Annotated in this window: 55 protein-coding genes and 5 tRNA genes (2 of these 60 running past the window's edge); 9 read left to right on the top strand and 51 right to left on the bottom strand. The window is 65.1% G+C overall.

The genetic code is table 11. From position 1 onward, the window contains the following. From rplE to ACSYS9_RS03870, 33 genes are all read right to left on the bottom strand, one after another. Positions 1-295, bottom strand: partial view of a 50S ribosomal protein L5 gene (gene rplE / locus ACSYS9_RS04030; protein WP_004154491.1) — the 5' portion only. 248 nt of this gene lie to the left of the window's left edge; only the first 295 of its 543 coding nucleotides appear in the window; it begins with the start codon at positions 293-295; its stop codon lies beyond the left edge, outside the window. Positions 296-306: 11 nt separating this feature from the next. Beyond that, positions 307-624 (bottom strand): 50S ribosomal protein L24, encoded by a 318-nt coding sequence (gene rplX / locus ACSYS9_RS04025; protein WP_004154490.1) that lies wholly within the window; start codon positions 622-624, stop codon positions 307-309. Between the two features lie 16 nt (positions 625-640). Further along, complete coding sequence (rplN, locus tag ACSYS9_RS04020; protein ID WP_004145357.1) at positions 641-1,009, bottom strand: 50S ribosomal protein L14; 369 nt, start codon at positions 1,007-1,009, stop codon at positions 641-643. An 11-nt stretch (positions 1,010-1,020) separates the two neighbouring features. Continuing rightward, on the bottom strand, positions 1,021-1,290 hold the full coding sequence (gene rpsQ, locus ACSYS9_RS04015) for a 30S ribosomal protein S17 (protein WP_004154489.1): 270 nt from the start codon (positions 1,288-1,290) through the stop codon (positions 1,021-1,023). 11 nt (positions 1,291-1,301) lie between these two features. Beyond that, positions 1,302-1,487, bottom strand: a complete 186-nt coding sequence (gene rpmC, locus ACSYS9_RS04010) for a 50S ribosomal protein L29 (RefSeq protein WP_004154487.1) — start codon at positions 1,485-1,487, stop codon at positions 1,302-1,304. Next, entirely contained in the window at positions 1,487-1,900 is a 414-nt protein-coding gene (gene rplP / locus ACSYS9_RS04005; RefSeq protein WP_004154486.1) for a 50S ribosomal protein L16, read from the bottom strand. The genes rpmC and rplP overlap by 1 nt, the downstream gene beginning before the upstream one ends. A gap of 5 nt (positions 1,901-1,905) precedes the next feature. Continuing rightward, on the bottom strand, positions 1,906-2,640 hold the full coding sequence (gene rpsC / locus ACSYS9_RS04000; RefSeq protein ID WP_004145350.1) for a 30S ribosomal protein S3: 735 nt from the start codon (positions 2,638-2,640) through the stop codon (positions 1,906-1,908). Between the two features lie 18 nt (positions 2,641-2,658). Next, on the bottom strand, positions 2,659-2,994 hold the full coding sequence (gene rplV / locus ACSYS9_RS03995) for a 50S ribosomal protein L22 (protein ID WP_004145348.1): 336 nt from the start codon (positions 2,992-2,994) through the stop codon (positions 2,659-2,661). 12 nt (positions 2,995-3,006) lie between these two features. After that, positions 3,007-3,276 carry a 30S ribosomal protein S19 gene (gene rpsS / locus ACSYS9_RS03990; protein WP_004154485.1) on the bottom strand — a complete coding sequence of 90 codons (270 nt, stop codon included), beginning with the start codon at positions 3,274-3,276 and terminating at the stop codon, positions 3,007-3,009. 6 nt (positions 3,277-3,282) lie between these two features. Further along, the gene (rplB, locus tag ACSYS9_RS03985; protein ID WP_004145339.1) at positions 3,283-4,110 is read right to left on the bottom strand and encodes a 50S ribosomal protein L2; all 828 of its coding nucleotides are present in this window, start codon (positions 4,108-4,110) and stop codon (positions 3,283-3,285) included. A gap of 10 nt (positions 4,111-4,120) precedes the next feature. Next, positions 4,121-4,420 (bottom strand): 50S ribosomal protein L23, encoded by a 300-nt coding sequence (rplW, locus tag ACSYS9_RS03980; protein ID WP_440568803.1) that lies wholly within the window; start codon positions 4,418-4,420, stop codon positions 4,121-4,123. Then, entirely contained in the window at positions 4,417-5,022 is a 606-nt protein-coding gene (gene rplD / locus ACSYS9_RS03975) for a 50S ribosomal protein L4 (protein WP_004145337.1), read from the bottom strand. The genes rplW and rplD overlap by 4 nt, the downstream gene beginning before the upstream one ends. Positions 5,023-5,034: 12 nt before the next feature. Further along, complete coding sequence (gene rplC, locus ACSYS9_RS03970) at positions 5,035-5,685, bottom strand: 50S ribosomal protein L3 (RefSeq protein ID WP_004145336.1); 651 nt, start codon at positions 5,683-5,685, stop codon at positions 5,035-5,037. 11 nt (positions 5,686-5,696) lie between these two features. Then, a complete protein-coding gene (gene rpsJ / locus ACSYS9_RS03965) occupies positions 5,697-6,008 on the bottom strand; it encodes a 30S ribosomal protein S10 (protein ID WP_005408208.1) in 312 nt (103 codons plus the stop codon). 332 nt (positions 6,009-6,340) lie between these two features. Further along, a complete protein-coding gene (gene tuf / locus ACSYS9_RS03960; RefSeq protein WP_049416993.1) occupies positions 6,341-7,531 on the bottom strand; it encodes an elongation factor Tu in 1,191 nt (396 codons plus the stop codon). Positions 7,532-7,583: 52 nt separating this feature from the next. Then, a complete protein-coding gene (fusA, locus tag ACSYS9_RS03955) occupies positions 7,584-9,725 on the bottom strand; it encodes an elongation factor G (RefSeq protein ID WP_049422946.1) in 2,142 nt (713 codons plus the stop codon). Between the two features lie 141 nt (positions 9,726-9,866). Then, positions 9,867-10,340 (bottom strand): 30S ribosomal protein S7, encoded by a 474-nt coding sequence (rpsG, locus tag ACSYS9_RS03950; protein WP_004145321.1) that lies wholly within the window; start codon positions 10,338-10,340, stop codon positions 9,867-9,869. Between the two features lie 12 nt (positions 10,341-10,352). Then, complete coding sequence (gene rpsL, locus ACSYS9_RS03945) at positions 10,353-10,727, bottom strand: 30S ribosomal protein S12 (protein ID WP_004145320.1); 375 nt, start codon at positions 10,725-10,727, stop codon at positions 10,353-10,355. Between the two features lie 283 nt (positions 10,728-11,010). Further along, entirely contained in the window at positions 11,011-15,234 is a 4,224-nt protein-coding gene (rpoC, locus tag ACSYS9_RS03940; protein ID WP_071228991.1) for a DNA-directed RNA polymerase subunit beta', read from the bottom strand. A gap of 89 nt (positions 15,235-15,323) precedes the next feature. Further along, complete coding sequence (gene rpoB, locus ACSYS9_RS03935) at positions 15,324-19,478, bottom strand: DNA-directed RNA polymerase subunit beta (protein ID WP_049462864.1); 4,155 nt, start codon at positions 19,476-19,478, stop codon at positions 15,324-15,326. A 328-nt stretch (positions 19,479-19,806) separates the two neighbouring features. Continuing rightward, on the bottom strand, positions 19,807-20,175 hold the full coding sequence (gene rplL, locus ACSYS9_RS03930; RefSeq protein ID WP_010480374.1) for a 50S ribosomal protein L7/L12: 369 nt from the start codon (positions 20,173-20,175) through the stop codon (positions 19,807-19,809). A gap of 63 nt (positions 20,176-20,238) precedes the next feature. Then, entirely contained in the window at positions 20,239-20,775 is a 537-nt protein-coding gene (rplJ, locus tag ACSYS9_RS03925; RefSeq protein ID WP_010480377.1) for a 50S ribosomal protein L10, read from the bottom strand. Between the two features lie 386 nt (positions 20,776-21,161). Beyond that, positions 21,162-21,860, bottom strand: coding sequence for a 50S ribosomal protein L1 (gene rplA / locus ACSYS9_RS03920; protein WP_004154350.1), 699 nt, complete (start codon positions 21,858-21,860; stop codon positions 21,162-21,164). A 4-nt stretch (positions 21,861-21,864) separates the two neighbouring features. Then, positions 21,865-22,293: a 50S ribosomal protein L11 gene (rplK, locus tag ACSYS9_RS03915; protein ID WP_004145248.1), complete on the bottom strand. Its 429-nt coding sequence runs from the start codon at positions 22,291-22,293 to the stop codon at positions 21,865-21,867. A 286-nt stretch (positions 22,294-22,579) separates the two neighbouring features. Next, entirely contained in the window at positions 22,580-23,140 is a 561-nt protein-coding gene (gene nusG, locus ACSYS9_RS03910; RefSeq protein ID WP_004154362.1) for a transcription termination/antitermination protein NusG, read from the bottom strand. 10 nt (positions 23,141-23,150) lie between these two features. Next, entirely contained in the window at positions 23,151-23,564 is a 414-nt protein-coding gene (gene secE, locus ACSYS9_RS03905) for a preprotein translocase subunit SecE (protein WP_049462865.1), read from the bottom strand. A 49-nt stretch (positions 23,565-23,613) separates the two neighbouring features. Beyond that, positions 23,614-23,689, bottom strand: a tRNA-Trp gene (locus tag ACSYS9_RS03900). Between the two features lie 103 nt (positions 23,690-23,792). Beyond that, complete coding sequence (gene tuf / locus ACSYS9_RS03895) at positions 23,793-24,983, bottom strand: elongation factor Tu (RefSeq protein WP_049416993.1); 1,191 nt, start codon at positions 24,981-24,983, stop codon at positions 23,793-23,795. A gap of 41 nt (positions 24,984-25,024) precedes the next feature. Next, a tRNA-Thr gene (locus ACSYS9_RS03890) sits at positions 25,025-25,100 on the bottom strand. Between the two features lie 49 nt (positions 25,101-25,149). After that, positions 25,150-25,223, bottom strand: a tRNA-Gly gene (locus ACSYS9_RS03885). Positions 25,224-25,247: 24 nt separating this feature from the next. Then, positions 25,248-25,333, bottom strand: a tRNA-Tyr gene (locus ACSYS9_RS03880). Positions 25,334-25,470: 137 nt separating this feature from the next. Next, the gene (locus tag ACSYS9_RS03875) at positions 25,471-26,487 is read right to left on the bottom strand and encodes an isoaspartyl peptidase/L-asparaginase family protein (protein ID WP_071229184.1); all 1,017 of its coding nucleotides are present in this window, start codon (positions 26,485-26,487) and stop codon (positions 25,471-25,473) included. A 105-nt stretch (positions 26,488-26,592) separates the two neighbouring features. Further along, a complete protein-coding gene (locus tag ACSYS9_RS03870) occupies positions 26,593-27,612 on the bottom strand; it encodes a cyanophycinase (RefSeq protein ID WP_071229187.1) in 1,020 nt (339 codons plus the stop codon). A 170-nt stretch (positions 27,613-27,782) separates the two neighbouring features. On the opposite strand from ACSYS9_RS03870, the gene ACSYS9_RS03865 reads away from it, so the two are divergent. After that, the gene (locus ACSYS9_RS03865) at positions 27,783-30,521 is read left to right on the top strand and encodes a TonB-dependent receptor plug domain-containing protein (RefSeq protein ID WP_071229185.1); all 2,739 of its coding nucleotides are present in this window, start codon (positions 27,783-27,785) and stop codon (positions 30,519-30,521) included. Between the two features lie 604 nt (positions 30,522-31,125). Here the strand turns inward: ACSYS9_RS03865 and ychF are convergent. The 8 genes from ychF to ACSYS9_RS03825 all read right to left on the bottom strand — a co-directional run bounded on the left by ychF (position 31,126) and on the right by ACSYS9_RS03825 (position 38,084). Continuing rightward, complete coding sequence (gene ychF, locus ACSYS9_RS03860) at positions 31,126-32,217, bottom strand: redox-regulated ATPase YchF (RefSeq protein WP_071229186.1); 1,092 nt, start codon at positions 32,215-32,217, stop codon at positions 31,126-31,128. 117 nt (positions 32,218-32,334) lie between these two features. Continuing rightward, positions 32,335-32,913, bottom strand: coding sequence for an aminoacyl-tRNA hydrolase (gene pth, locus ACSYS9_RS03855; protein WP_014036086.1), 579 nt, complete (start codon positions 32,911-32,913; stop codon positions 32,335-32,337). Between the two features lie 48 nt (positions 32,914-32,961). Further along, positions 32,962-33,579, bottom strand: a complete 618-nt coding sequence (locus ACSYS9_RS03850; RefSeq protein ID WP_005415401.1) for a 50S ribosomal protein L25/general stress protein Ctc — start codon at positions 33,577-33,579, stop codon at positions 32,962-32,964. A gap of 109 nt (positions 33,580-33,688) precedes the next feature. After that, a complete protein-coding gene (locus ACSYS9_RS03845; protein WP_005415400.1) occupies positions 33,689-34,648 on the bottom strand; it encodes a ribose-phosphate diphosphokinase in 960 nt (319 codons plus the stop codon). Between the two features lie 140 nt (positions 34,649-34,788). Next, positions 34,789-34,865: transfer RNA gene (locus ACSYS9_RS03840), tRNA-Gln, on the bottom strand. Between the two features lie 11 nt (positions 34,866-34,876). After that, a complete protein-coding gene (ispE, locus tag ACSYS9_RS03835; RefSeq protein WP_049462699.1) occupies positions 34,877-35,746 on the bottom strand; it encodes a 4-(cytidine 5'-diphospho)-2-C-methyl-D-erythritol kinase in 870 nt (289 codons plus the stop codon). Then, positions 35,743-36,402: a lipoprotein insertase outer membrane protein LolB gene (gene lolB / locus ACSYS9_RS03830; protein ID WP_049462698.1), complete on the bottom strand. Its 660-nt coding sequence runs from the start codon at positions 36,400-36,402 to the stop codon at positions 35,743-35,745. Before lolB ends, ispE begins: the two co-directional genes overlap by 4 nt. After that, positions 36,399-38,084 (bottom strand): tetratricopeptide repeat protein, encoded by a 1,686-nt coding sequence (locus ACSYS9_RS03825; protein ID WP_177179528.1) that lies wholly within the window; start codon positions 38,082-38,084, stop codon positions 36,399-36,401. The genes lolB and ACSYS9_RS03825 overlap by 4 nt, the downstream gene beginning before the upstream one ends. A gap of 63 nt (positions 38,085-38,147) precedes the next feature. On the opposite strand from ACSYS9_RS03825, the gene hemA reads away from it, so the two are divergent. The 4 genes from hemA to ppk2 are packed head-to-tail and all read left to right on the top strand — an operon-like array spanning position 38,148 to position 43,032. After that, entirely contained in the window at positions 38,148-39,431 is a 1,284-nt protein-coding gene (gene hemA / locus ACSYS9_RS03820; RefSeq protein ID WP_010481752.1) for a glutamyl-tRNA reductase, read from the top strand. Then, on the top strand, positions 39,409-40,491 hold the full coding sequence (prfA, locus tag ACSYS9_RS03815; RefSeq protein ID WP_049462696.1) for a peptide chain release factor 1: 1,083 nt from the start codon (positions 39,409-39,411) through the stop codon (positions 40,489-40,491). The genes hemA and prfA overlap by 23 nt, the downstream gene beginning before the upstream one ends. Before the next feature lie 5 nt (positions 40,492-40,496). Next, the gene (locus tag ACSYS9_RS03810; RefSeq protein ID WP_049462695.1) at positions 40,497-42,203 is read left to right on the top strand and encodes an O-linked N-acetylglucosamine transferase, SPINDLY family protein; all 1,707 of its coding nucleotides are present in this window, start codon (positions 40,497-40,499) and stop codon (positions 42,201-42,203) included. Between the two features lie 46 nt (positions 42,204-42,249). Continuing rightward, positions 42,250-43,032 (top strand): polyphosphate kinase 2, encoded by a 783-nt coding sequence (gene ppk2 / locus ACSYS9_RS03805; protein ID WP_049462703.1) that lies wholly within the window; start codon positions 42,250-42,252, stop codon positions 43,030-43,032. A 575-nt stretch (positions 43,033-43,607) separates the two neighbouring features. Here the strand turns inward: ppk2 and ACSYS9_RS03800 are convergent. After that, the gene (locus tag ACSYS9_RS03800) at positions 43,608-44,180 is read right to left on the bottom strand and encodes a TlpA family protein disulfide reductase (protein ID WP_049463525.1); all 573 of its coding nucleotides are present in this window, start codon (positions 44,178-44,180) and stop codon (positions 43,608-43,610) included. After that, positions 44,177-45,451 (bottom strand): YihY family inner membrane protein, encoded by a 1,275-nt coding sequence (locus ACSYS9_RS03795; RefSeq protein ID WP_032130426.1) that lies wholly within the window; start codon positions 45,449-45,451, stop codon positions 44,177-44,179. Before ACSYS9_RS03795 ends, ACSYS9_RS03800 begins: the two co-directional genes overlap by 4 nt. Positions 45,452-45,528: 77 nt before the next feature. On the opposite strand from ACSYS9_RS03795, the gene wrbA reads away from it, so the two are divergent. The 3 genes from wrbA to ACSYS9_RS03780 all read left to right on the top strand — a co-directional run bounded on the left by wrbA (position 45,529) and on the right by ACSYS9_RS03780 (position 47,019). Beyond that, positions 45,529-46,122, top strand: coding sequence for an NAD(P)H:quinone oxidoreductase (wrbA, locus tag ACSYS9_RS03790; RefSeq protein ID WP_049463524.1), 594 nt, complete (start codon positions 45,529-45,531; stop codon positions 46,120-46,122). Further along, the gene (locus tag ACSYS9_RS03785) at positions 46,119-46,454 is read left to right on the top strand and encodes a DUF2069 domain-containing protein (protein WP_032130425.1); all 336 of its coding nucleotides are present in this window, start codon (positions 46,119-46,121) and stop codon (positions 46,452-46,454) included. The genes wrbA and ACSYS9_RS03785 overlap by 4 nt, the downstream gene beginning before the upstream one ends. Positions 46,455-46,533: 79 nt before the next feature. Continuing rightward, positions 46,534-47,019 (top strand): asparaginase domain-containing protein, encoded by a 486-nt coding sequence (locus ACSYS9_RS03780; RefSeq protein WP_049463528.1) that lies wholly within the window; start codon positions 46,534-46,536, stop codon positions 47,017-47,019. A 120-nt stretch (positions 47,020-47,139) separates the two neighbouring features. Here ACSYS9_RS03780 and ACSYS9_RS03775 read toward each other — a convergent pair whose 3' ends face one another. The 6 genes from ACSYS9_RS03775 to sufT form a co-directional block, all read right to left on the bottom strand. Continuing rightward, positions 47,140-48,879, bottom strand: coding sequence for a S8 family peptidase (locus ACSYS9_RS03775; RefSeq protein WP_004144921.1), 1,740 nt, complete (start codon positions 48,877-48,879; stop codon positions 47,140-47,142). Positions 48,880-49,257: 378 nt separating this feature from the next. After that, complete coding sequence (locus tag ACSYS9_RS03770; protein ID WP_049463523.1) at positions 49,258-50,280, bottom strand: M23 family metallopeptidase; 1,023 nt, start codon at positions 50,278-50,280, stop codon at positions 49,258-49,260. 1 nt (position 50,281) lies between these two features. Next, a complete protein-coding gene (locus ACSYS9_RS03765; RefSeq protein WP_012510131.1) occupies positions 50,282-50,617 on the bottom strand; it encodes a transcriptional regulator in 336 nt (111 codons plus the stop codon). Further along, positions 50,614-51,270 carry a hypothetical protein gene (locus tag ACSYS9_RS03760; protein ID WP_049463522.1) on the bottom strand — a complete coding sequence of 219 codons (657 nt, stop codon included), beginning with the start codon at positions 51,268-51,270 and terminating at the stop codon, positions 50,614-50,616. Before ACSYS9_RS03760 ends, ACSYS9_RS03765 begins: the two co-directional genes overlap by 4 nt. A 174-nt stretch (positions 51,271-51,444) precedes the next feature. Then, entirely contained in the window at positions 51,445-52,539 is a 1,095-nt protein-coding gene (locus tag ACSYS9_RS03755) for a branched-chain amino acid aminotransferase (protein WP_049463521.1), read from the bottom strand. 59 nt (positions 52,540-52,598) lie between these two features. Continuing rightward, on the bottom strand, positions 52,599-53,150 hold the full coding sequence (sufT, locus tag ACSYS9_RS03750; protein WP_005415385.1) for a putative Fe-S cluster assembly protein SufT: 552 nt from the start codon (positions 53,148-53,150) through the stop codon (positions 52,599-52,601). A gap of 122 nt (positions 53,151-53,272) precedes the next feature. On the opposite strand from sufT, the gene ACSYS9_RS03745 reads away from it, so the two are divergent. Further along, a complete protein-coding gene (locus tag ACSYS9_RS03745) occupies positions 53,273-53,692 on the top strand; it encodes a hypothetical protein (RefSeq protein ID WP_049463520.1) in 420 nt (139 codons plus the stop codon). A gap of 318 nt (positions 53,693-54,010) precedes the next feature. Here ACSYS9_RS03745 and ACSYS9_RS03740 read toward each other — a convergent pair whose 3' ends face one another. Both ACSYS9_RS03740 and ACSYS9_RS03735 read right to left on the bottom strand, forming a co-directional pair. Next, positions 54,011-55,471, bottom strand: coding sequence for an NAD(P)(+) transhydrogenase (Re/Si-specific) subunit beta (locus tag ACSYS9_RS03740; protein ID WP_005412324.1), 1,461 nt, complete (start codon positions 55,469-55,471; stop codon positions 54,011-54,013). Next, positions 55,468-55,633, bottom strand: the 3' portion of a protein-coding gene (locus ACSYS9_RS03735; RefSeq protein WP_005408173.1) for an NAD(P) transhydrogenase subunit alpha. 155 nt of this gene lie beyond the right edge of the window; the window shows 166 of its 321 coding nt (coding positions 156-321); the start codon falls outside the window, past its right edge — the gene reads right to left on this strand; the stop codon is at positions 55,468-55,470. The genes ACSYS9_RS03740 and ACSYS9_RS03735 overlap by 4 nt, the downstream gene beginning before the upstream one ends.

The following is a 55,633-nucleotide window of genomic DNA, read 5'->3' as shown; positions in this document are numbered from 1 at the left end:
CGTACATCTTGTGGCGACGCAGCGTGGTCTTGCAGCCGATCGGCCAACCATCGCGGATCTTGAACGACGCAACCGACACACGCGACTTGGTGACAACCGGCTTCTGGCCGGAAATCTTGGTCATGTCGCCGACGGCGTTTTCCAGGATCTTCTTGTTGGTGGCCGCTTCGCCGACACCCATGTTCAGGGTGACCTTGACCAGCTTCGGCACTTCCATCGGATTGGTGTAGCCGAACTGCTTCATCAGCGCCGGCACCACTTCGTCCTTGTAGAACTTTTCGAGACGGGAACTCATCTTCTCATTCCTCAGGCGTCGAGCGCCTCACCGCTGGAGCGGAACACACGCAGTTTGCGTCCATCCTCCAGCACCTTGAAGCCAACGCGTTCGCCCTTGCCCGAAGCCGGGTTCAGAACATTCACGTTGGAGATATGGATCGAAGCTTCGCGCTCGACCACGCCGCCGGCAACACCTGCCTGCGGGTTCGGCTTGGTGTGGCGCTTGACGATGTTCACGTTGGCGACGACCACACGGTCGCCGTCGACGCGGACGACTTCGCCCTGCTTGCCCTTGTCCTTGCCAGCGTTGACGACAACCTGGTCGCCCTTCTTGATACGGTTAGCCATGATTATCTCCTGTCGCTCACAGCACTTCGGGAGCGAGCGAGACGATCTTCATGAACTTCTCCGAACGAAGTTCACGGGTCACCGGCCCGAAGATACGGGTACCGATCGGCTCCTGCTTGCTGTTCAGCAGAACGGCAGCGTTGCCGTCGAAGCGGATCAGCGAGCCGTCGGCGCGACGCACACCCTTGCGGGTACGCACCACGACGGCGTCATACACTTCACCCTTCTTGACCTTGCCGCGCGGAATCGCATCCTTCACGGTGACCTTGATGATGTCGCCGATGCCGGCGTAACGGCGCTTGGAACCACCCAGCACCTTGAAGCACATCACCTGCTTGGCACCCGAATTGTCCGCGACGTCAAGGTAGCTCTGCATCTGGATCATGATTCAGCTCCTTATTCAGCCGCGCGCGTGATGACTTCCACCACGCGCCAGTTCTTGGTCTTGGACATCGGAGCAATCTCGGTCACGCGGACGACATCGCCTTCCTTGCAGGCGTTGTCGGCATCGTGGGCGTGCAGCTTCGTCGAGCGCTTGATGTACTTGCCGTACAGCGCGTGCTTGACCTGACGCTCAACCAGGACGGTAACCGTCTTGTCCATCTTGTTGCTGACGACACGGCCTTCGACCGTGCGCAGCGTCTTCTTTTCAGTATTGTCGCTCATAGCGGCCATCCTTACTTCGTGCTGCCGAGCAGGGTCTTGACGCGAGCAATCTCGCGGCGGACCCGGCGAATGTCGTGGGTCTTCGGCAGCTGGCCGGTGACCTGCTGCATACGGACAGAGAACTGTTCCTTACGCAGGTCGATCAGGTGGGCCTTGAGTTCGTCAGCCGACTTTTCACGGAGAGTTTTGATATCCATCAGCGCACCGTACGGGTCACGAAAGTGGTGGTGACCGAGAGCTTGGCGGCGGCCAGGCGGAACGCCTCGCGAGCCACTTCCTCGGAAACACCCTCGATTTCATAGATCATGCGGCCGGGCTGGATCTGGGCCACCCAGTATTCCACGTTGCCCTTACCAGAACCCATTCGGACTTCGATGGGCTTCTTGGTGATGGGCTTGTCGGGGAACACGCGGATCCACATCTTGCCGCCGCGCTTGACGTAGCGGCTGATCGAGCGGCGGGCCGCTTCGATCTGACGCGCGGTCAGCTGACCGTGTGCGGTTGCCTTCAGGCCGTATTCGCCGAAGCTGACAGCGTTGGCGCTCCAGCTCAGGCCATCGTTACGGCCCTTGTGTACCTTGCGGTACTTGGTTCGCTTGGGTTGCAACATTGTCGTTACCTCGCTTCACGGGCCGGGCGCTGACGGTCACCACGGTCGCCGCGATCGTGACGATCGTTGCGCGACGGGGTGTCGTCCTGCTTTTCCTGGCCAACCTGGGAGAAATCGAAGACCTCGCCCTTGTAGATCCAGACCTTGATGCCGATGATGCCGTAGGTCGTCTTGGCTTCAGCGAAGCCATAGTCGATGTCGGCACGCAGGGTGTGCAGCGGCACGCGGCCTTCGCGGTACCACTCCGAACGGGCGATTTCTGCACCGTTGAGGCGGCCACCGACGTTGACCTTGATGCCCAGGGCACCCAGGCGCATCGCGTTGCCGACCGAGCGCTTCATTGCACGGCGGAACATGATGCGACGCTCCAGCTGCTGGGCGATCGACTCGGCAACGAGCTGCGCGTCCAGTTCCGGCTTGCGCACTTCGGTGACGTTGATGTGCGCCGGGACGCCCATCATCTCGCTCACTTCCTTGCGCAGCTTCTCGATGTCCTCACCGCGCTTGCCGATCACCACGCCCGGACGGGCGGTGTGGATCGTCACGCGAGCGGTCTTGGCCGGACGCTCGATCAGGATCTTGCTGATGCCGGCCTGAGCCAGCTTCTTGCGCAGCATTTCGCGCACTTTCAGGTCGGCTGCCAGGTAACCAGCGAACTCGGCCTTGTTGGCGTACCACTTGGAGTTCCAGTCCTTGGAAATGCCGAGGCGGATACCAATCGGATGAACTTTATGACCCATGGTCTTTTCCTTATCCGCTTACTTGGCGGCGCCCACAACCACAGTGATGTGGCTGGTGCGCTTGAGGATGCGGGTACCGCGGCCTTTCGCCCGCGCCATGAAACGCTTCAGGGTCGGACCTTCATCAACCATGATGGTCTGAACCTTCAGCTCGTCGACGTCGGCGCCCTGGTTGTTCTCGGCGTTGGCAATTGCCGACTCCACCACCTTCTTGATCAGGTGGGCAGCCTTCTTGTCCGAGAACTTCAGCAGGTTGACCGCACGTTCGGCCGGCAGACCGCGCACCTGGTCAGCGACCAGACGAGCCTTCTGCGGGGAGATGCGCGCAGTGCGCAGGATGGCTTTCGCTTCCATTGTCATCTCTCCTTACTTGCCCGACTTCTTGTCACCACCGTGACCCTTGAAGGTCCGGGTGATGGCAAATTCGCCGAGCTTGTGGCCGACCATGTTCTCGTTGACGAGAACCGGGATGTGGTTCTTGCCGTTATGCACGGCAATGGTGACGCCTACCATGTCAGGCAGGATCATCGAACGGCGCGACCAGGTCTTGATCGGCTTCTTGCTGCCCGCAGCGGCCTCCACCTTCTTGACGAGGTGGTGATCGACGAACGGGCCCTTCTTGAGTGAACGTGCCATGGTCGATTAGCCCCTACGATCGCGGACGATGAACTGCTGAGTGCGCTTGTTATGGCGCGTCTTGTAACCCTTGGTCGGGACACCCCACGGGGTGACCGGATGCGGGTTACCCTGGCCGGCCTTCGCCTCACCACCACCGTGCGGGTGGTCAACCGGGTTCATGGCAGCACCACGAACGGTCGGGCGGACGCCGCGCCAACGCTTGGCACCGGCCTTGCCCAGCTTTTCCAGGCTGTGCTCGTCGTTGCCGACTTCGCCGATGGTGGCGCAGCACTCGACCGGAACCTTACGCATTTCACCCGAGCGCAGGCGCAGGGTGGCGTAGATGCCTTCGCGAGCCACCAGCTGCACGGCCGCACCAGCGGCGCGAGCGATCTGAGCGCCCTTGCCCGGCTTCAGTTCGATGCAGTGGATGGTGGTGCCGACCGGGATGTTGCGCAGCGGCAGGGTGTTGCCAGCCTTGATCGGGGCATCCGAACCAGCGATCACCTGATCACCAGCCTTCAGGCCCTTCGGGGCGATGATGTAGCGACGCTCACCGTCGACGTAGCACAGCAGGGCGATGTGCGCGGTGCGGTTCGGATCGTATTCGATGCGTTCCACGCGCGCCGGGATGCCCAGCTTGTTGCGCTTGAAGTCGATGATGCGGTAGTGCTGCTTGGCACCACCACCGACGTGACGCACGGTGATGCGGCCATGGTGGTTACGACCACCCGAGCGGCTCTGCGACTCGACCAGCGCAGCGTGCGGAGCACCCTTGTGCAGGTCGGGAGTGACCACGCGCACGGCCGAACGGCGGCCGGGGGAAGTGGGCTTGAATTTCATCAATGGCATGGGATGTACCTCAGGCCTTGGCCGTTACATCGATCGACTGGCCATCGGCCAGGCGAACGTACGCCTTGCGCCAATCGCCGCGGCGGCCAGCACGGTTACGGAAGGACTTGTTCTTGCCCTTGACGTTGACCACGTTGACGGCTTCGACCTTGACGTCGAACAGCTGCTCAACCGCGGCCTTTACATCGGCCTTGGTGGCTTCGTTCGAAACTTCGAAGACATACTGGTTGGAGAGTTCCTGCAGGCGCGCGGTCTTTTCGGAGACACGCGGGGCACGCAGCACGCTGAAGTTTTTTTCGTTGCTGTTCATGCCAGCCACTCCTCGACCTTCTTGACCGCGTCAGCGGTGATGACGACCGTGTCGGCACCCACCAGCGAGACCGGATCCAGACCCTGGACGTCACGCACCTGCACGTACGGCAGATTGCGGGCGGACAGGTACAGGTGCTCGGACGCTTCTTCGGTGACGATCAGCGGGCGCTTGCCCACTTCCAGGCCGGCCAGCTTGGCGATCAGACCCTTCGTGTTGGTCACTTCGACGTCGAAGGACTCCACGATGGTCAGACGGCCCTGACGGTTCAGCTCGGACAGGATCGCGCACATGGCGGCACGGTACTGCTTGCGATTGACCTTCTGCTCGAAGCTGCGCGGCTTGGCCGCGAAGGTGACACCGCCGCCGACGAAGATCGGAGCCGTCAGTGCGCCATGACGCGCGCCGCCGCCCTTCTGCTTCTTCGACTTCTTGGTGGTACCAGCCACTTCGGAGCGAGTCTTCTGTGCCTTGGTGCCGGCGCGACCGGCGTTGCGGTAGGCAACGACGACCTGGTGGACCAGATCTTCGCTGAAATCGCGACCGAACACGGCGTCGGAGACCGAGACCTTGTTGTTGCTACCCGTGATAACGAGTTCCATCGTCATCTCTCCTTATGCCTTGCTCGCCGGACGGACGATCACGTCGCCACCCGCCGCGCCCGGAACGGCGCCGCGAACGGCGATCAGACCGCGCTCGACGTCGACCTTGACCACTTCCAGGTTCTGGGTGCTCTGCTGCACCGCGCCCATGTGGCCCGACATCTTCTTGCCCGGGAAAACGCGACCCGGGGTCTGGCGCTGACCCAGCGAACCCGGCGCGCGATGCGACAGCGAGTTACCGTGGGTTGCATCGCCCATACGGAAGTTGTGGCGCTTGATGGTGCCCTGGAAGCCCTTACCCTTGGTGACACCCTGGACGTCGACGATCTGGCCGACTTCGAAGATGTCCGCCTTGACTTCGCCGCCAACGGCGAAATCGCCGAGCTGCGCGTCTTCAACGCGGAATTCCCACAGGCCACGACCCGCTTCCACCTTCGCCTTGGCGAAGTGGCCGGCTTCCGGCTTGTTGACCAGGGCAGCGCGACGCGCGCCGACGGTCACCTGCACGGCGCTGTAGCCGTCGGTTTCGACGGTCTTGATCTGCGCGATGCGGTTCGGGGTTGCTTCGATCAGGGTCACCGGGATGGAGCGGCCATCTTCAGTGAACACGCGGCTCATGCCAGCCTTGCGGCCCACGAAGCCCAACGAATACTTCTTCGTCATGGTCGTAGTCCTCAGGTCAGCTTGATCTGAACGTCGACGCCGGCAGCCAGTTCGAGCTTCATCAGCGCGTCCACGGTCTTGTCATTCGGGTCAACGATATCGAGCACGCGCTTGTGCGTGCGGGTCTCGTACTGGTCACGCGCGTCCTTGTCGACGTGCGGGGAAACGAGAACGGTGTAACGCTCGATCTTGGTCGGCAGCGGGATCGGGCCACGCACTTGCGCGCCGGTCCGCTTTGCCGTTTCAACGATCTCGCTGGCCGAACGGTCGATCAGACGATGATCGAACGCTTTCAGCCGGATCCGGATCTTTTGGTCCGCCATGGCGGTAGGTTCCTTCGTTAAAAGAGCGACAGACAAAGCCTCTGGGTTGCTTTGTCCCATGAAATTCCTGAATACGGACGGCCCGCAGTCCTGCAGGCCGCCAAGGTCACTCCATAGACCTCAAAAACGTAGGCAGACCAGTTACCCGGCCTGCCCAGACGTAGAAGCATAATGGCACGCAAGGCAGCTGTCAACAGTCGCCTGTTGACGCCGCCTGAATGGCATTGACCCTTCCTGGTCCGGGGAACACAAGGCACATCCTATGCCTGCTTTCCCATTTGATACGCCCCGATGCCCTACCCAGGCAACATCGGGGCGCTGATACTACCAGATTACTCGATGATCTTCGAGACCACGCCGGCGCCGACGGTACGGCCGCCTTCGCGGATGGCGAAGCGCAGACCTTCGTCCATGGCCACCGGGTTGATCAGGGTGACTTCCATCTTGACGTTGTCACCCGGCATCACCATTTCGACGCCCTCCGGCAGCTTGGCGGCGCCGGTGATGTCGGTGGTGCGGAAGTAGAACTGCGGACGGTAGCCGTTGAAGAACGGGGTGTGGCGGCCGCCCTCGTCCTTCGACAGGACGTACACTTCGCCTTCGAACTTGGTGTGCGGCTTGATCGTGCCCGGCTTGGCCAGCACCTGGCCACGCTCGACGTCGTCACGCTTGGTGCCGCGCAGCAGCAGGCCAGCGTTGTCGCCTGCCTGACCCTGGTCCAGCAGCTTGCGGAACATTTCAACGCCGGTCACGGTGGTCTTCTGCACCGGACGGATGCCGACGATTTCGATTTCGTCGCCAACCTTGATCACGCCGCGCTCGATACGACCGGTCACCACGGTGCCGCGGCCCGAGATCGAGAACACGTCTTCCACCGGCATCAGGAACGGCTTGTCGATCGCACGCTCCGGCTCCGGAATCCAGCTGTCCAGCGCGTCGACCAGCTTCAGGATGGCCGGCACGCCGATGTCGCTCTGGTCGCCTTCCAGCGCCAGACGGGCCGAACCGGCGATGATCGGGGTGTCGTCGCCCGGGAACTCGTACTTGCTCAGCAGCTCGCGCACTTCCATCTCGACCAGCTCGAGCAGCTCGGCGTCGTCCACCATGTCGGCCTTGTTCAGGAACACGACGATGTACGGCACGCCGACCTGGCGCGACAGCAGGATGTGCTCACGGGTCTGCGGCATCGGGCCGTCAGCGGCCGAGCACACCAGGATCGCGCCGTCCATCTGGGCGGCACCGGTGATCATGTTCTTGACGTAGTCAGCGTGGCCCGGGCAGTCAACGTGGGCGTAGTGACGGATCGGGGATTCGTATTCGACGTGCGCGGTCGAGATCGTGATGCCACGCGCCTTTTCTTCCGGCGCGGCGTCGATCGAGGAGTAGTCCTTGAACTCGCCACCGAAGCGCTCGGCACCGATCTTGGTCAGTGCGGCGGTCAGCGTGGTCTTGCCGTGGTCGACGTGACCGATGGTGCCGACGTTGACGTGCGGCTTGGTGCGTTCGAACTTACCCTTTGCCATTGTTCTATACCTTGATTGTTCGTAAGTGGTTTCAAGAGAGGCTGAGCGAGGCTCAGCCCTTCTTCATGACGGCTTCGGCGATGTTGGTCGGAGCCGGCTCGTAGTGATCGAATTCCATGGTGAAGGTGGCGCGGCCCTGGGTCTGCGAACGCAGTGCAGTGGCGTAGCCGAACATTTCACCCAGCGGGATCATCGCGTTGATGATGCTGGCCGAACCGTCACCGGTGGTGTCGGAACCCTGCAGCACGCCGCGACGACGGCTGACGTCGCCCATCACGTCACCCTGGTAATCCTCCGGGGTCACGATCTCGACCTTCATGATCGGCTCCAGCAGCACCGGCTTGGCCTTGGCGAAGCCCTGCTTGAAGGCCATCGACGAAGCCAGCTTGAACGCCATTTCCGAGGAGTCGACGTCGTGGTACGAACCGAACACCAGCTTCACCTTGACGTCCACGACCGGGAAGCCAGCCAGCGGGCCGCTGGTGATGGTTTCGCGCAGGCCCTTCTCGACCGACGGGATGAATTCCTTCGGGATCACGCCGCCGGTGATGTCGTTGATGAACAGGAAGTCGTCCTTGATCATCGGAGCGATCTTCGGATCGGCACGGTCGGCAGCAGTGATCGGCGACAGTTCGATCACGACGTGACCGTACTGACCCTTACCACCGGACTGCTTGGCGTGCTTGTAGTCCGACTTGACGTCAGCCAGGGTGATGGTTTCGCGGTAGGCCACCTGCGGCGCGCCGACGTTGGCTTCAACGTTGAACTCGCGCTTCAGGCGGTCAACGATGATGTCCAGGTGCAGCTCGCCCATGCCCGAGATGATGGTCTGGCCGGATTCTTCGTCGGTCTTGACGCGGAACGACGGATCTTCCTGTGCCAGACGGCCCAGGGCCAGGCCCATCTTTTCCTGGTCCGACTTGGTCTTCGGCTCGACGGCCATCGAGATCACCGGCTCCGGGAACGTCATGCGCTCCAGGATGATCGGGGCGTCCACGGCGCACAGGGTGTCACCGGTGGTGGTGTCCTTCAGGCCCACGGCAGCGGCGATGTCACCGGCCAGAACTTCCTTGATTTCCTCGCGGTTGTTCGAGTGCATCTGCAGGATGCGGCCGATGCGCTCCTTCTTGCCCTTCACCGAGTTCAGCACGGTGTCGCCACCGTTCAGGGTGCCCGAGTAGACACGGAAGAAGGTCAGCGCGCCGACGAACGGGTCGGTGATGATCTTGAAGGCCAGCGACGAGAACGGAGCCTTGTCGTCCGACTTGCGGGTCATTTCGACGGTGTCGTCGTCAACGTCCACGCCCTTCACGTCCGGCACGTCGACCGGCGACGGCAGCAGCTGGATCACGCCATCCAGCATGGCCTGCACGCCCTTGTTCTTGAAGGCCGAGCCGCAGTACATCGGCACGATCTCGGTGGCCAGGGTGCGGGTACGCAGGGCATTGATGATTTCAGCCTCGGCCAGCTCTTCGCCGCCCAGGTACTTTTCCATCAGCTCTTCGCTGGCTTCGGCAGCGGTCTCGACCATGAACTGGCGAGCCTCTTCAGCCGGGCCCTGCAGTTCGGCCGGGATGTCGCCGTATTCGAACTTCATGCCCTGCGAAGCTTCATCCCAGTGGATGGCCTTCATCTTCAGCAGGTCGACGACGCCCTTGAAGTTGTCTTCAGCGCCGATCGGCAGCTGCATCGGCACGGCAACCGCGCCCAGCTTGGCCTTCAGCTGGCCGACGACCTTCTGGAAGTTGGCACCGGTACGGTCCATCTTGTTGACGAACGCGATGCGCGGCACGTGGTACTTGTTGGCCTGGCGCCACACGGTTTCCGACTGCGGCTGCACGCCACCGACGGCGCACAGGACGAAGACGGCACCGTCGAGCACGCGCAGCGAGCGCTCCACTTCGATGGTGAAGTCGACGTGCCCGGGGGTGTCGATGATGTTGAAGCGGTGCTCCGGCAGGGACTTGTCCATGCCCTTCCAGAACGCGGTGGTGGCAGCGGACTGGATCGTGATGCCACGCTCCTGCTCCTGCTCCATCCAGTCCATGGTGGCGGCGCCGTCATGCACTTCACCGATCTTGTGGCTCTTGCCGGTGTAGAACAGGATGCGCTCGGACGTGGTGGTCTTGCCGGCATCGATGTGAGCCATGATGCCGAAGTTACGGTAACGCTCGATGGGAGTGGAACGGGCCACGGGAGCCTCTCAGATTTCTTGGATTTCGGATGGCCGAACGCCGCCTTTCGGCGGCCTTCGGATTGGCGCAGCCCTTCTGGGACCGCGAGGCAGCACGCACCGAAGTGGTGCTGCCCTGCCTGTTTTACAAGGCCGTCAAACTCACCAGCGGTAGTGGGCGAATGCCTTGTTGGCTTCGGCCATGCGGTGGGTTTCTTCGCGCTTCTTGATGGCGCCGCCACGGTTTTCCGAGGCGTCGATCAGTTCAGCAGCCAGCTTCTTCGGCATGGTGTTCTCGCCACGCTTGCGCGCGGAGTCGATCAGCCAGCGCATGGCCAGGGCCATCTTGCGCGACGAACGCACTTCGACCGGCACCTGGTAGGTGGCACCACCGACGCGGCGCGACTTGACTTCGACCGCCGGAGCGACGTTGTCCAGAGCCTTCTGCACCAGTTCAATGGCGTTGGCGCTGCTGTTCTTCTCGGTGATCACGTCCATGGCGCCGTACACGATCTTTTCGGCGACGGACTTCTTGCCGCTCTGCATGACCATGTTGATGAAGCGGGCGATGGTTTCGCTTCCGTGCTTCGGATCGGGCAGGACGGAACGCTGCGGAGTATTACCCTTACGCGACATAGTGCTCTCTCCTTATGCCTTCGGACGCTTGGCGCCGTACTTGGAACGGGCCTGGCGACGCTTGGCAACGCCGGCGGCGTCGAGCGAGCCACGAACGGTGTGGTAACGCACACCCGGCAGGTCCTTGACGCGACCGCCGCGGATCAGGACCACGGAGTGCTCCTGCAGGTTGTGGCCTTCACCACCGATGTAGGAAATCACTTCTTCCTGGTTGGTCAGGCGGACCTTGGCAACCTTGCGCAGAGCCGAGTTCGGCTTCTTCGGAGTGGTGGTGTAGACACGGGTGCAGACGCCACGGCGCTGCGGGCACTTGTCGAGCGCCGGCGAGGCACTCTTGTAGGTGGTCGCTTGCCGCGGCTTGCGGACCAGCTGGTTGATCGTCGCCATCAGTAGGTTCTTCTGATTGGTGGCCGGAAAATCCGACCAGAGATGCGGAAATGTTAAAGCAGGCCGAAATTCTGGCCTGCTGAGACAGACGATTGTAGCAACCTGCCAGGAAAGCAGTCAAACGCCTCCTGTCAAGCCCGTCCCTGATCCCGGGACGTTACTGGGGGGCCTCCATGTACCCCGTTCAGATTGACAGGGTCGATCGCGGACGATCTCCCTGCCCTTTCCCACTCCCATCGATGGACCGACGGGGTGGTCCGGCCTTGCAGCCGGACCGGATACCTCATTCTTCGCCCGACGCCTGTTCAGCTTCGGCTTCAACCACCGGTGCCTCGACCGCGGCCGGGGTGCCGGCAAGGGTCTGCATTTCCGACTCGGTGAGGCCGGAAGCGCCGCGACGGCGGTTGCTGTGGTACGCCAGGCCGGTACCGGCCGGAATCAGGCGACCCACGATGACGTTTTCCTTCAGGCCACGCAGGTTGTCCGAGGTGCCGCGGACGGCCGCTTCGGTCAGCACGCGGGTGGTTTCCTGGAACGAAGCGGCCGAGATGAACGATTCGGTCGCCAGCGACGCCTTGGTGATACCCAGCAGGACCGGATCGAAGTGCGCCGGCAGCTCATTGCGGGCTGCAAGGCGGGCATTCTCCTCGATAACGCGCTGGCGCTCCACCTGTTCGCCGTTCAGGAACTTGCTGCTGCCCTGGTCGGTGATCTCGACCTTGCGCAGCATCTGGCGGGTGATCACCTCGATGTGCTTGTCGTTGATCTTCACGCCCTGCAGGCGATACACGTCCTGGATTTCCTTCACCAGGTAGGCGGCCAGCGGTTCGACACCCAGCAGGCGCAGGATGTCCTGCGGGCTCGGCTCGCCGTCCACGATGGTTTCACCCTTGGTGACATGCTCGCCTTCGAACACGATGACCTGGCGGTACTTCGGGATCAGCTCTTCGTGCTCCGAACCATCGGTGTCCTTGATGATCAGGCGCTGCTTGCCCTTGGTGTCCTTGCCGAAGCTGATGATGCCCGAACGCTCGGCCAGCACCGCCGGATCCTTCGGCTTGCGCGCTTCGAACAGATCGGCCACGCGCGGCAGACCACCGGTGATGTCGCGGGTCTTCGACGCTTCCTGCGGGATCTTGGCGACCACGTCACCCACGCCGACGGCAGCGCCGTCCTGCAGGTTGACGATCGAGCGCGGCGGCAGCAGGTACTGCGCCGGCAGGTCGGTGCCCGGAATCGACAGGTCGTTGCCCTTGGCGTCGACGATGCGCACGATCGGGCGCAGGTCCTTGGCCTGGGTACCACGACGCTTCGGATCGGTGATTTCGCGCGACGCCAGGCCGGTCAGCTCGTCGGTCTTCTCGATGACGGTGATGCCGTCGACGAAGTCGATGAAGCGGATGAAACCGGCCACTTCCGACACGATCGGGTGGTTATGCGGATCCCAGTTGGCCACGGTCTGGCCAGCCTTGATCGCATCACCGTCCTTGGACGTGATGGTCGCACCGTACGGCAGCTTGTAACGTTCACGCTCACGGCCGTGGGCATCGAGCACCGAGATTTCGCCCGAGCGCGACACTGCCACCAGCGAGCCGTTGGCATGCTCGACCGACTTGAGGTTGCTGAACTTGACCGAGCCGGTGGTCTTGACGGTGATGTTGTCGACCGCAGCAGCTCGCGACGCCGCACCACCGATGTGGAACGTACGCATGGTCAGCTGGGTACCCGGCTCACCGATGGACTGGGCGGCGATGACGCCGACCGCTTCACCGATGTTGACCAGGTGGCCACGGGCCAGGTCGCGGCCGTAGCAGCGCGAGCAGACGCCGAAGGCCGATTCGCAGGAGATGGTCGAGCGGACCTTGATGGTCTGCACGCCGGCGTCTTCCAGCTTGGCAACCCAGGCTTCGTCCAGCAGGGTGTTGCGGGTGACGATCGGATCTTCGTCGTTGCCCGGCAGGAACACGTCCTCGGCAACCACGCGACCCAGCACGCGGTCCTTCAGCGGCTCGACCACGTCGCCGCCTTCCACGATCGGGGTCATGATCAGGCCTTCGGTGGTACCGCAATCCACCTCGGTGATCACCACGTCCTGTGCCACGTCGACCAGACGACGGGTCAGGTAACCCGAGTTCGCGGTCTTCAGCGCGGTATCGGCCAGACCCTTACGGGCACCGTGGGTGGAGTTGAAGTACTCCTGCACGTTCAGGCCTTCGCGGAAGTTCGCCTTGATGGGCGTCTCGATGATCGAGCCGTCCGGGCGGGCCATCAGGCCACGCATGCCGGCCAGCTGACGGATCTGCGCCTGCGAACCACGCGCACCGGAGTCGGCCATGATGTACAGCGAGTTCATCGACTTCTGGTCGATGGTCTCACCCTTGGCATTGACCACCTTCTCGGTACCGATGGTGTCCATCATCGCCTTGGCGATGCGCTCGTTGGTGCGCGACCAGATGTCGACCACCTTGTTGTAGCGCTCGCCGGCGGTGACCAGGCCCGACTGGTACTGCTCCTGGATTTCCAGCACTTCGGCTTCGGCCTCGGTGAGGATGCCCTTCTTCTCGTCCGGGATCAGCATGTCGTCGATGCCGATCGAGACGCCGGCGCGGGTCGCGTACGCGAAGCCGGTGTACATCAGCTTGTCGGCGAACACGACCGTGTCCTTCAGGCCCAGCTGGCGGTAGCTGGAGTTGATCAGGCGGCTGATGTTCTTCTTGGTCAGTTCGACATTGGCCAGCGCGAACGGCAGGCCTTCCGGCAGGATTTCAGCCAGCAGGGCGCGACCGATCGTGGTGTCCACGATCGAGGTCTTGTTCTGCTTGTTGCCATCTTCGTCGGTCACCACCTCGGTGATGCGGACCTTGACCTTGGCGTGCAGTTCCACCACGCGGTTGTCGTAGGCGCGCTTGACTTCGGCGATGTTGGCGAAGGCCATGCCCTCGCCCTTCTTGTTCTCCAGCGAGCGGGTCATGTAGTACAGACCCAGCACGACGTCCTGCGACGGCACGATGATCGGCTCGCCGTTGGCCGGCGACAGGATGTTGTTGGTCGACATCATCAGCGCACGCGCTTCCAGCTGGGCTTCCAGCGAGAGCGGCACGTGGACGGCCATCTGGTCACCGTCGAAGTCGGCGTTGAACGCGGTGCAGACCAGCGGGTGCAGCTGGATGGCCTTGCCTTCGATCAGCACCGGCTCGAACGCCTGGATACCCAGACGGTGCAGGGTCGGCGCACGGTTCAGCATCACCGGATGCTCGCGGATGACCTCTTCCAGGATGTCCCAGACTTCGGCTTCTTCGCGCTCGACCAGCTTCTTGGCGGCCTTGATGGTGGTGGCCAGGCCACGACGCTGCAGCTTGGCGAAGACGAACGGCTTGAACAGCTCAAGCGCCATCTTCTTCGGCAGGCCGCACTGGTGCAGGCGCAGGTACGGACCGACCACGATGACCGAGCGGCCGGAGTAGTCGACGCGCTTGCCCAGCAGGTTCTGGCGGAAGCGGCCCTGCTTGCCCTTGATCATGTCGGCCAGCGACTTCAGCGGGCGCTTGTTGGTGCCGGTGATGGCACGGCCACGACGGCCGTTGTCCAGCAGCGCATCGACCGATTCCTGCAGCATGCGCTTTTCATTGCGCACGATGATGTCCGGCGCGCTCAGTTCGAGCAGGCGGCGCAGGCGGTTGTTACGGTTGATGACGCGGCGGTACAGGTCGTTCAGGTCGGAGGTCGCGAAGCGGCCGCCATCCAGCGGGACCAGCGGACGCAGGTCCGGCGGCAGCACCGGCAGCACGGTCATGACCATCCACTCCGGACGGTTGCCCGATTCCAGGAAGGCTTCGATCAGCTTGATGCGCTTGGTGAGGCGCTTGAGCTTGGTTTCCGAACCGGTAGCGGCGATTTCCTCGCGCAGGCGGGTCATTTCCGACTGCAGGTCGATCGTGCGCAGCAGTTCGTACACGGCCTCGGCGCCCATCGCGGCGTCGAAGTCGTCACCGTGCTCCTGGCGGGCCTGCAGGTACTGTTCTTCGGTCAGCAGCTGGCGGCGCTCCAGGGCGGTCAGGCCCGGCTCGGTCACCACGTAGGCTTCGAAGTACAGCACGCGCTCGATGTCGCGCAGGGTCATGTCCAGCATCAGGCCGATGCGCGACGGCAGCGACTTCAGGAACCAGATGTGCGCGACCGGCGAAGCCAGGTCGATGTGGCCCATGCGCTCGCGACGCACCTTGGCCAGGGTCACTTCGGTGCCGCACTTTTCGCAGACCACGCCGCGGTGCTTCATGCGCTTGTACTTGCCGCACAGGCACTCGTAGTCCTTCACCGGGCCGAAGATGGCGGCGCAGAACAGGCCGTCGCGTTCCGGCTTGAAGGTACGGTAGTTGATGGTTTCCGGCTTCTTCACTTCGCCGAAGGACCACGAACGGATCAGGTCCGGCGAAGCCAGCGCGATCTTGATCGCGTCGAAGTCCAGCGTCTGGCGCTGCTGGTTGAAGAGGTTGAGCAGGTCTTTCATGGTGTTCTCCAGAAGGAGGAATGCTGTGTCGATGGGCTTTCAGTTCACTGCCAGCGGCGCGGCGGCATTGACCGCCGCGCCGGCATGGATCAGTTGTCTTCCAGTTCCATGTTGATGGCCAGCGAGCGGATTTCCTTCACGAGCACGTTGAAGGATTCCGGCATGCCCGCGACCATCTCGTGCTCACCGTCGACGATGTTCTTGTACATCTGGTTGCGGCCCTGCACGTCATCGGACTTCACCGTCAGCATTTCCTGCAGGGTGTAGGCCGCGCCGTAGGCTTCCAGCGCCCAGACTTCCATTTCACCGAAGCGCTGGCCGCCGAACTGCGCCTTGCCGCCCAGCGGCTGCTGGGTGACGAGCGAGTACGGGCCGGTCGAACGGGCGTGCATCTTGTCGTCGACCAGGTGGTTCAGCTTCAGGTAGTGCATGTAACCCACGGTGGTGTGGCGATCGAACGCTTCACCGGTGCGGCCGTCGTACAGCTGGGTCTGGCCACTGCTCGGCAGGTCGGCCAGTTCCAGCATGCGCTTGATTTCCGCTTCGGTGGCGCCGTCGAACACCGGGGTGGCCATCGGCACGCCGTCGGTGAGGTTACGGGCCAGACGCAGCAGTTCCTCGTCGCTGAACTGCGACAGGTCGACACGGTTGGCCACGTTGGTGTCGTCGTGGTTGTAGATGTCGTCCAGGAACTTGCGCAGGTCGGCAACCGCCGCCTGGGCTTCCATCATCGCCTGGATCTTGCGGCCCAGGCCCTTGGCCGCCCAGCCCAGGTGCACTTCCAGGATCTGGCCGATGTTCATACGCGACGGCACGCCCAGCGGGTTCAGCACGATGTCCACGGTTTCGCCCGAGGCCATGTACGGCATGTCCTCGACCGGCACCACGTTGGAGACCACACCCTTGTTGCCGTGGCGGCCTGCCATCTTGTCGCCCGGCTGGATGCGGCGCTTCACGGCCAGGAACACCTTGACCATCTTCAGCACGCCCGGGGCGAGGTCGTCACCGGCGGTGATCTTGCCGCGCTTGTCGGCGAAGCGACGCTCGAATTCCTTCTCGTGCGCCTGGATCTGCTTCTGCGCGCGCTCGATGGCTTCCGAAGCGTCCTCGTCCTTCATGCGCAGGGCGAACCAGTCAGCCTTCTTCAGGCCGTCCAGGAAGGCGTCGCTGATCACGTCGCCCTTCTTCAGGCCAGCGCCACCGTTGACCACCTTGCCCACGATCTGCGAACGCAGACGCATGTAGATGGCGGCTTCCAGGATGCGGAACTGGTCGTCGAAGTCCTTCTTGACGCGCTTGATTTCAGACTCTTCGATCTGGCGGGCGCGCTTGTCCTTCTCGATGCCGTCGCGGGTGAAGACCTGCACGTCGATGACGGTACCGTCCATGCCCGGCGGAACGCGCAGCGAGCTGTCCTTCACGTCCGAAGCCTTCTCGCCGAAGATCGCGCGCAGCAGCTTTTCTTCCGGGGTCAGCTGGCTTTCGCCCTTCGGCGTGACCTTGCCGACCAGGATGTCGCCGGCACGGACTTCCGCACCGATGTACACCACGCCGCTCTCGTCCAGGCGGTTCAGCGCCTGCTCGGAGACGTTCGGGATGTCGGCGGAGATTTCCTCCGGCCCCAGCTTGGTGTCACGCGCGACGCAGGTCAGCTCTTCGATGTGGATCGTGGTGTAACGATCCTCTTCCACCACACGCTCGGAGAGCAGGATGGAGTCTTCGAAGTTGTAGCCGTTCCACGGCATGAACGCGATCAGCATGTTCTGGCCCAGGGCCAGTTCGCCGATGTCGGTGGACGGACCGTCGGCCAGCACGTCGCCGCGGGCGATGACGTCACCCACCTGGACCAGCGGACGCTGGTTGATGCAGGTGTTCTGGTTCGAACGGGTGTACTTGACCAGGTTGTAGATGTCCACGCCTGCGTCGGTGGCGCCAACGATCTCTTCCTCGTTGACCTTGACCACGATACGGGCGGCATCGATCTGCACGATCTCGCCACCACGACGGGCATTCACGGTCACACCGGAGTCACGCGCCACGGCGCGCTCGATGCCGGTACCGACCAGCGGCTTCTGCGCACGCAGGGTCGGCACGGCCTGACGCTGCATGTTGGCGCCCATCAGTGCGCGGTTGGCGTCATCGTGCTCCAGGAACGGAACCAGCGCGGCCGCGATCGACACGGTCTGCATCGGCGAGACGTCCATGAAGTGGACTTCCGCCGGCGGCTTCAGCAGCGACTCACCCTGGAAGCGGCACGGAACGAACTGCTCGGTCAGCACGCTGTCGGCATTGGTCAGCGCGTTGGCCTGCGCAATGACGTACTCGTTTTCTTCGATGGCCGACAGGAACTCGACTTCGTCATAGACCTTGCCGTCCACGACCTTGCGGTACGGAGTCTCGAGGAAACCGTACTGGTTGGTGCGGGCGTACACGGCCAGCGAGTTGATCAGGCCGATGTTCGGGCCTTCCGGGGTTTCGATGGTGCAGACGCGGCCGTAATGGGTCGGGTGCACGTCGCGCACTTCGAAGCCGGCGCGCTCACGGGTCAGACCGCCCGGGCCGAGGGCCGAGACGCGACGCTTGTGGGTCACTTCCGACAGCGGGTTGTTCTGGTCCATGAACTGCGACAGCTGCGAGGAGCCGAAGAACTCCTTGATGGCAGCGGCAACCGGCTTGGCGTTGATCAGCTCCTGCGGGGTCAGGCCTTCGGACTCGGCCATCGACAGGCGCTCTTTGACCGCGCGCTCGACGCGGACCAGGCCCACGCGGAACACGTTCTCGGCCATTTCGCCGACCGAACGCACGCGACGGTTGCCCAGGTGATCGATGTCATCGACCACGCCACGACCGTTGCGGATCTCGGTCAGGACCTTGATCACGTCCAGGATGTCGGAGCTGTCGCCATGGGCGGCAACCAGGCGCTTGGACTCTTCGTCGTTGCGCTCACCGTAGTACTTGCGGTCGTACAGCACGGCTTCGCCGGTGGTTTCCTTGCGGCCCACGCGACGGTTGAACTTCATGCGGCCGACCGCGGACAGGTCGTAGCGCTCGAAGGTGAAGAACAGGTTGTGGAACAGGTTCTGCGCGGCGTCCTTGGTCGGCGGCTCGCCCGGACGCATCATGCGGTAGATCTCGACCAGGGCTTCCAGCTGGGTCTTGGTCGGGTCGATGCGCAGGGTGTTGGACAGGTACGGGCCACGATCCAGATCGTTCACCCACAGGGTGCCCACGGCATCCACACCGGCCTTGCGGAAGGCCTGCAGCTGCTCGTCGGTGATCTCGTCATTGGCCTGGGCCAGCAGTTCGCCGGTCGAAGCATCGACCACGTCGTGCGACAGGATGCGGCCGACGATGTAGTCGTCCGGCACGGCCAGAGCGGCGATGCCCGAGGCTTCCAGCTGCTTGATGTGGCGCGCGGTGATGCGCTTGCCGGCTTCCACGATGACCTTGTCGCCGTCGGCGAGGTCGAAGCCCAGGGTTTCGCCGCGCAGGCGCTCCGGCACCAGCTCCAGCTGGACGCCTTCATCCGGGTTGATGTGGAAGGTGTTGATCTCGAAGAACTCGGCCAGCATCTCTTCGTTGCTGTAGCCGAGCGCGCGCAGCAGGATCGACACCGGCAGCTTGCGGCGGCGGTCGATACGGGTGAACAGCGCGTCCTTCGGGTCGAACTCGAAGTCCAGCCAGGAGCCGCGGTAAGGAATGATGCGGGCGCTGTACAGCAGCTTGCCCGAGCTGTGGGTCTTGCCACGGTCGTGGTCGAAGAACACGCCCGGCGAACGGTGCAGCTGCGAGACGATGACGCGCTCGGTGCCGTTGACGATGAAGGTGCCGTTCTCGGTCATCAGCGGGATTTCGCCCAGATAGACCTCCTGCTCCTTCACGTACTTGATGGCCTTGGTCGACGACTCACGGTCGTAGATCACCAGGCGCACGGTCACGCGCAGCGGGGCGCCGTAGCTCATGCCACGCTGGCGGCACTCACGCTCGTCGAAGACCGGTTCGCCCAGCTTGTAGCCGACGTATTCCAGGGCAGCGTTGCCGCTGTAGCTGGCGATCGGGAAGACCGACTTCAGCGCAGCGTGCAGGCCGTGGTCCGTGCGCTTGGCCGGATCGACGTTTTCCTGCAGGAATTCACGATAGGAATCCACCTGGATGGCGAGCAGGAACGGCACTTCGAGAATCGAGCGCTGCTTGCCGAAATCCTTGCGGATACGCTTTTTTTCGGTGAACGAATAGGACGTCATGAGGTCTTCCACCTTGTTGTGCGGATCGTGCGCCCACGATCCGAAGGGAACTTGAAATTGTCAGTTGGAAGTCGCTGGTATTGCCGGCACCAGCACGCCTTCTCCCGCTACTTCCAACTGCCAACTCGTCTGCATCCACTCCCCCGCTGCCGCGCTCTGCGCTGGCCTGCCGGGGTCTGACCGCAGCCCGTGTTGGGCTTTTTCTGCTTTTGAAACAGTCGACCAACAGTCGACCCTACCGGTACTGCAACAACGACCAAAGGCCGGGGGCTTACGCCCCCAGCCTTGGCTGCATCGCCGTGAATCGGTGACGATGCAAGGTAACTGCTTACTTGACTTCGACAGTCGCGCCAGCAGCTTCCAGGTCCTTCTTCATCTTCTCGGCGTCGTCCTTCGAAGCGCCTTCCTTCAGGACGCCACCGGCTTCGGCCAGGTCCTTCGCTTCCTTCAGGCCCAGGCCGGTGATGGCGCGGACGGCCTTGATGACTTCGACCTTCTTGTCGCCGGCCGACTTCAGGGTGACGGTGAACTCGGTCTGCTCTTCAACAGCAGCGGCCGGGCCAGCGGCAGCAGCCACGGCAACCGGAGCAGCGGCGGAGACGCCGAACTTCTCTTCGATGGCCTTGACCAGCTCCATCACTTCCATCAGGGACTTCTCGGCGATGGCGTCGACGATCTGTTCGTTGGTAAGGGACATGATTAATACCTTTGGATGATTTTCTGGGTTGAGGTTCCGTCAGGAACCACGGTAAGTCGAAACTCAGGCGGTCTCGGCGGCCGGCTCGGCAGCGTCGGCGGCGACGTCGCCACCACCCTGCTTCTCGCCAACGGCCTTGATGGCGCGGGCAAACATCGTGACCGGCTCGGTCAGGACGCGGGCCAGCATGGCCAGGGCCTGGTCGCGGGTCGGCAGCGAGGCCAGCACTTCGACGTGGCTTGCCGGGAACACTTCACCACCGATGGCGACGACCTTAGCCTTCAGCTTGTCGTTGCCCTTGGCGGCTTCCTTGATCAGGCGACCGGCAGCGCCGGGCTCCTCGAGCGAGAACGCGTACAGCAGCGGACCAACCATCTGGTCCTGGGCGACTGCGAACTCGGTGCCTTCAACGGCGCGCGAAGCCAGGGTGTTCTTGACAACCTTCAAGAAAACACCGGTTTCACGAGCCTGCTTGCGCATCGCGGTCATCTGGGCGACCGTGGTGCCAGCGTATTCGGCTGCGATCAAGGAGTGGGCCTTGGCGGCGACGTCTGCCAGCTCGGCGACTACTTCTTGCTTCTGGGACAGATTGAGAGCCATTGCACTCCTCCTATTGAACTCCGCTTACGGCTCCTGCCGTGTGCGGTCCTGTGCGGCATCCGTCCTGGACGCCGGGAACATCGGGATGATGTTCCGGGGGTGGGCCGTTCTAGACCTGGAGTGGGCCAACCTGGGAAACCCAGACGTGCGTGAACCAGAAAAACTCCAGAAGGGCACCATCTACGCAGGGTGATTCCGGGGAATCGATTAAGCGCTCATGACTGCTCCGGCGGCGACTCCTTGCCAGATCGAGCTTCCGTGCCCGTCGCCGGTATTGCCAGGACCGCGCCTGCGGTCTTTGACGGCTACCGCGGGCGATGTACGGCCAGCGATGCCTTCAAATGTCACGGTCACGGCACCGAAGGTACCGTGACCGCTTGAAACAATTACTTCAGGGTCAGCGACGACTGGTCGACGGTGACGCCCGGGCCCATCGTCGAGCTGACCGAAACCTTCTGCAGGTAGGTGCCCTTCGAGGTGGCCGGCTTGGCCTTGATCAGGTCCAGCAGCAGCGCGGTCAGGTTCGACTTCAGCGCGTCTTCGGCGAAGTCGGCCTTGCCGATGGTGCAGTGGATGATGCCGGCCTTGTCGGTGCGGTAACGGACCTGACCCGACTTGGCGTTCTTCACGGCTTCACCCGGGTTCGGGGAAACGGTGCCGACCTTCGGGTTCGGCATCAGGCCGCGCGGGCCCAGCACGGTGCCCAGCTTACCGACGACGCGCATGGCGTCCGGGGTCGCGATGACGACGTCGTAGTTCAGATCGCCGGCCTGCATCTTCTCGGCCAGATCATCCATACCGACGGCTTCGGCGCCAGCGGCCAGGGCTTCGTCAGCCTTGGCACCGGCCGGAGCGAACACGGCGACGCGGACCGACTTGCCGGTACCGGCCGGCAGCACGGTGGAGCCACGGACCTGCTGGTCGGACTTCTTCGCATCGACGCCCAGGCGCACAGCGACGTCGATCGACTCGACGAACTTGGCCTTGGTGGCGCTCTTCAGGATGTTGATCGCGTCCTCGAAGGCGTATGCCTTGCCCGGAACGACGGCGGCCTTGATGGCCTTCTCACGCTTGGTCTGTGCCATCTTATTAACCCTCCACCACGAGGCCCATGGAACGGGCAGAGCCAGCGATGGTACGCACGGCGGCGTCCAGGTCGGCGGCAGTCAGATCCGGTTCCTTCGCCTTGGCGATCTCTTCCAGCTGCTTACGGGTGACCTTGCCGACCTTCTCGGTGTTCGGGCGCTTGGAGCCCGACGAGATGCCAGCGGCCTTCTTCAGCAGGGTGGTGGCCGGGGTGCTCTTGGTGATGAAGGTGAACGTACGGTCCGAGTAGGCCGTGATGATCACCGGAACCGGCAGACCCGGCTCGAGCTTCTGCGTGGCAGCGTTGAACGCCTTGCAGAATTCCATGATGTTCAGACCGCGCTGACCCAGCGCAGGACCGACCGGCGGCGAGGGGTTGGCCTGACCGGCCTTCACCTGCAGCTTGATGTAACCGACAACTTTCTTTGCCATGTGAGTACTCTCCGGGTGCTAGCGCCTTTCGACAACAGGCTCCCCATCGGACCGGGAATCACGCGTCCCGGCATCGCGTTTTGAAATCATGCTGAAGGCCACCTTGCGGCGGCCTCGTCCTGCTGGCTTCCCAGCGGGGAGCCGCGCACTATATCAGGTTTTTTCTTCACATGCCTGAAGCGGCACATAAACGGACGAAACCGGGCAAGGCCCGGCTCCTGGTTCCCTAGAGTCAAGCTTGCTCGACTGATCAGCAAAGTCGAGCAAGCTCGACTCTACGGGCAGGTCAGACGGCCTTTTCGACCTGGCCGAACTCGAGTTCGACCGGAGTGGCACGACCGAAGATCAGCACCGAGACGCGCAGACGGCTCTTCTCGTAGTTGACTTCTTCGACGACGCCATTGAAATCGTTGAACGGGCCGTCGGTAACGCGGACCATCTGGCCCGGCTCGAACAGCACCTTCGGACGCGGCTTCTCGACACCTTCCTGAACGCGATTCAGGATGGCCTCAGCCTCGGAATCGGCGATCGGCAGCGGACGGTCGGCGGTGCCGCCGATGAAGCCCATCACGCGCGGGGTTTCCTTGACCAGGTGCCAGCTTTCGTTGTCGATGCGCGGAATACCGGCTTCTTCGTGGGTCTCGATCTGGACCAGCACGTAACCCGGGAAGAACTTGCGCTCGGAGCGGCGCTTCTGGCCAGCGCGCATCTCGACCACTTCTTCGGTCGGGACCAGGACATCGCCGAAGCGCTCTTCCATGCCGTCACGGACGATGCGATCGCGCAGAGCCTGCGCCACCGACTTCTCGAAGCCCGAATAGGCGTGAACGACGTACCAACGCTTCATGCAATTCTCCTTAGCGGCTCAGGAACAACTGAACCAGCCACTGAATGACGTAATCGAACCCACCCAGCAACAGACTGAGAATGGTCACCACCACCATCACGACCCAGGTCATGCGGATGGCTTCCTGGCGCGTCGGCCAGACCACCTTGCGCAGTTCGAAGCGCGACTCGGAGAGGAATTCGCGGGTGTCGCGCCCCTTGCCGGTCAGCATGAACACGCCGATACCGCCAACCAGACCGACCACGACCGCCAACGCACGCAGCTGACCCGCCCACGCACCCAGCTGGGTGGCGCGACCGGAGTCGGCGGAGAACCAGAACCAGACGAACAGACCGGCCAGCACCAGCAGCGATGCGGCGACGTACTTGACGATATCCCCGCCGTTGGCGGAGCTGTCCTTGGAGTGTTCGATCTTGCTATTCATCCGACTGTGTCTGCTTTAGCGGCCCAGGCCGCTGGATAAGGTGGGCAGATGGCACGCCAGGAGGGACTCGAACCCCCAACCTGCGGTTTTGGAGACCGCTGCTCTGCCAATTGAGCTACTGGCGTACGTATTGAAACTTGCCTTCCCTTAGACGGCGAAGGCGGACCGAGGTTCCCGGCCCGCCATTCGCGTAACCGGCGGCGCTATGCAACCACCGGTACTGCAGGCTTACTCGATGATCTTCGAGACCACGCCGGCGCCGACGGTACGGCCGCCTTCGCGGATGGCGAAGCGCAGACCTTCGTCCATGGCCACCGGGTTGATCAGGGTGACTTCCATCTTGACGTTGTCACCCGGCATCACCATTTCGACGCCTTCCGGCAGCTTGGCGGCGCCGGTGATGTCGGTGGTGCGGAAGTAGAACTGCGGACGGTAGCCGTTGAAGAACGGGGTGTGGCGGCCGCCCTCGTCCTTCGACAGGACGTACACTTCGCCTTCGAACTTGGTGTGCGGCTTGATCGTGCCCGGCTTGGCCAGCACCTGGCCACGCTCGACGTCGTCACGCTTGGTGCCGCGCAGCAGCAGGCCAGCGTTGTCGCCTGCCTGACCCTGGTCCAGCAGCTTGCGGAACATTTCAACGCCGGTCACGGTGGTCTTCTGCACCGGACGGATGCCGACGATTTCGATTTCGTCGCCAACCTTGATCACGCCGCGCTCGATACGACCGGTCACCACGGTGCCGCGGCCCGAGATCGAGAACACGTCCTCCACCGGCATCAGGAACGGCTTGTCGATCGCGCGCTCCGGCTCCGGAATCCAGCTGTCCAGCGCGTCGACCAGCTTCAGGATGGCCGGCACGCCGATGTCGCTCTGGTCGCCTTCCAGCGCCAGACGGGCCGAACCGGCGATGATCGGGGTGTCGTCGCCCGGGAACTCGTACTTGCTCAGCAGCTCGCGCACTTCCATCTCGACCAGCTCGAGCAGCTCGGCGTCGTCCACCATGTCGGCCTTGTTCAGGAACACGACGATGTACGGCACGCCGACCTGGCGCGACAGCAGGATGTGCTCACGGGTCTGCGGCATCGGGCCGTCAGCGGCCGAGCACACCAGGATCGCGCCGTCCATCTGGGCGGCACCGGTGATCATGTTCTTGACGTAGTCAGCGTGGCCCGGGCAGTCAACGTGGGCGTAGTGACGGATCGGGGATTCGTATTCGACGTGCGCGGTCGAGATCGTGATGCCACGCGCCTTTTCTTCCGGCGCGGCGTCGATCGAGGAGTAGTCCTTGAACTCGCCACCGAAGCGCTCGGCACCGATCTTGGTCAGTGCGGCGGTCAGCGTGGTCTTGCCGTGGTCGACGTGACCGATGGTGCCGACGTTGACGTGCGGCTTGGTGCGCTCGAACTTACCCTTGGCCATGGCTGCTTATCTCGAATTCGTCTGAGAGGTGATGCTTAAGATGGTGCTCACGAAAGGAATCGAACCTTCGACCTCTTCCTTACCAAGGAAGTGCTCTACCGACTGAGCTACGTGAGCCGAGTTTTGCATTATGACATGAACTCGATAATATTCAAAGTTCATTCAATGGAGCGGGAGACGGGAATCGAACCCGCACCATCAGCTTGGAAGGCTGAGGTTCTACCATTGAACTACTCCCGCGCCGGGAATGTCACAACGTGAAACTGGTGGAGGGAGGTGGATTCGAACCACCGAAGGCGTAAGCCAGCAGATTTACAGTCTGCCCCCGTTGGCCGCTTGGGTATCCCTCCTTACCACCCCATTCCGTTGCCGCCGAAGCGTTGCGGTGTGTGGTGGTGAGCCGCTTATTCTGCTGATGGGACGGGGGGCTGTCAACGCTTTTTTCCATTTTTTTCACACGCTGTCGCAAACCCATTGATACGCAAGGTTATTGCCCGGGAACCGGCAGGGTCTCGTTGGCGAAAATTGCGACATGAGGGACGCCGTCGCCGCCGATCCAGCCCCGATACATGCCCTGGGTGTTGAATGGCGTGGCCATTTTTCCGTCTGCAGCGAGCACGATCGCACCGCCGTCACCCCCCATCTGCGGAATCGTCTCGTTGATCACGCCCTTGCCGGCCTGTTCCGGCGTCTGCCCCTGGTAGCGCATGCGTGCGCAGATCTCGTGCGCGGCCGCGGTGCGGATGTAGTACTCGCCCCAGCCGGTGCCGGACACCGCACAGCGCGCATCGGCCCAGGTGCCTGCACCGATGATCGGCGAGTCACCCACCCGGCCATAGCGCTTGTTGGTCATGCCACCAGTGGAGGTACCGGCGGCCAGGTGCCCCTGCGCATCCAATGCGACCGCACCGACGGTCCCGAAGTGCTTTGCAGTCTCCAGGTCGGCATGCGCCTGGCCACTGGCCTCTTCTTTGAGTGCACGCTGCAGCTGCTGCCAACGCTTCTCCGTACGGAAGTAGGAGGGATCGACCAAAGACATCCCCTGCTCGACCGCGAAGGCTTCGGCGCCCTGCCCCACCATCATCACGTGCCTGGATTTCTGCATCACGGTCTGCGCCAGCAGGATCGGGTTGCGCACCCGCTGCACGCCGGCCACCGCGCCTGCAGCCTGGGTGGCCCCGTCCATCACTGCGGCATCCAGCTCGTTGTGGCCGTCATGGGTGAACACCGCGCCCTTGCCGGCGTTGAAGGTGGGATCGTCCTCCAGGACGGTGATCGCAGCGGTGACTGCAGCCAACGCGGGGCGACCCGCCGCCAGCTCCGCATGCCCCTTCAACAGGGCCGCCCGCAGCGCGTCACGTGCGGCCTTTTCCTCGGCCGGCGACAGGTCCTTGCGCTCGACGCCGGCGCCGCCGTGGATGACCAGCAGCGGTGAAGCCGCCGGTGCGGCCTGGGGAAGCATGGGCAGGGACAACAGTGCGGACAGCGCCAGGCGCAGTTTCATCGGGTACGTCTCCAGCAGAACGAGGGAATGGATTGCGGGGTAGTGCCGGCCGCTGGCCGGCAAGGGGCGCATCAGGGAAGGCGAGTTGCCGGCCAGCGGCCGGCACTACCGAAGCGTGAACTCAATCTCGCCGTCGCTGACGTCGGCCACGGCCTGGTAGTCGGCGTCGGCCTGGAAGTCATCCAGGCGCATGCGGCTGCCGCTGGCGACCACCGTTACCGGTACCGCGTGGAAGCGCAGCGGCTCGCCCTCGACCAGACGGTCGGCATCGCGGCCGGGGCTGACCACCCAGACCTTGCCTTCGCCGTCGGCGCTGTAGACCTGCGCCTGGCCATCGGGCTCCACGCACAGGGCGGTGTCCTCGTCGACGCCGATGCCGACGATGTCGGGGTCGCCACTGTCCTGCGCGGCGCGCGCCACGAACACGATCAGGCGGCCGAGCCGATCGCGCTTGTCGAAGTGGGTGTCGGTGACCACGCGCTGCAGGTAGGGCATCTGCAGGAAGCCACTGTCCATGGTCACCGCACTGCCCATCGGGTCGGCCAGCGCACCGGCGGAGGTGATGCTGCCGCCGTCCATCGCGCCGTAGGCGTAGCCACCGAGGATGGCCAGCCCGGCGCTGGTACCGGCAATCGGCTTGCCGGCGCGCACATGGGCATTGAGCGCGCGGTTGAGCGCGGTGCCCTTCCAGAAGCGGATGTAGCGCGACTGGTCACCACCGGCAATGAAGATGGCATCGGCCGCAGCCACCACGCGCAGCACGGCCGGATCGTCGGCGCCGCGGCGGCTGTCGAAGACCAGCGTCTGCACTGCGGTGGTCCCGCCAATCTCGCGATACAGGCGGTCCTGCAGTTCATCACTGCCAGAAGCGCGCAGGATCAGCACGCGGCCGTTGCCGGCCTGCTTCAGCCACCAGTGAAAGGCCTCCGGCACCCATTCGCCACCGCCCATCAGCATCATGGCCGGCGCGCGCGGGCCGGGCCGGGGTGCGTCGAGATCCCCGGCTTCGTAGTAGGCGAAGCCCGGGCCCTGCAGGTCCTGCGCAAGGGCGGCCAACGGCACGTCCAACACCAGCAGCGCCAGCCAGGCGAAGGGGGCACGCAGGGTGCAATGGAGGCGTCGCATCTTGATCTCCCTGAACAAAATCGACTTGCAAGCGTTTTCACTCTTTGCCAGATAGGGACCCAGTAGTCAAGGGCATGAAAAAGGCGTTAAATGCGCGCGCCCATTCCGGAAATCTGAATGGGGGACAGGGCCCCTCCTCTGCGGGCCGGCTTCATTTCCGAGAATTCCTCATGCGTAGAAAGGCGATGGCGTGGTCGATCCAGCTGGCGTTGATGGGCGTGGCTGCTTCCGCGGCGGCCCAGGCACCGGCCTCCTCTTCGGTTCAACAACTGGATGCGGTGCAGGTCACCGGTTCGCGCATTCCGCGCGCCCAGGTGGAAGGCCCCGCCCCGATCACGGTGATCAGCGCCGAGCAGATCCGCTCCAGCGGCTTCACCAGCGTGCCCGACGTGCTGCGCTCGATGACCCAGAACGGCGGTGAGACGCAGAGCCAGCAGTCGTCCAGCGGCGCCGACTTCTCGCCGGGCGCCCAGCAGGTGGACCTGCGCGGGCTGGGCCCGAACCACACGCTGGTGCTGGTCAATGGCCGCCGCATCGCCGACTTCCCGATGCCGTTCAAGGGCCGCAGCAACTTCACCGACGTCTCCAACATCCCGCTGGGCATGATCGAGCGCATCGAAGTGCTGACCGGCAGTGCCTCGGCCATCTACGGTTCGGACGCGATCGCCGGCGTGGTCAACTTCATCCTGAAGAAGAAGGCCGACGGCACCACCGTCGACATGCGCATGGGCACCACCAGCGAAGGCGGTGGCGAGTCGTTCGACATGAGCCTGGCCAGTGGCTTCAGCCGTGGCAACTTCAACGCCGTGTACAGCGTTGAACTGCAGTCGCAGACCCCGCTGTGGGCGTACGAGCGCGATATCCAGGATTCGACCCAGGACGGCCCCACCGAGGGCTCACGCATCGCACGCCGCGCTTACCTGCGCACGGACTACAACGACGACTACCTGGATCCGGGCGCGGCCACCTGCGAAGCGCTGGCCGGGCAGAACCAGGGCAGCACCTACCGCGCCTACCGCCCGCGCTACGGTTACTACTGCGGCAGCGACAGTTCGATCGGCTACGGCACCATCCTCAGCAAGCGCCGCGGCGCCAATGGCTACGCCTCGCTGAGCTACGACTTCGACAACGGCCAGCAGTGGTTCGCCGATGTGCAGCTGGGCTACCACACGATGTCGCTGATGCGCGACGTCACCAAGTGGGGCCGCATGGACGCCAACGGCGATGAGTCGGGCTATTTCAACAACCAGGCCACCGGCGAGATCGAGTTCTGGCAGCGCCAGTTCTCGCCCGAGGAGATGGGTGGCCTGCGCAATGCAATGGTGCGCAGCACGCAGAAGACCTTCAGCGTGACCACCGGCTTCAAGGGCAACCTGGCCGGCAACTGGGACTACGAAGCGGCCCTGAGCCATTCGCAGTACCAGTCGCGGATCAGCTGGGCACAGATCATCGCCGCCAAAGCCAATGACCTGTTCCTGGGCCCACAGCTGGGCGTGGACGACGACGGCTTCCCGATCTACAACGCCGACCCGTCGCGCCTGTACCGGCCGCTGACCCGCGCCGAGTACGATTCGATCGCGGCGCGCACCACCTACACCCCGAAGTCGCGCACCGAGACGGCTGCGTTCACGCTGACCAATTCCGCGCTGTTCGGCCTGCCGGGCGGTGATGCCGGCTTCGCCGCGACCGTGGAAGTGGGCCAGCAGGCGTACTCGCTCAATCCCGATCCGCTGGCGACCCAGTACTACTACTACAGCTGGAAGGATTCGGACGGCAAGGGCTCGCGCAACCGCTGGGCGACCGCTGCGGAGCTGCGCATGCCGCTGCACGAGACGGTCAACCTGAGCGTGGCCGGCCGCTACGACCAGTACCGCTATTCCGGCCACACCATCGGCAAGGCGACCTGGAGCGGTGGCCTGGAATGGCGCCCGATCGACACCCTGCTGGTGCGTGGTTCGTACGGCACCGCGTTCCGTGCGCCGGACCTCCACTACGTGTTCGCCGGCCCGGGCAACGACGAGACCAGCGCAGTGGACCTGTACAGCTGCCGCGTCGACGATGCCGCCGACTGTTCCGACTACGAGCACAACCTGATCCGCAGCCGCACCGGCAACCGCCAGCTCGACCCGGAAACCAGCACCTCGTGGAGTGCCGGCTTCGTCTGGTCGCCGGCGATCGGCCTGGACCTGTCGGTGGACTGGTTCGACATCGACATGCGCAAGCAGGTGCAGGACATGGACGTGCGCACGATCCTGGCCAGCGAAGCGAACTGCCGCCTCGGCAGTGCCGACATCAACTCGCCGACCTGCGTGGACGCGCTCGACCGCATCACCCGCACCAGTGATGGCCGCCTGTACGGCGTGCGTGTCGCCCCGATCAACGTCGCCCGCGAATCGACCTCCGGCATCGACATTGGCCTGCGCTACCGCCTGCAGACCGGCATCGGCGACTTCATCCTCAACGGCACCCACACCTGGGTGAAGAAGCACGATTTCCAGCGCTACCCCGGTGATCCGATCCAGGACCAGTTCGCGGTCAACAGCAACTTCGACATCCCGCGTACCAAGACCAGCCTGAGCGTGACCTGGGAGAAGGACGCGTGGTCGGCCACGGTCTATGGTTCGCGCCTGGGCAAGCTGCCGACCTCGGACAGCTACGACCAGGTATTCAAGTGGGACAGCGGTGACAGCCCGTACATCAAGGCAACCTACCGCCACAACGCGTCGCTGCAGTACCGCTTCGACGACCACTCGCGCCTGTCGCTGTCGGTGGTCAACGTGTTCAACAAGATGCCGCCGAAGGACGCCACGTACACCGCGTATCCGTACTACGACGTGTCCTGGTTCGACAGCGTCGGCCGCACCATCAACCTGCAGTACACCCACAAGTTCGGTGGCAGCGCGCTGTAAGGCACGCCGCATTGCAGAACGTGGACGACAAGGCCCGCCATTGGCGGGCCTTGTTGTTCATGCACACCGCACCCGGTAGATGCCCACCTTGGTGGGCATTCGTTGCCGCGCACTCGCCCTGGGTTTTCCACACCGCACGTGGAAAGCGGTGGGGGTTTGGTGTGGACAAGTCCCTGCGAGCCACGCATTGCAATGGTTTCGAAGGGTGGCAATTTTTTGTCCAGACAGAATCCGGGTTTTCCACATGCGCCGTGGAAAGCGATGGGAACTAGGTGTGGACAAGTAAGTGGGAGTGTTGCCACGCAAGCGTTTCGAAGCATGGCGAAAATTTATCCACACTGCCCGGGCAATCCCTGTAGAACCGCCCCCATGCTCGGCTCCGGCTGGCATCAGCCGAGCATGGGCTCGGCCCTGCAGCGATACGCAGGGTTTTCCACACCGTGCGTGGAAAGCGGTGGGGGTTTGGTGTGGACAAGTACTTGCGAGCCCTGTGCCGCAGGCGCTTCAGAGCATGATCAATTTTTGTCCACGCATGCAACCGACGCCGGAAACGCGAACGCCCCGCACAAGGCGGGGCGTCCTGGGTCGATCCGATGCCGCTGGATCAGACGTTGAAGCGGAAGTGCAGCACGTCGCCTTCCTGCACGCGGTATTCCTTGCCCTCCAGGCGCAGGCGACCGGCTTCCTTGGCGCCGGCTTCGCCCTTGTACTTGATGAAGTCGTCATACGCGATGGTTTCGGCGCGGATGAAGCCCTTCTCGAAGTCGGTGTGGATGACCGCGGCGGCCTGCGGGGCGGTGGCGCCCTTGCGCACGGTCCACGCGCGGACTTCCTTCACGCCGGCGGTGAAGTAGGTCTGCAGGCCGAGCAGGCTGTAGGCCGCGTTGATCACGCGGTTCAGGCCCGGCTCGCTCAGGCCCAGGTCGGCCAGGAAGGTATCGCGGTCTTCGTCATCGAGCTGGGACAGCTCTTCTTCGATCGCGGCCGACACCGGCACCACCTGCGCGCCTTCGGCGGCGGCATGCGCACGCACGGCTTCCAGGTGCGGGTTGTTGTCGAAACCGTCTTCCAGCACGTTGGCGATGTACATCAACGGCTTCAGGGTCAGCAGGAACAGATCGCGCACCAGCGCCTTCTCTTCCTCGTCCAGGCCCGCCGAGCGACCGGCCTTGCCGTCGGACAGCGCAGCCTGCAGCTTGGCCAGCACCGGCTTGCGCGCCGCTGCGTCCTTGTCGCCGCCCTTGGCCGCACGCTCGGCACGGTTCAGCGCCTTCTCGACACTGTCCAGGTCAGCCAGCGCCAGCTCGGTGTCGATGGTTTCGATGTCCGAGATCGGATCGACCTTGCCGGCCACGTGCACGATGTCGCCGTGCTCGAAGCAGCGCACCACGTGGGTGATCGCGTCGACTTCGCGGATGTGCGCCAGGAACTTGTTGCCCAGGCCTTCACCGCTGGCAGCACCGGCCACCAGGCCGGCGATGTCGACGAACTCGACCGCAGTCGGGATGACCTTCTGCGGGTTGATGATGCCCGCCAGCTCGTTCAGGCGCGGGTCCGGCACCGGCACGATGCCGACGTTCGGTTCGATGGTGCAGAACGGGAAGTTCGCCGCGGCGATACCCGCCTTGGTCAGCGCATTGAACAGGGTCGACTTGCCGACGTTGGGCAGGCCGACGATGCCGCATTTGATACCCATGGGTGACAGCTCTCTGGGGTGAAAGTGATTGGTGAAACAGCGCGCGCGCTGCTTGGCCAATCCATCTCGGTGTCGATCATTGTGTGCCAACCAAGGTTGGCACCTACCGAAAGCGGGCTATTTCGGGGTATGAAGCCGCTTCATCGCTTCGCTGAAGTCGCCCTGCACTGCCAGCGGCAGCACGTCGATGGCATCGTCGATGGCGCGCGAAATCAGTACATCATCATCCTTGGAAGGGCGTCCCAGCACCCAACCCACCACGCGGTCCTTGTGGCCAGGATGGCCGATACCCACGCGCAGGCGATGGAACTTGCCGTGGCCGAGCAGGCGGATGGTGTCGCGCAGGCCGTTCTGGCCACCGTGGCCACCGTCGAACTTCAGCCGCGCCACGCCGGGCGCCAGGTCCAGTTCGTCGTGGGCCAGCAGGGTTTCTTCCGGCTCGATCTTCCAGAACCGCTGTGCGGCGGTGACCGACTTGCCGCTGAGGTTCATGAAGGTGGCGGGCTTGAGCAGCCACACCGTCTGCCCGGCGATCTCGACCTTGGCGGTCTCACCGAACAGCTTGCTGTCCACATTCCATCGTGCACCGGCTTTTTCCGCCAGGGCCTCAACGAAATGAAACCCGGCATTGTGCCGGGTCCGGGCGTGTTCCGATCCGGGGTTGCCCAGACCGACGATCAGTCGCAGTCCTGCCATGGTTCCTTCCAATACGGTGCCTGCCCGGAGGCAGGCACCGTAGCGGTATTACTCGGCGGCAGCCGCTTCTTCGTCAGCCGCGTCGGCCTTGCCGGCCTTGGCGGTGACGATGGCGTCGTCGTGGTCCTTGCCCAGCGCCAGGGCCGGGATTTCCACGCCCTTCGGCAGCTTGATGTCGGACAGGTACACCACGTCACCGGCCTTCAGCTCGCCCAGGTCGACTTCGATCGACTCCGGCAGGTCCTTCGGCAGGCAGGTGATGGTCACTTCCTTCAGTTCGTGGGTGACCACGACGTCGGCAGCCTTGCCGGCCGGCGAGGTGTCTTCGTTGACAAAGTGCAGCGGGACCGAAGCGGTCAGGGCTTCGTTCTCGTTCACGCGCTGGAAGTCCAAGTGCATGATCAGCTGCTTGTACGGGTGGCGCTGCATGTCACGCAGCAGGACCTTCTGCACCTGGCCATCCAGGTTCAGGTCCAGGATCGAGGCATAGAACCACTCGTTCTGCTGGGCCAGCCAGATTTCGTTGTGGTCCAGGCTGATGGCGACCGGCTCGGCGTTGCCGCCGTACACGATGGCCGGGATCACACCGGCGTGACGCAGGCGGCGGCTCGCACCCTTACGCTGCAGTTCACGCTTGGTGACCTTGATTTCATGGGTCTTCGACATTTTCGACTACTCAGGTTGTTGCCGCGCCCTGCGGCGTGGCGGTTGAAGATGCTTCCGCGACCAGAAGCATCCGGGTATGCCCCCGCCGTTGCCGGCAGGGGCGAAGAACTCAGTCGACGTACAGCGAGCTGACCGACTCGCCGAAGGCGATGCGGCGCATCGTTTCGGCCAGCATTTCCGCCACGCTCAGCTGGCGGATCTTGCTGCACACCCGCGCCGCGTCCTTCAGCGGGATGGTGTCGGTCACCACCAGCTCGTCGAGCTGGGAATTGGTGATGTTGTCCACCGCCGGGCCCGACAGCACCGCGTGGGTGCAGTAGGCGGCGACCTTGAGCGCACCGCGCGCCTTCAGGGCAGCAGCAGCGGCGCACAGGGTGCCGGCGGTGTCGACGATGTCATCGACCATCACGCAGGTCTTGCCTTCGACGTCACCGATGATGTTCATCACGGTGGAGACGTTGGCGCGCGGGCGGCGCTTGTCGATGATCGCCAGGTCGGCGTCATCCAGGCGCTTGGCCACCGCACGGGCGCGGACCACGCCGCCCACGTCCGGCGAGACAACAATCAGGTTCTCGGTGCCGTAGGCACGCCAGATGTCGGCCAGCAGCAGCGGGGACGCATACACGTTGTCCACCGGAATATCGAAGAAGCCCTGGATCTGGTCGGCGTGCAGGTCGACGGTCAGCACGCGATCAGCGCCAGCGGTGCTGAACATCTTCGCCGCCAGCTTGGCGGTGATCGGCACGCGCGAGGAACGCATGCGGCGATCCTGCCGCGAGTAACCGAAGTACGGCACCACGGCGGTCACGCTGGCCACCGATGCGCGCTTGAGCGCGTCGATCAGCACCAGCAGTTCCATCAGGTTTTCCGCGCTCGGCGCGCAGGTCGGCTGGATCACGAACACGTCCTGCTTGCGGACGTTCTCTTCGATCTCCACCTGCACTTCACCATCGGAGAAGTGCGAGACCAGCGCCTTGCCCGGGCGAACCCCCAGTTCCTTGCAGATGTTCTGCGCCAGACGTTTGTTGGCGTTGCCGGAAAAGACCAGCAGGTTCGGGGACTCTTGCATCATGATTGTCTCGGGCGGGGACGAGTGGCGGGGATCCGGAGTCGGCAAGGACCCCGATGGACCCTTGCTGCTGACAACACCGCGGTTGTTTCCACGTCCCGCGCGGGCGATGCGCTGGAAGGCGCGGACACAGCCGCTATTGGCAGGGGCGGTAGGATTCGAACCTACGAATGCCAGGATCAAAACCTGGTGCCTTGGGCCTCTTGGCGACGCCCCTGCATTGATAAATCAGTGTTGCTCGAGTGCATCCAGCAGTGGCGAACGCGCAACGCCCGCTGCCACCCTTGCCCGCAACTCCTTCGGCAACTTCGACCGTCCCTGCTCTGCGGCAGACTGCGATGCGAACTCGACGAAACAACCACTTCCCGAACCGGTCAGCCGCGCCGTGCCGATATCGCTCAACGCGGCGAACGCTGCCTCGACGGCAGGCTCACGGCGGCGCAGCACCGGTTCGAACGCGTTCCCGACCAGGGTTCCGGAAGCGAAGTCCTCTATTTTCGCCACTGGGCTGTCGCGCGTCAAATCCGGGTCTGCGAACAGGGCCGGGGTGGGAACATGAACGCCCGGTTCAACCACCACATACCAGGCCGGTTCCAGCGCGATCGGCTGCAGGCGCTCGCCCACCCCTTCGGCCCAGGCATTGCGCCCGCGCACGAACACCGGCACGTCCGCCCCCAGGCGCAGGCCCAGCGCGGCAAGCGCGTCCTCGTCCAGACCGGCCCGCCACAGGCGGTTCAGCACCACCAGCACGGTGGCGGCATCGGACGAACCGCCGCCGAAGCCACCACCGGCAGATACATGCTTTTCAACGACGATGTCAGCACCTTGCGCGACATTTGCCACTTCTTTGAGCAATCGCGCGGCACGCACCGCCAGATCATCGGCCTCGGCCACGCCAGCCAGCCCCTCGCCCTGCCGGCGCACCTGGCCGTCTTCACGCAGGCGCAGGCCGATGCGGTCGCCCCAGTCCAGCAGCCGGAACACGGTCTGCAGCTCGTGATAACCGTCGGCGCGGCGGCCGGTGATGTGCAGGAACAGGTTCAGCTTGGCCGGGGCCGGCCACCAGGACCAGCCCGCGTCGTCGACTGCCCCGCTCATGGCGCGCCCTGCCCCCACTGGTCCACCAGCAGGCGTACCTTGGCGTCGCCATTGCTGGCTTCGATCCGGCGCGGCAACGCCTGGTGCCCGGCCTCGGCCGGGTACCAGTCCAGGTACTGCACCTGCCAGCCCATCTGCTGCATGCGACGCGGCCGGCCTTCACCGTCGCGCTCGACCTTTTCCGGGCCAGCGGCGTCGCCGACCACCAGGCCACGGATCCACTCCGGCAGCTGGTTGACCGGAATGTCCCAGCCGGTCGCCTCCAGCAGCAGCTGCTGGGCGTCCTCGCCATCGCGCGGACCGCCGGCCAGCCCTTCCAGGCGGCCAGCTTCGGAATGGGTATCGCCGGTCAGCTTCCAGCTCTGCCGGGTCACCGGCGCGCTCAGCTCGACCACATAACGGCGCCCTTCCTGCTTCCAGTCGATGCGACCGCTGCCACCGTCCTTGCCCTTGCTGACCGCGACCCGGCCCTGGAAGGCCCAGTCCGGCTGTGCCTGCAGCGCGGCCACGCGTGCGGCCTCGGCCTGCGCCGCTTCGGCCGAAACGATCTCGACCACCGCCGGCGCCGGGATCTTCTGCGTGCCCACGCTGGTGCAGGCGCTGACCGCCAGGGTCGCGGCCGCCAACAGCAGCGGCCGGATCAGGGAAACACTCATGGATTGAATTTCTCGCGGGCGCGCAGCAGCGCGCGGTTTTCAGGGTCGAGCCTGGCCGCTTCCTCGAAGAAATGACGGGCCTCATCGTGCTTGCCCAGCACCCATAGCACTTCGCCAACGTGCGAAGCGATCTCCGGGTCCTTGGCCAGGGTCCAGGCCCGGCGCAGCTGCACCAGTGCCTCTTCCTTGCGGCCCAGGCGATACAGCACCCAGCCGTAGCTGTCGACGATGGCGGCGTTGTCCGGTTCGGCCACGCGGGCGCGGTCGATCAGCTCCAGTGCTTCCTGCAGGCGGCCGGTGCGATCGGCCAGGGTGTAACCCAGCGCGTTCAAAGCCGGCACGTTCTCCGGCTCGGTCACCAGGATCTTGCGCAGATCCGCCTCGGCGCGCGGGATGTCGTCGCGGCGTTCCCAGGTGAGCGCACGGGCGTACAGCAGGCCGTTGTCATCCGGGTAAGCGGCCAGGCCGCGGGCCAGCGCATCCAGTTCACCGGCGCTGTCGTCGGCGCGCTGGCGCAGTTCGGCTTCCAGCAGGTAGGCGTCGCGGCGCACATCGTCGTCGACCACAGCATCGGACTGGATCGCATGCACTTCTTCCAGCGCCAGCGGCAGGCGCCCGGCCAGGGCCTGGGCATTGGCTGCGCGCAGGCGCGCTTCGCTCAGCTCATCGCCACCGGGCACGCTGTGGTACCACTGCACCGCCTCGGGATAACGCTTCAGGTACTCGGCGATCTTGCCCAGCAGCAGGCGCTGCGCCGGGTCCGGCTTGGCCGCCTGCCGCGACAGTTCGTTGTAGAGATTGGAAAGCGCGGCCTTGTCGCCCTGCTTGGCCAGCAGCGAGGCGCGCATGCCCCAGGTCTGCACGTCCTGCGGGCCGAACGCCAGCACGCGCTCGGCGGCGGACGGCTGGCCGAGACTGTCATAGGCAATGGCCACCGCATTGCGCAGCTCCGGGTCCTGGCGGGTCTTCGGCTCCACATCGTGCAGCAGCGACAACGCCTTGCCGGTCTCGCCCGCCTGTTGCAGCTGGCTGGCACGCAGCAGCGCCACACGTGGCTCTTCCGGGAAGCGCTTGACCACTTCATCGATCATGCGCCGGGCCAGCTCGGGCTTTTCCATGCGCAGGGCAAGGCGGCCAAACTCCTGCCAGGCTTCGATCTTCGGCGGAATGGCATTGGCGTCGACCAGCTCACCCAGCACCTGCGCGGGCACCGCCGGATCACGGCCGCCACCGATCAGTGCGGCCAGGGCGAACTTCCAGCCGCGCTCGTCGGGGTCGGCCAGCAGGCCCTGCAGTTCGGTGCGGGCCGCCTTCACATCGCCCTGGCGCATGGCCAGTGCACCGGCCGCACTGCGCATGGTCAACGAACGCGGGGCGCGCTGCTGCCACAGGGCCAGGCCCTTGGCGGCGCTGGCATCATCGTTGGCGAGCATGGAAATGCGGGTCGCGCGCTCGGCCAGGCCGGCGTCGCCGTCGGTCTGCTGGGCCGCCTGCAGGTACCAGCGCGCGGCCTCGGCCAGCTTGCCGGCCTGCAGGGCGAACTCACCGGCCATCACCGGTTCCAGCGCCAGTTCCTCAGTGGCCGCAGCCCGCACGGGGGCCTTGGCCGGCACCGCCGCCAGGGCCTGGCTGCAGGCCAGGGACAGCAGCAGAACACTGGGGATGCGAATCAATGCGGGCATCGTCGGCATCGGGGCCTTAAAATGTCGTCCAATGGCCAGCAGCTTATCGCAAGCAACTGAACAATGACCCTGTGGGTGCTCGGACTGAATCACCAGACCGCACCGGTGGAGCTGCGCGAGCGCGCGGCCTTCGCCGGTGAGGCGTTGCCGCGCGCGCTCGGTTCGCTGCGCGATACTCCGCAGATCGCCGAGGCGGTGCTGCTGTCCACCTGCAACCGCACCGAGCTGTACGCCGTGGCCGATTCGGCACAGGCGCTGGACCAGTGGCTGCACACCCAGGCCGGCGACCTGCAGGGCTACCTGTACCAGCACGCTGACGCCGAGGCCGTGCGCCACCTGTTCCGGGTCGCCACCGGGCTGGACTCGATGGTGCTGGGTGAACCGCAGATCCTCGGCCAGGTGAAGGATGCCTGGTCGACCGCGCGCGACCATGGCCTGCTCGGCCAACGCCTGGACCGCCTGTTCCAGCAGACCTTCTCGGTGGCCAAGCGTGCGCGCACCGATACCCAGGTCGGCGCCAACCCGGTATCGGTGGCGTCGGCTGCGGTGCGCCTGGCGCAGAACGCGTTCGCGCGGCTGGACGATTCCACCGTACTGCTGGTCGGTGCCGGCGAGACCATCGAACTGGCTGCACGGCACCTGAGCGAAGGCAAGGTACGCCGGCTGCTGATCGCCAACCGCACCCTCGCCCACGCGCAGGAACTGGCCAGCCGACATGGTGGCGTGGCGCTGCCGCTGACCGAACTGGACCGCCACCTGGGTGAGGCCGACGTGGTGTTCTCGGCCACCGCTGCGCGCGAACCGGTGATCCATCGCGAAATGGTGGCCAAGGCCCTGCGCGCGCGCCGGCACAAGCCGATGCTGCTGTTCGACCTGGCCGTACCGCGCGACATCGAGGCCGAGGTCGGCACGCTCAACGACGCCTTCCTCTACACCGTGGACGATCTCGAACGCGCGGTGGAAGACAACCGCCGTGGTCGCCGCGAAGCGGCCGCCGAGGCCGAAGCGATCATCGACCTTCAGGTGTCGCGCTTCGTCGAGACCCAGCAGGCCAGTGCCCACCAGGCGCCGCTGCGACAGCTGCGCGCGTTCGGCGAAGCCACCCGTGCCGAGCTGCTGGAGCGCGCACGCCAGCAACTGGCCAACGGCAAGCCGGCCGACGAAGTGCTGGAGCTGCTTGCCCACGGCCTGACCAACCGCCTGCTGCATCCGCCGACCGCCGCCCTGCGTGCGGCCGCGCTGAGTGGCGATGCCGACCTGACCCGCGCCGCCGAGCGCCTGTTCCCGGCCACGCCGGGTTACCGCCACCCACCCGTGAGACCCGATGACGCCGACCCTGCGCCGTAAGCTGGAAGCGCTGGCCGAGCGCCGCGAAGAACTGGAACGCCTGCTCGCCGAACCCGATGTGGTCGCCGACAACACTCGTTTCCGCGACCTTTCGCGCGAATTCGCCCAACTTGAACCGATCGCCATCGCCCTGGCCGATGAAGCCCGTGCCAAGGCCGATCTGGCCGCCGCCGAAGGCATGCGCGCCGACCCGGACCTGCGCGAGCTGGCCGATGAGGAAATCGCTGCTGCACAGGCGCGCCTGCAGGAACTGGAGCAGGAGCTGGCGCTGCTGCTGGTGCCGCGCGACCCGCGTGACGAAGGCAACCTGTTCCTGGAAGTGCGCGCCGGTACCGGCGGCGACGAGGCCGCGATCTTTGCTGGCGACCTGTTCCGCATGTACGCCCGCTACGCCGAGCGCCAGGGCTGGAAGGTCGAGATCGAATCGGACAGCCCGGGCGAGCATGGCGGCTTCAAGGAAGTGGTGGCGCGCGTGGTCGGGCGTGGCGCGTTCTCGCGCCTGAAGTTCGAATCGGGCACGCACCGCGTGCAGCGCGTGCCGGCCACCGAATCGCAGGGCCGCATCCATACCTCGGCGGCCACCGTGGCGATCATTCCCGAGGCCGATGAGGTTGATGACATCGTCATCAACCCGGCCGACCTGAAGGTGGATACGTTTCGTTCGTCCGGTGCCGGCGGCCAGCACGTCAACAAGACCGAATCGGCCATCCGCATCACCCACGTGCCGACCGGCGTGGTGGTGGAATGCCAGACCGAGCGCAGCCAGCACGCCAACCGCGACAAGGCGATGAAGCGCCTGAAGGCACAGCTGCTCGATGCCGAGCGCCAGCGCCAGGACGCGGCGCAGGCCGAGTCGCGGCGCCTGCAGGTGGGCAGCGGTGACCGCAGCCAACGCATCCGCACCTACAACTTCCCGCAGGGCCGGATCACCGACCACCGCGTGGAAGGCCTGACCCTGTACGACCTGCCCAACGTGCTGGCCGGCGACCTCGACCCGCTGCTGCAGCGGCTCAGCCACGAGCACCAGGTCGACGCCCTGGCCCAGTTGTCGGCGGGCTGAGTCGCATGTCGGCCTGGCAGCAGCGGCAGCACCTGCAACAGGCGATTGCACGCCAGCCGGGCGACTTCGTCGCCTGGGTGATGCTGGCGGACCTGGAACTGGAAGCCGGCGACATAGCCGCCGGCGAGCAGGCCGCGCGCCGTGCACTGCAGCTGCGCCCGAACCACCCTGAAGCGCTGGCGCGGCTGGGCCGCGTGGCCTGGATGGCCGGCGCGCATGCCGATGCGGCGAAACTGCTCGGCCAGGCCTCGGCGTTGGCCCCGCAGCACCCGGGCATTGCCCTGTGGCTGGGCCATGCGCTGGAAGATGCCGATGATGCCGAAGGCGCGGCGGCAGCCTATCGCCGTGCGCATGCACTGATGCCGGGCGAACCCTATATCGCCGCCCAGCGCCTGGCCTGGCAGCGTCGCCTGTGCGACTGGCAGGACGTGGACGTGCTGGCGGCACAGGTACGTGGTGCACTTGCCTCTGGGCAGGGCGTGGTCGAACCGTTCGCGTTCCTCAGCGAAGATGCCAGCGCAGCCGAGCAGTTGGCCTGCGCGCGTGCCCGTGCATCCGCCGTTGCCGCTTCTGTGCGGCCGTTGCCGCCAGTGAAGGTGCGTTCCCAGGGCCCGCTGCGGGTCGGCTTCCTTTCCAATGGTTTCGGCGCCCATCCCACCGGATTGTTGACCGTGGCCCTGTTCGAGCAGTTGCGTCATGACCCGGCGTTGCAGCTGCACCTGTTCGCGTTGAACCACGATGACGGCAGCCGCATCCGCCAGCGCCTGCAGGTGGCCACGCAGCTGCATGATGTGGCCGCGCTGCGCCATGCAGACACTGCTGCACGCATCCGCGCACAGGGCATCGACCTGCTGTTCGACCTGCGCGGCTGGGGCGGCGGCGGTACGCCGGAAGTGCTGGCGATGCGCCCTGCCCCGCTGCAGTTGAACTGGCTGGCCTATCCCGGCACGTCCGGTGCGCCGTGGATGGATGCGGTGATCGGCGACAGCTTCGTTCTGCCGCCGTCACTGGAACCCCACTACAGCGAGCGCGTACTGCGCCTGCCGCGTGCGTTCCAGCCCTCGGACAACACCCGCTTGCTGGAACTGGCACCGTCCCGGGCCGAGTGCGGCCTGCCCGAACAGGGCGTGGTGTTCTGCTGCTTCAACAACAGCTACAAGCTCAATCCACGCAGCATGGGCCGCGCCTTCGCGGTGCTGCAGGCGGTGCCCGGCAGCGTGCTGTGGCTGCTGTCCGGTCCCGGCCAGGCCGACGCGCGCCTGCGCAGCGCCGCACAGGCCGCTGGCCTGGATCCGGCACGCCTGGTGTTCATGGCCAAGCTGCCACATCCGCAGTACCTGGCTCGCTATCCGCTGGCCGACCTGTTCCTCGACACGCATCCGTACAACGCGCACACCACCGCGTCCGACGCACTATGGGCCGGCTGCCCGGTGCTGACCTGCCCCGGCGACACCTTCGCCGCGCGCGTGGCCGGCAGCCTCAATCACCATCTGGGGCTGGCACGGATGAATGTCGCCGACGATGCGGCATTCATCGCCACCGCCAGCGCGCTGGGCAACGACCCGGCAGCACTGGCAGCGTTGCACGCCGAGCTGGCGCAGGCACGCGAGCGCAGTGGATTGTTCGACATGGCCAGCTTCGCCCGCGACCTGTCGGCGCTGCTGCAGCGACTGGCCGGCGAGCATGGCTGGCAGGGCCTCGACATCGCCTGAGCGATCCCTGCGCTACGCTCGGGCTCCCTCCCCGCGTGGTGTGATGATGGCCAAGCTCAAGCGCAAGGACTACGACGAACTGCTGCTGCCGCTGCAGCTGGAACTGACCGCGATGGCGCGCTGGGTGCAGCACAGCGGGCAACGCCTGCTGGTGCTGTTCGAAGGCCGTGATACCGCAGGCAAAGGCGGCGCGATCCAGGCCATCAGCCAGCACCTCAACCCGCGTCAATGCCGGGTGGTGGCACTGCCCAGGCCCACCGACCGCGAAGCCACCCAGTGGTATTTCCAGCGCTATGCCTCGCATCTTCCGGCCGCCGGCGAGATCGTGCTGATGGACCGCAGCTGGTACAACCGTGCCGGCGTGGAGCGGGTGATGGGCTACTGCAGCGAAACCGAGTACCAGCAGTTCCTGCATCAGGCGCCGGTATTCGAGCAACTGCTGGTGGACGACGGCATCCTGCTGTTCAAGTACTGGCTGTGCGTGGATCAGGAACAGCAGGAAAAACGCTTCGCCGAGCGCCACCTCGATCCGCTGAAGGGCTGGAAGCTCTCCCCGGTGGACCTGAAATCCCGCAGCAAGTACAGCGCCTACACCGAGGCCCGCGAGGCGATGCTGCGCGCGACGCATCGCGAGGCGGCGCCGTGGACGCTGGTGGATTTCAACGACCAGCGGTTGGGTCGGCTGACGCTGGTGCGCAACCTGCTGGACCGGTTGCCGGACACGCGGGTGGATGCACCGTTGCCGGAGCTGCCGAAGCTGAAGGGCAAGCTGCATCGCGAGCACTATGATGTGCTGAAGCCGATCGAGGACTTCCCGGTCGAGGATTAGGGTGGGTCGGCAGGGCCTGCGGCCCTGCACCTGCAGAGGCAACGACAACAGCCGGCTCTGGGAGTTTTGCTTGTTGGCTGGGGTGGTGTGGGTTGGCAGGACACGCCGTAAACCCATCCATGGGGGCTCGATGGCGCCATCCATGGCGCCAACGGTCCTGCCAACCCACACCGCCCCATTCCCGACGGATTTCCGGTGACGGAGGTAGATCCACGCCATGCGTGGATGAATCTCCATTGAAATCGATTATTTCGACAATTGAACGAAGAGCATCCACGCATGGCGTGGATCTACGTGTCGACCAAGGTCGACACCCACCAAGAGCAGGCCATGCATTCCGACAGATCGCGGAGAACTGTCGAAGGCGGGGTGGGTCCGGTGGCGGGGGCGTGAGCCGCATGGATGCGGCGACCGAGCTTACATGGACGTACTTGCAGCGCCCCCCGCCACCGGACCCACCCCGCCTACCCACAGGAAACCCCGCTTGGGCTGTTGCTTTTGCTGTTGCTGGGGTTGCCGGCCAGCGGCCGGCACTACCGCGGGTGCAGGGCCGCAGGCCCTGCCGCCCAACCCCATTACTTGGCAGCAGCGATCTGCTTTTCGATGTCGGCGGCCGTCACCGGGCCGAGGAAGGTGTGCGCCAGCTTGCCCTGCGGATCCAGCAGATGCGTCAACGGCAGGCCTCGCGGCGTGGCGAAGTCCGCCGGCGGATCGAACGGGTCCACGATCACGATCGGATAGGTCACCGGATGCTTGGTCAGGAACGACTGCATCTCCGGCACCTCAATATCCTCATAGGCCAGGCCAACCACCTCGATGTTGCTGCGCATCGCATGCAGCGCCGACAGCTCCGGCATCTCCTTGCGGCACGGGGCACACCAGGTCGCCCAGAAATTCACGATCACCCACTTGCCGCGGTGCGCCGCCAGGTCGTAGTCGCTGCCATCCACCGCCTTCATCCTCAGCGTGGGGAACTCGGCAGTGGTGCGCTCGGCCGGGGTCTCTTCGACCGGTGCCGGTGTGGTCGGCGTCGGAGCCTGTGCCGGCGGCTGGCTGCTGGCGGGGGTCGGCTCCTGCGCCGGCTTGCAGGCCGACAGCGCCAGCAGCAGGGCCAGCGGAAGCAGCAGCAACGGGGTCTTGCGGGTCATGGCATGTCTCCGGAATCGGTGTAGATATCGCTGACCTTGCGCTTGAGGCGTTCGCGCAGGGGCAGCCGCAGATCGTCCAGTGCCGCCAGCGCAGCACGGCCCAGTGTGTCGTCGCGGTATGGCAGATGCTGCTCGGCTACCGGAATGCGCAACTGGGTACATTCGTACAGATCGGCCAAGCTGACCTGGTCCAGGTCGCGCGAGAGCAGCCATTCGCCACGTTCATCGCGGCGCAGCAGGCCGATCTCCTGCAGGTTACAGGCCAGGTCCTGCAGCAGCGAATCGGTCAGCATCGGCTCCAGCCGCAGGATTTCATCATCGGCCAGGCCCTTGCCCTTGGCTCGGGCATGGTGGAAGCGGCCGAGCAGGCGCAGCAGGCCATAGAACTCGTAGCCCTGCGGCAGGCGCAGTTCCACCGGCTGGTAGCGGAAGGCGGCCATCGACGAGGACAGCGACGCGCCCAGCAGCACCGCCACCCAGCATAGGTAGATCCACAGCAGCAGGATCGGCACGAAGGCGACCGTGCCGTAGAGCTTCTGGTAGGACTGGAAGCTGCCCAGGTAGGCGCCGATGCCCCATTTCACCAGTTCCAGGATGACCGCCGCGAGAATCGCGCCGGGCACCGCGTGCCGCCATTTCACGGTGTGGTGCGGCACCACCCGGAACATCAGCGTGATGCAGACGAACTCGATCAGGATCGGCGCCAGCCGCAGCGCGAACTCGGCCAGCCAGCGGCCCTCCTGGGTGCCGAACAGTGGCATCGCGAACACCCGCGCCGACACCGCCAGCGAAGCGGCAGCGAGCATTGCGCCCAGGGTCAGCACGGTCCAGTAGACCAGGAAGCGGGTCAGCTTGGGCCGGGTCGAGCCGACCCGCCAGATCTGGTTGAAGGTCTCTTCAACGCTGTTGAGGGTGATCAGCAACGAGACCACCAGTGCGATGAAGCCGGCAGCCGTGAGCTGCCCGGCACTGGCCGAGAACTGCCGCAGGTAGCCTTCGGCCGCACGCGCGGCGTTGGGCACGAAGTTGGAGAAGACGTAATCGCTGAGCTGGTCGCTCCAGCGGTCGAAGACAGGGAAGGCCGAGAGCACGCCGAACACCACGATGGCCAGCGGCACCAGCGCGAACACCGTGGTGTACGCGAGCGCCGCCGCCGCCTGGAACAGGCGGTCGTCGAGGAAGCGATGCCACAGGAAGCGGCCGAAACTGATGGCCCGTGCGCGATCCCGCGCGCGCTCCATCCACAGGTTGAGCGTATCCAAAGGTTCCATCGGCGAAAGGGTACCCGATGCGGAATGCTCGCAGGATAGCCATACTGGTGGCCACACGACGAGGAGAAGCGGGCACGATGGGCGAGATTCTGGTGCTGTACTACAGCCGGGGCGGTTCAGTGGCACGGCTGGCGCGCCAGATCGCGCGGGGCATCGGCGAAGTGCCGGGCATGACCGCGCGCCTGCGCACAGTGCCGCCGGTGGCCGCCGTGACCCAGACCGCACAGCCGCCGGTCCCCGACGATGGTGCCCCCTACGTGAGCGTGCAGGACCTGGTCGAATGCCAGGGTCTGCTGCTCGGCAGCCCGACCCGCTTCGGCAACATGGCGGCGCCGGTCAAGCACTTCCTGGACGGGCTGGGCGCCGAATGGGTCAACGGCACCCTCTCCGGCAAGCCGGCCGCCGTGTTCACCTCCACCGCCTCGATGCATGGCGGCCAGGAATCGACCCTGCTGTCGATGCAGGTGCCGCTGCTGCACCATGGCTGCGTGATCGTCGGCATCCCGTTCACCGAGCCGGCGCTGAGCCACACCACCAGTGGCGGCACGCCGTATGGCGCCAGCCATGTGGCCGGTGCAGCCGACGACCCGCAGCCGACCGACGATGAAGCCGTGCTGGCGCGCGCGCTGGGCCGCCGGGTGGCCGACATCGCACAGCGGTTGGCCCGATGAGCGCGGCGCCGCGCACGGTCCTGCTGCTGGCCCTGATGGGGCTGGCCGCGCTGTTCGCCGGCTGGTTCATCAATGACAAACACTGGCTGGCCACCCAGCTGGTGTTCACCGCGCCGCCGCTGGCGTTGGCCGTTGCCCTGCGACTGGGCTGGCGCAAGGCCGGTTTCTGGGCCTCGGTGCTGGCCCTGGGCTGGTTCAGCCACGGGGTGATGAGTGCCTGGAGCCACCCGGAAACACGCTGGCTGGCGCTGATCGAGATCGCGCTGGCCCTGCTGGTGATCTTCAGCGCCAGCCTCCCCGGGCTGCGCGCCCGCTTCGGCAAGCGACGCTGACGCTGCGGCCGCCGGGCCGTATCATCTGTGTTCCTGGCCCCGCGCCGCTGTACCTGTCCTGGTTTCGCGCATGCACATGATGGAAGAGCTCCTGGTCGTCACCACCGGTGGCACGATCGACAAGATCTACTTCGACGACAAGTCGGACTACCAGATCGGCGACCCCCAGATCGGCATGATCCTGCGCGAGCTGGGCGTGACGTTCCGCTTCAACGTGATTCCGATCCTGCGCAAGGATTCGCTGCACATCAACGATGAGGACCGCGAACTGATCCGCGCCACCATCGCCGCACAGCCGACCCGCCACGTGCTGGTGACCCACGGCACCGATTCGATGGTGCAGACCGGCAAGGTGCTGGCGACGATCGCGGACAAGACCATCGTGATGACCGGCGCGCTGAGCCCGGCGCGTTTCCGCGGCTCGGATGCGGAGTTCAACATCGGCTGCGCGATCGGTGCGGTGCAGTCGCTGCCGAGCGGCGTGTACATCGCGATGAACGGGCGGATTTTCGACCCGCAGCACGTGCGCAAGAACGTCGCCGCGAACCGCTTCGAATCGGTCTGAGGAACAGCGTGCCGACCAAGGTCGGCACCTACCACGACGCGGCGGCTCGCATCACCGCGCGTCCCCATGCAAAAACGCCCCGGCCGGAGCCGGGGCGTGCCCATGGAGAGGGGCTTGGGCTCAGTACTGGGCGTTGAGAGTCAGGCCCGAGAAGGTGCTGTAGGCCTTCACCCGCACATACCACGTGCCGGCAGCCGGACTGTTGATGGTGCAGGTCTCGCTGTTGCCGCTCAGGTACGGGCGGCAGGTGTAGGCGGTATCGGTCGGGGCACTGCCCTGGCGCACGTACAGGTCGGCATCACCGCTGCCGCCACTGATCGCCACGCGCAGCTGGGTGCTGCCGGCCGGAACGTTCACGGTGTAACTCAGCGAAGCGCCGCTGGCAGCGCCCAGGCCGGTCACCGGAACGTTGTTCTGCAGCACGTTGCCACCCGGGTTCGGGCCGCCACCGTTGATCGCCGCAGCCACGGCCGCGTCGGCGTCGATGATGCCTGCGCCGCAGCCGCCCGAGCAGGCGCCCGGCAGCGGACGTGCGGTGCTCTTGATGATGCTCTCCACCTGCGCCGGGCTCAGCGGGCTCGGGGCTACGGACTGCATCAGCGCGACCACGCCGGCCACGTGCGGTGCTGCCATCGAGGTGCCGTTGTACGAAGCGTAGCTGGCGCTGCCCGGGGTGGTGGTGCCGCTGTTGAGGGTGGACAGGATGCCCTGGCCCGGTGCCGAGATATCGATGCCGTTGCCATAGTTGGAGAAGCTGGCACGTGCACCGGCCGAGGTGGTGGCCGCCACTGCGATCACGTTCGGGCAGTTGGCCGGCACCGACGAGGACACGTTGGTGTTGCTGTTGCCGGCGGCGACCACCACGGTGGTGCCACGCCCGACAGCGCCATTGATCGCGTTCTGGTAGGTGGTCGAGCAGCTGCCGCCGCCGCCCAGCGAGAGGTTGATGACCTCGGCCGGATTGGCATTGGCCGGCACGCCGCTGACGCTGCCGCCGGACGCCCACACGATCGCGTCGGCAATGTCGGAGGTGTAACCGCCGCACTTGCCGAGCACGCGCACCGGCACGACCTTGGCGTTGAACGCAGTACCTGCCACGCCGGTGCTGTTGTTGGTCACCGCCGCTACCGTGCCGGCCACGTGGGTACCGTGCCAGCTGGAGTTCGAACCCGGGTAGCCCGCCTGGCACTCGTTGTCGCCGTACCAGTCGCCCTCATCGTTCGGGTTGTTGTCGCGGCCGTTGCCGTCGCGCGCCATCGCCGCATCACTGATGAAGTCGTAGCCCGGCAGGATGTTGGCATTGAGGTCGGCGTGGTTGGTGATGCCGGTGTCGATCACCGCCACGACCACACCGGTGCCGGTGGCCTTGTCCCAGGCCGGCCGGATGTTGATGCCGGCATTGGAGGTGCCGAAGCCCCATTGCTCGCTGAAGCGGGTGTCGTTCGGGGTCAGGGTGGCACGCATGATCTGGTCGACTTCAACGTATTCCACGTTCGGGTCGGCGGCCAGCTTGCGCATCAGCTGCTCGGATTCGGCCTGGTCGAGCGGACGATCGGTCTTGACCAGGGTCGGGCCGACGGCCAGCTTGCGGACCTGCTGCAGGCCCAGCGCGCGGCCCTGGCTGCTGGCCAGGCCGGCGGCGGCACTCTTCAGCGAAGAGGCCAGTGCGGTGGTGTTGGCCACCGGCGCGCTGCCGTCGCGGTACTTCACGATGAAACGCTGGTGGGTCTGTGCGGACTGCAGGCCGCTGAGCTGGACATCACCGGCCAGCGCAGGCGTGGCCAGCAGCAGCGATGACAGAACGGACGCACCAAGGACCACCCACACTCGACGCACACGCGGTTGCGTTACCTGGGACATCGTATTTCCCTTTCTTGTGGTGTGAATGCCGGAATCGGCAGAAGCACCGGCCCGAACCCTGGGCTGGCTTGCGTTGGCGAGGTTCGAAGTCCGGCGAGCCAGCGGATCCCCCTAACGATCCGCCGTGCAGATGACGCTAATGACCAAAACCGGACACCACAAGATTTTCAGCGTCTTTTCAGCAAGATGAAATGTTCGTTCTGAGACTTTTCGGGTCGAGGGTTTGTGAAGGTGAAGGAACTTTCTCCTGCCCTGCACGCACCTGACTGGGTCATCACGTGTCCTGCGATGACTTTGCCGACATCGGCGTCCACTGCTGACACCAACGACGGCGCAGCGTGCCCGCGGCGTGCCTGCCCATCGCGTCGGACGCGCTGACTACTTTGCCTGCGGGAGGCGCGCCGGCCGGATCCGCTGACCTTTGACCGGCTCGCCGCGTGCAACTGGCTGGTCATCGGCCACATAACCGGAGAACTGTGCCGGGAGCGCTTCGCCGACACCGAACACGGGCCCGGCCTGCAGCTGGTAGTGCAGGTGCGGCTCGGAGGAGTTGCCGCTGTTGCCACAGTCACCGAGGTGCGCGCCGCTGCGGACAGCCTGTCCCTGCGCCACACGCACACTGCCCTGGCGCAGGTGCGCCAGCACCGAGTATTCCTCGTTGCCGTGGTCGAGGATGACGCGGTTGCCGGTGAGCTGGGCGGCATTCATCTGGCCCGGCACGTTGTCGGCGACACCCTCGATCACCTCCACCACCGTGCCGTCGGCGGGCGCGAGGATCGGGCGACCGAAGCAGTAGTAATCATCGTTGCGCAGGCCATCGCCACGGTGCGACCGGCCATCGCGGACCACCAGCAGATCCAGCGCGAAGCGCTGGCCGGCATGGGCCGCATGGTAGTTCTGTTCGACGGTACGCCCGCCCCAGAACACGAAGTACTCATCGTCGAACGGCAGTTGCAGCCGTGTGCGGGTCTGGTAGTCGAGGAACCCGCTCGCTGCGGCCTGCGGCGGCGTGGTCTGTAGCGGGCGGATGTAGAAGCCGCCAATCCGCCCGTCGGCATCGATGGCCCACAGCACCTGGATCAGGTCCGGGCTCCTGGCGAAGCGCGCCTGCCGCAGATAGGTGTCGAATCCATCAACCTTCTCGACCTTCTCACTGACCAGCTCGGTTTCTGCGCCCCAGCCCGCCAGCACCTGCTCGCGCAGCGCCACCAGGTTCTGCGGGGACTGCAGCCCCGCCTGCATCTGCGGCGTCATCCGTTCCCACAGTGCGTCGATGTGCCCTTCGTAGAACTGCGTGGTCAGCGCAGCTCCCTGTTGGCGCGGATCTGCAGCCGCAGCCGCGCCGATGAGGGCAGAGAAGGAAACAACCAGAACTGCAAACAGGCGCGGGAGCAATGTCATGTCAGGCGTCCTTTCGATCCGGATCGGGAATGCCGGCAACGATCGCCGCCAGCTGTGTGCGGTACTCGGCCAGGGCAGTGCGGCCCATCGGCGTCAACTGCAGGGTGGTCAGCGGGCGCTTGCCGCGGAACGACTTGTCGATGGCGACCAGTCCAGCAGCCTCCAGCTTGCTCAGATGGCTGGACAGGTTGCCCTTGCTCAACCCGCTGAGATGTTCGACAAAACCGAACTCGGCGGATTCGGCACCTGCCAGGATCGACAGGATCAGCAGGCGTGCCGGCTCGTGGATCAAGCGGTCGAGCTGGAGCAGCGCTCTGGAGTCAGGCAGCTGGGTCATTCGGCGTTCGTCCGCGCCGCCATGAACGCGCGCATCTCTACCTGCAGCCGGTGGAAGCGCTGGTGGTCACGCCAGCCGACCACGATCAGTGCGATGGATGCCAGCGGGAACACCGCCGTGCTCGGGCCGAAGCCATACGTTTGCCCGGTGAAGGCCAGCGCGGCCTGGCACAACAGGAACACGCCCACGATGAACTCCAGCGGTGTACGCAGCCAGCGCCACACCACCCAGGGCAGCAGCGCTACCACGGCCAGGTAACCGATGGCGCGCAGGTCCCAGGGCAGCTCGCCCATCGGCGCCAGCCGGGTCAGCACGCTGCCGATCACCAGCACGCTTACCAGCGCGGTGAAGGCAATGAAGAAGCGCTGGAAATTGCGCTCGACCGGCGTGACCTGCTCCTCGACCTGTCCCAGCCGCTGGTAGTAACGGCGTGCCAGCCATTGCTTGCCGACGATCCACAGCACCGGCACGGCAATCAGCACGATGCGCAGCGCCAGGGTGGTCGGCAGCAGCGCGCCGGCAAGGAACGAGGCCAGGCAGGCAATGCCGCCTGCCATCGCCGACAGGCCCCCGGCACTTCGCGAGTACCGCGAATATTCACGGGTCAGCGCCTGCAGGCGCGAGGAAGGATCAATGACGGACGGCTGCTGCATGACACGCTCCATCGGGGTCGCTTGAATTTAGTTTGCAGTGCAAACCTATTTGCGTCAATCGCCCGTCTGCTGCCGTCGACGGGCGGGCCCACAACGCAGAAAGCCCGTCACTGGAACGGGCTTTCAAGAAGAGCCGCCGGGCATGGCCCGGCGCTACCGGTTCAACGCGGGCGATCAGCCCAGCTTGACCAGCCAGTTGTGGCGGTCCGGCAGGCGGCCGTACTGGATGTCGGTCAATTCCTTGCGCAGCGACATGGTCACTTCGCCGGCCGGTGCGTTGATGTCGCCCACCGAGAAGCCTTCGCCCTTCAGCTGGCCGATCGGGGTGACCACCGCCGCGGTGCCGCAGGCGAACACTTCGGTGATCTCGCCGGAGGCAACGCCGTCCTTCCACTCGTCGATGCTGACCTTGCGCTCTTCGACCTTCATGCCGCGGTCGCGGGCCAGCTGCAGGATGCTCTCGCGGGTGATGCCTTCGAGGATGCTGCCCGACAGCTGCGGGGTAACCAGCGTGCCGTCCTTGTAGACCAGGAACACGTTCATGCCACCCAGTTCTTCCAGGTACTTGCCCTCGACCGGGTCGAGGAACAGCACCTGCGAGCAGCCCTGTGCCTGTGCCTTCTGCTGCGGCAGCAGCGAGGCGGCGTAGTTGCCACCGCACTTGGCGGCACCGGTGCCACCCTTGGCCGCACGTGCGTACTCGGTCGACAGCCAGATCGACACCGGGGCGACGCCCTTGGCGAAGTACGGGCCGGCCGGGCTGGCGATCACGTAGTAGCCGGCCTTGTGCGCGCCGCGCACGCCGAGGAAAGCTTCGTCGCCGATCATGAACGGACGGAAGTACAGGCTCGACTCATCGGCCGACGGCACCCAGGCGCTGTCGACGGCGATCAGCTGCTTCAGCGATTCGACGAAGATCTCCACCGGCAGTTCCGGCAGCGCCAGGCGCTGCGCCGAACGCTGCAGGCGACGGCCGTTGGCATCCGGGCGGAAGGTCCAGATCGAACCGTCGGCATGGCGGTAGGCCTTGATGCCCTCGAAGATTTCCTGGCCGTAGTGCAGCACGGCCGCGGCCGGGTCCAGCTGCAGCGGGCCATAGGCGCGCACGTTGGCGTTGTGCCAGCCGGTGTCCTTGTCCCAGCGCACTTCCACCATGTGGTCGGTGAAGTGCAGGCCGAAACCCGGCTTCTCCAGGATCTGGGCGCGCTCTTCAGCGCTGCGCGGGTGGTCCGAACGGGTGACGGCGAAGCTGGGAATGGACTGGGACACCGGAGATTTCCTGTTCTGGTTGCGGGTAATGCCCGGCCCGCGCCACTGCGGGCCGTGGGTCAAAGCATGCCGGTCTCGAGCCGGGCCGCCTCGGACATCATGTGCTGGTTCCACGGCGGGTCGAACACCAGGTCGACGTCGGCCTCGGCCACCGTCGGAATCATTTCGAGCTTGCTGCGCACGTCGTCGACCAGGATCTCGCCCATGCCGCAGCCCGGTGCGGTCAGGGTCATCTTCACGTCGATCTCGCGCTTGCCTTCGTCCAGGTGCTTGATCTCGACCTCGTAGACCAGGCCCAGTTCGACGATGTTCACCGGAATTTCCGGATCAAAGCAGGTGCGCAGCTGCTGCCACACCAGCTGTTCCACCTGTTCATCGGTGGCGTCAGCCGGCAGCTCGAGCGGTGCCGGTGCCTCCTTGCCGATGGCGTCGCCGTCCTTGCCGGCGATGCGGAACAGGTTGCCCTCGACGAACACCGAATAACTGCCGCCCAGCGCCTGGGTGATGTACCCATAGCTGCCGGCGGGCAGGGTCACGGTGTCGCCCTGCGGGACCATCACGGCCTCGCAATCGCGTTCGAAGTGGACAGGTTCGCTGCTACGGGAATACATGGGGACCGATATGGGGCCGTGGCCAAGGCCACGCAAGACGGCATTCTAGCCCAGCCGCCCTGCCGCCGCCGGTGCACTGCGGCAAACCACAGTATCCTGTGGGTGATCTTCAGGGAGCTTCGATGTCCTCCAATGCCGCGCGTGCCAGGACCGTGACCTGGCTCTGGCCCATCATGCTGTTGCTGGGTCTGCTTGTTGCTCCCCTTGCCTGGATGGTGCTGGCGCTGATGACCGGCCGGCAGGTCGGCTGGATGGCGGTACTGACCGCCCTGGAACTGGTGTTCATGCTGCGCATGGGTACGCTCGGCCCGGGCCGGCTGCGCATCGTGCTGGTCGTGGTGGGCACCCTGCTGGTGGCGGCCGTGGCCAACTGGACCATCGCCAGCGCCTGGATGGGCGGCTCGATCGGGCTGGACCTGTGGGACGCCACGATGCGGATGGGCCCGCACCTGGCCTGGACCCTGATCACCCTGGCCAATGGCGCGGTGGAGTGGCTGTGGCTGGCCCTGGGCCTGGCCGTGGGCGCCTGGCTGGCGCGCTGACCCACCGGCAGGTAGTGCCGGCCACTGGCCGGCAAATGCGTGCGGACCAAGGTCCGCACCTACCGGGCGCAGCCGCCATGCGTGGATGGGGGTAGTGCCGGCCGCTGGCCGGCAGAACCGTGCGGACCATGGTCCGCACCTACCAGATGCAACCACCACGCAGGGATTCGGTAGTGCCGGCCGTTGGCCGGCAGAAACGTGCGGACCAAGGTCCGCACCTACCGGGCACAGCCGCCATGCGTGGATGGGGGTAGTGCCGGCCGCTGGCCGGCAAATGCGTGCGGGCCAAGGTCCGCACCTACCCGATGCAGCCGCCGCTCAATGCCCGCCGTCGAGCGCCTTCAGTTCGCTCACCAGCGAGGCCGCCGCTTCCGCACCATCGCCATACAGCATGCGGGTGTTGTCGGCGTAGAACAGCGCATTCTCGATGCCCGCGAAGCCCGTGCCCTTGCCGCGCTTGATCACCACCACGTTGCGCGCATTGACCACGTCCAGCACAGGCATGCCGTAGATCGGGCTGGCCGGATCGGTTCGTGCGACCGGATTGACCACGTCGTTGGCGCCGATCACCAGCACCACATCGGTGTTGGCAAATTCCGGGTTGATGTCGTCCATGTCCGCGATCAGGTCGTAGGGCACACCCGCCTCGGCCAGCAGCACGTTCATGTGCCCCGGCATGCGCCCCGCCACCGGGTGGATCGCGAACTTCACCTTCACCCCGCGCTGGCCCAGCCGCTGCGCCAGCTCCCAGATCTTGTGCTGCGCCTGCGCCACGGCCATGCCGTAGCCAGGCACGATCACCACGCGCTCGGCGAAGGCCATCATCGCGGCGACGTCAGCCGCTTCGATCGGCTTCTGCGAGCCGCTGATCGCCTGCGCTTCGCCACCAGCACCACCGCCGAAGTTGGAGAACAGCACGTTGCGGATCGGCCGGTTCATCGCCTTGGCCATCAGCCGGGTCAGCAGGATGCCCGCCGCGCCGACCATCATGCCGGCGATGATCAATGCTTCGTTGCCCAGCACGTAACCTTCGAACGACACCGCCAGGCCGGTGAACGCGTTGTACAGCGAGATCACCACCGGCATGTCGGCGCCACCGATCGGCAGCGTCATCAGCACGCCCAGCGCCAGCGCAAGTACGAAGAAGGCAACGATCGCCCAGGTGCTGAGCGTGCTGGCGGCGATGATCGCCAGTACCACCACCGCCAGCGCCACCAGCAGGTTCATCACCTGCTGGCCCGGCCAGGTCACGCGCTTGTCCAGGCGTCCATCCAGCTTGGCCCAGGCGATCACCGAGCCGGACAGCGACACCGCGCCGATCGCTGCGCCGACCACCGCCAGCAGCAGCACCGTGCCCGACGGCTGGCGCGCGGCGAGGTCGGCCAGCGCCTGCGCGCTCCAGTGGCTGGTATCGCGGTTGGCAAGAAAGGCGTAGCGCAGCAGCTCCACCGCGCCGATCGCCGCCGCCGATCCACCGCCCATGCCGTTGTACAGCGCCACCATCTGCGGCATGTCGGTGATGGCAACCTTGCCGGCCGACCACCAGGCCAGGCCCGCGCCGAGCAGCAGCGCCACCAGGATCAGCGGCACGTTGTGCAGTTCGGGAAGGAAGAAGGTCGCCGCCGTGGCCAGCAGCATGCCCAGCCCGGCCCAGCGGATGCCGCTGCGCGCGGTCAGTGGCGAGGCCATGCGCTGCAGGCCCAGCAGGAACAGCGTGGCGGCGACGAGGTAGCTGGCCTTGACCAGCCAATCGAGCAGTTCGACGGTGCTGATGTTCAAGCCTGCGGCTCCTTCGGCTCGTCCTTGCCGCCCTTGGGCGCGCTCGGCTTGAACATTTCCAGCATGCGCGCGGTGACCACGTAGCCACCGGCGGCGTTGCCGGCACCAAGCACCACGGCGAGGAAGCCCAGAGCTTTCTCCAGCGGTGTCTGCGCGTGCCCC

This window comes from Stenotrophomonas sp. STK17_22 (assembly GCF_051983905.1).
Lineage (GTDB): Bacteria > Pseudomonadota > Gammaproteobacteria > Xanthomonadales > Xanthomonadaceae > Stenotrophomonas > Stenotrophomonas maltophilia_A.
The sequence above is the reverse complement of the archived record's forward strand: the minus strand, read 5'-3'. Positions and strand labels throughout refer to the sequence as shown.

Bases quoted from the DNA above. Each gene is read 5' to 3' on its own strand.
- rpsJ (WP_005408208.1), bottom strand. From the start codon at position 6,008: ATGGCGGACCAAAAGATCCGGATCCGGCTGAAAGCGTTCGATCATCGT.
- ychF (WP_071229186.1), bottom strand. From the start codon at position 32,217: ATGGGTATCAAATGCGGCATCGTCGGCCTGCCCAACGTCGGCAAGTCG.
- prfA (WP_049462696.1), top strand. From the start codon at position 39,409: ATGACGCCGACCCTGCGCCGTAAGCTGGAAGCGCTGGCCGAGCGCCGC.
- tuf (WP_049416993.1), bottom strand. From the start codon at position 24,983: ATGGCCAAGGGTAAGTTCGAGCGCACCAAGCCGCACGTCAACGTCGGC.
- ACSYS9_RS03850 (WP_005415401.1), bottom strand. From the start codon at position 33,579: ATGTCGAAGACCCATGAAATCAAGGTCACCAAGCGTGAACTGCAGCGT.
- hemA (WP_010481752.1), top strand. From the start codon at position 38,148: ATGACCCTGTGGGTGCTCGGACTGAATCACCAGACCGCACCGGTGGAG.
- ACSYS9_RS03795 (WP_032130426.1), bottom strand. From the start codon at position 45,451: ATGGAACCTTTGGATACGCTCAACCTGTGGATGGAGCGCGCGCGGGAT.
- rplC (WP_004145336.1), bottom strand. From the start codon at position 5,685: ATGACGAAGAAGTATTCGTTGGGCTTCGTGGGCCGCAAGGCTGGCATG.
- ppk2 (WP_049462703.1), top strand. From the start codon at position 42,250: ATGGCCAAGCTCAAGCGCAAGGACTACGACGAACTGCTGCTGCCGCTG.
- wrbA (WP_049463524.1), top strand. From the start codon at position 45,529: ATGGGCGAGATTCTGGTGCTGTACTACAGCCGGGGCGGTTCAGTGGCA.
- rplL (WP_010480374.1), bottom strand. From the start codon at position 20,175: ATGTCCCTTACCAACGAACAGATCGTCGACGCCATCGCCGAGAAGTCC.
- ACSYS9_RS03780 (WP_049463528.1), top strand. From the start codon at position 46,534: ATGGAAGAGCTCCTGGTCGTCACCACCGGTGGCACGATCGACAAGATC.
- ACSYS9_RS03770 (WP_049463523.1), bottom strand. From the start codon at position 50,280: ATGACATTGCTCCCGCGCCTGTTTGCAGTTCTGGTTGTTTCCTTCTCT.
- ACSYS9_RS03870 (WP_071229187.1), bottom strand. From the start codon at position 27,612: ATGCGACGCCTCCATTGCACCCTGCGTGCCCCCTTCGCCTGGCTGGCG.
- ACSYS9_RS03745 (WP_049463520.1), top strand. From the start codon at position 53,273: ATGTCCTCCAATGCCGCGCGTGCCAGGACCGTGACCTGGCTCTGGCCC.
- rpsL (WP_004145320.1), bottom strand. From the start codon at position 10,727: ATGGCGACGATCAACCAGCTGGTCCGCAAGCCGCGGCAAGCGACCACC.
- ACSYS9_RS03765 (WP_012510131.1), bottom strand. From the start codon at position 50,617: ATGACCCAGCTGCCTGACTCCAGAGCGCTGCTCCAGCTCGACCGCTTG.
- ispE (WP_049462699.1), bottom strand. From the start codon at position 35,746: ATGAGCGGGGCAGTCGACGACGCGGGCTGGTCCTGGTGGCCGGCCCCG.
- ACSYS9_RS03760 (WP_049463522.1), bottom strand. From the start codon at position 51,270: ATGCAGCAGCCGTCCGTCATTGATCCTTCCTCGCGCCTGCAGGCGCTG.
- ACSYS9_RS03845 (WP_005415400.1), bottom strand. From the start codon at position 34,648: ATGCAAGAGTCCCCGAACCTGCTGGTCTTTTCCGGCAACGCCAACAAA.
- lolB (WP_049462698.1), bottom strand. From the start codon at position 36,402: ATGAGTGTTTCCCTGATCCGGCCGCTGCTGTTGGCGGCCGCGACCCTG.
- rplP (WP_004154486.1), bottom strand. From the start codon at position 1,900: ATGTTGCAACCCAAGCGAACCAAGTACCGCAAGGTACACAAGGGCCGT.
- secE (WP_049462865.1), bottom strand. From the start codon at position 23,564: ATGAATAGCAAGATCGAACACTCCAAGGACAGCTCCGCCAACGGCGGG.
- rplN (WP_004145357.1), bottom strand. From the start codon at position 1,009: ATGATCCAGATGCAGAGCTACCTTGACGTCGCGGACAATTCGGGTGCC.
- rplA (WP_004154350.1), bottom strand. From the start codon at position 21,860: ATGGCACAGACCAAGCGTGAGAAGGCCATCAAGGCCGCCGTCGTTCCG.
- rpoC (WP_071228991.1), bottom strand. From the start codon at position 15,234: ATGAAAGACCTGCTCAACCTCTTCAACCAGCAGCGCCAGACGCTGGAC.
- ACSYS9_RS03785 (WP_032130425.1), top strand. From the start codon at position 46,119: ATGAGCGCGGCGCCGCGCACGGTCCTGCTGCTGGCCCTGATGGGGCTG.
- ACSYS9_RS03775 (WP_004144921.1), bottom strand. From the start codon at position 48,879: ATGTCCCAGGTAACGCAACCGCGTGTGCGTCGAGTGTGGGTGGTCCTT.
- pth (WP_014036086.1), bottom strand. From the start codon at position 32,913: ATGGCAGGACTGCGACTGATCGTCGGTCTGGGCAACCCCGGATCGGAA.
- sufT (WP_005415385.1), bottom strand. From the start codon at position 53,150: ATGTATTCCCGTAGCAGCGAACCTGTCCACTTCGAACGCGATTGCGAG.
- rplJ (WP_010480377.1), bottom strand. From the start codon at position 20,775: ATGGCTCTCAATCTGTCCCAGAAGCAAGAAGTAGTCGCCGAGCTGGCA.
- ACSYS9_RS03810 (WP_049462695.1), top strand. From the start codon at position 40,497: ATGTCGGCCTGGCAGCAGCGGCAGCACCTGCAACAGGCGATTGCACGC.
- rpsS (WP_004154485.1), bottom strand. From the start codon at position 3,276: ATGGCACGTTCACTCAAGAAGGGCCCGTTCGTCGATCACCACCTCGTC.
- rplX (WP_004154490.1), bottom strand. From the start codon at position 624: ATGGCTAACCGTATCAAGAAGGGCGACCAGGTTGTCGTCAACGCTGGC.
- nusG (WP_004154362.1), bottom strand. From the start codon at position 23,140: ATGAAGCGTTGGTACGTCGTTCACGCCTATTCGGGCTTCGAGAAGTCG.
- rpsG (WP_004145321.1), bottom strand. From the start codon at position 10,340: ATGTCGCGTAAGGGTAATACTCCGCAGCGTTCCGTCCTGCCCGATCCG.
- ACSYS9_RS03865 (WP_071229185.1), top strand. From the start codon at position 27,783: ATGCGTAGAAAGGCGATGGCGTGGTCGATCCAGCTGGCGTTGATGGGC.
- rplV (WP_004145348.1), bottom strand. From the start codon at position 2,994: ATGGAAGCGAAAGCCATCCTGCGCACTGCGCGCATCTCCCCGCAGAAG.
- rplK (WP_004145248.1), bottom strand. From the start codon at position 22,293: ATGGCAAAGAAAGTTGTCGGTTACATCAAGCTGCAGGTGAAGGCCGGT.
- rpmC (WP_004154487.1), bottom strand. From the start codon at position 1,487: ATGGATATCAAAACTCTCCGTGAAAAGTCGGCTGACGAACTCAAGGCC.
- rpsC (WP_004145350.1), bottom strand. From the start codon at position 2,640: ATGGGTCATAAAGTTCATCCGATTGGTATCCGCCTCGGCATTTCCAAG.
- rplD (WP_004145337.1), bottom strand. From the start codon at position 5,022: ATGGAACTCGTTATCACGGGTAGCAACAACAAGGTCTCGGTCTCCGAC.
- rpoB (WP_049462864.1), bottom strand. From the start codon at position 19,478: ATGACGTCCTATTCGTTCACCGAAAAAAAGCGTATCCGCAAGGATTTC.
- ACSYS9_RS03825 (WP_177179528.1), bottom strand. From the start codon at position 38,084: ATGCCCGCATTGATTCGCATCCCCAGTGTTCTGCTGCTGTCCCTGGCC.
- ACSYS9_RS03875 (WP_071229184.1), bottom strand. From the start codon at position 26,487: ATGAAACTGCGCCTGGCGCTGTCCGCACTGTTGTCCCTGCCCATGCTT.
- tuf (WP_049416993.1), bottom strand. From the start codon at position 7,531: ATGGCAAAGGGTAAGTTCGAACGCACCAAGCCGCACGTCAACGTCGGC.
- rplW (WP_440568803.1), bottom strand. From the start codon at position 4,420: ATGAACAGCAACGAAAAAAACTTCAGCGTGCTGCGTGCCCCGCGTGTC.
- ACSYS9_RS03800 (WP_049463525.1), bottom strand. From the start codon at position 44,180: ATGACCCGCAAGACCCCGTTGCTGCTGCTTCCGCTGGCCCTGCTGCTG.
- rplB (WP_004145339.1), bottom strand. From the start codon at position 4,110: ATGCCATTGATGAAATTCAAGCCCACTTCCCCCGGCCGCCGTTCGGCC.
- rpsQ (WP_004154489.1), bottom strand. From the start codon at position 1,290: ATGAGCGACAATACTGAAAAGAAGACGCTGCGCACGGTCGAAGGCCGT.